Below are 57,671 nucleotides of genomic sequence, written 5' to 3' on the forward strand. Positions count from 1 at the left end.
GGGGTAGTAGGACCGCGACATCGGACGAAAGTTTGTGAGAAGAAGCCTCTGGAAAGAGGCACCGTAGAGAGTGATAGTCTTGTATTCGAAGCAAACCGAACCGTAGCGGTATCCTGAGTAGCGCGGAGCACGAGGAATTCTGTGTGAATCAGCCGGGACCATCCGGTAAGGCTAAATACTCGTAAGAGACCGATAGTGAACCAGTACTGTGAAGGAAAGGTGAAAAGCACCCCGAACAGGGGAGTGAAATAGTTCCTGAAACCGTATGCCTACAAGCGGTCGGAGCTCAGTAATGAGTGACGGCGTGCCTTTTGCATAATGAACCTACGAGTTACCGTCGTTGGCAAGGTTAAGGGTAATGATGCCCCGAGCCGGAGCGAAAGCGAGTCTGAATAGGGCGATGAGTCATCGGCGGTAGACGCGAAACCGAGTGATCTACACTTGTCCAGGATGAAGTCCCGGTAACACGGGATGGAGGTCCGAACCAATAAGCGTTGAAAAGCTTCTGGATGAGGTGAGTGTAGGAGTGAAAGGCCAATCAAACTCGGAGATAGCTCGTACTCCCCGAAAGGCATTTAGGTGCCGCCTCGGACGTTCCCGATGTGAGGTAGAGCGACTGATTGGATGCGAGGGCTTCACCGCCTATCAAGTCCTGATAAACTCCGAATGCGCATCGGCCAAGTCCGGGAGTAAGGGCATGGGTGCTAAGGTCCGTGCCCGAGAGGAGAAGAATCCAGACCATCGGCTAAGGTCCCGAAATACTGGTTAAGTTAGACTAACGAAGTCCGGCCCCCAAGACAGCTAGGATGTTGGCTTGGAAGCAGCCATTCATTCAAAGAGTGCGTAACAGCTCACTAGTCGAGGAGCTGGGCGTGGATAATAATCGGGTATAAAACCAGTTACCGAAGCCATGGGATACATTAGTATCGGTAGGGGAGCATTCCATTCAGCGTCGAAGGCGCACCGTGAGGTGTTCTGGAGCGTATGGAAAAGCAAATGTAGGTATAAGTAACGATAAGGGGGGTGAGATCCCCCCCCGCCGCAAGACCAAGGTTTCCTGAACAACGCTAATCGGTTCAGGGTTAGTCGGGTCCTAAGCATAATCCGAAAGGTGAGGGCGATGGCAGAAACGGTTAATATTCCGTTACTACCGAATCGCGTGACGCGGGGACGGAGAAGTGACACGGCCGCCGTCTGACGGAATAGACGGTTGAAGGGCGTAGGCTATGAGGAAGGCAGTAAAGTACACCTTCCGAGCTGAAACCCGATAGTACGGAGCGTTCTTCGGAACAATCCGATAGTGCCGGTAACCATGCTCCCGAGAAAATCCGCTAAACAATAACGGTTCGGTACCCGTACTGTAAACGGACACACGTGGTCGGGTTGAATATACTAAGGCGCTTGGGTGAATCACGGTTAAGGAACTAGGCAAATTGACCCCGTACCTTCGGAATAAGGGGTCCTCGGTAAGACGAGGCGCAGAGAATAGGTCCAGGCAACTGTTTAACAAAAACACAGGGCTGTGCGAATTCGAAAGACGAAGTATACAGCCTGACACCTGCCCGGTGCTGGAAGGTTAAGAGGAGAGCTCAGAGCAATCGAAGGCTTGAATTGAAGCCCCAGTAAACGGCGGCCGTAACTATAACGGTCCTAAGGTAGCGAAATTCCTTGTCGGGTAAGTTCCGACCTGCACGAATGGTGTAATGATCTGGACACTGTCTCAACCGTGAGCCCAGTGAAATTGTAGTATCGGTGAAGATGCCGATTACCCGCGATGGGACGAAAAGACCCCGTGAACCTTTACTATAGCTTAACGTTGGATCTGGGCATTCGATGTGTAGGATAGGCCGGAGGCTTTGAAGTGGGCACGCCAGTGTTCATGGAGCCGCCGTTGAAATACGGCCCTTTGGCTGTCTGGGTCCTAACCCGTGTATTACGGGGACACCGTTTGGTGGGTAGTTTGACTGGGGTGGTCGCCTCCAAAAGCGTAACGGAGGCTCCTAAAGGTGCCCTCAGGCCGATTGGTAACCGGCCGCAGAGTGTAATGGCAAAAGGGCGCTTGACTGGGAGGCCGACAGGCCGAGCAGGCAGGAAACTGGAGCATAGTGATCCGGCGGTTCCGTATGGAAGGGCCGTCGCTCAAAGGATAAAAGGTACTCCGGGGATAACAGGCTGATCCCTCCCAAGAGCTCATATCGACGGAGTGGTTTGGCACCTCGATGTCGGCTCGTCACATCCTGGGGCTGGAGAAGGTCCCAAGGGTTGGGCTGTTCGCCCATTAAAGTGGCACGCGAGCTGGGTTCAGAACGTCGTGAGACAGTTCGGTCTCTATCTATCGTGGGCGCAGGAGATTTGCGTGGCTCTGACACTAGTACGAGAGGACCGTGTTGGACTGACCTCTGGTTTACCAGTTGTGCCGCCAGGTGCACCGCTGGGTATCTACGTCGGGATCGGATAAGTGCTGAAAGCATCTAAGTACGAAGCCGGCCACAAGATTAGATCTCCCTTGAGGGTCGTTGTAGACGACAACGTTGATAGGATGCAGGTGTACAGATGGCGACATCACAGCCGAGCATTACTAATTGCCCGATGACTTTCTTACCGCGCCGAGATATACTTTGAGTTGTTCTCGAGAAAGAGACACGCTTATGTTTTTTCCGATATGTAATAAAAATATTCAGGTGGCTATAGCAGCAGGGTTCCACCTCTTCCCATTCCGAACAGAGAAGTTAAGCCTGCTCACGCCGATGGTACTGCACACCCGTGGGAGAGTAGGTAGCCGCCACTTTTAAACGATGAATCCCTTCAGAGAGCAATCTCCGGAGGGATTCTTTTTTGTATCCATCCTTTTCTTCTTCCTCTTCCTGTTTTTATTCCGTGATCCCAGGCGGTCCATTGGATTCCTTCTCTCAAGATTCCTTTGAACATCAGTAGTATATGTGCCCGTTGAAGATGGGGATTTATTTGCAAATGACGTACATTCTCTTTACCTTTGTAATTGGAAATCAAATTAAACGATAATGAAACAGGAAAAGATTATATTGACCGGTGACCGTCCGACCGGAAAATTGCATATCGGACACTATGTGGGTTCACTCCGTCGTCGTGTGGAATTGCAGAATTCAGGACTTTACGATAAGATCTTTATTTTTGAAGCAGACGGTCAGGCTCTGACCGACAATATTGATAATCCGGAGAAGGTACGTCAGAATGTGATTGAGGTGGCTTTGGATTATCTGGCTTGCGGTATCGATCCTGCAAAGTCTACTATTTTCATTCAGTCACAGATTCCTGAACTGTGTGAATTGACTTTCTATTTTATGGATTTGGTAACTGTATCCCGTTTGCAGCGTAATCCTACGGTGAAGACCGAAATCCAGATGCGTAATTTTGAGACAAGCATTCCGGTGGGTTTCTTTACTTATCCGATCAGTCAGGCTGCAGACATCACTGCTTTCAAGGCCACAACCGTGCCGGTAGGAGAAGACCAGGAACCGATGTTGGAACAGGCTCGCGAGATTGTACGCCGCTTCAATCATATCTATGGTGAAACTTTGGTGGAGCCGAATATTCTGCTTCCTGAGAATGCTGCTTGTCTGCGTTTGCCGGGAACAGACGGAAAGGCTAAGATGAGCAAGTCTTTAGGAAACTGTATTTACTTGTCTGACTCTGCCGATGAGGTAGAAAAGAAGGTGAAGAGCATGTATACCGATCCAAACCATATTAAGGTAACCGACCCGGGACAAATTGAAGGTAATACGGTATTTACTTATCTGGATGCTTTCTCTAAGCCGGAGCATTTTGAGCGTTACTTGCCCGAATACCAGAGTCTGGACGAATTGAAGGCACACTATCAGCGTGGTGGTCTGGGTGACATGAAGGTAAAGAAACTTTTGGCTGCCATCATGCAGGAAGAGCTGGAGCCTATCAGAAACCGTCGTAAGGAGTTCGAAAAGGATATTCCGGCCGTATGCGAAATGTTGCGCCAGGGATGTGAGGTTGCCCGTGAGGCTGCTGCACAGACTCTGAGCGAGGTTCGCCGTGCCATGAAGATCAATTATTTTGATGACGACAGTTTCGTAGCGGAGCAGACTGCTCGTTTTGCTGCCGAATAAAAGGCTTTCTCAGTCTTTCCTTTTTGAGGAATAGATTATAGGCAGTAATATATATAAATAGGTAAAGGGAACTTTGTGACATCACAGAGTGTAACCATAAACTTTTAAAGGGTCGTATCAAACTCGGTATGTGGAGTTTTGATACGACCCTTTTTCCAAGGATACTGAGCAGGCCCGATCAAAGGTTCGTATTCTCAATAAATGAACTTTGGCAAAACCTCTTTCCATATCCTGATCATTCGGAATATGGAACTCAGGAAAAGAACATTCAGATGGAAGAAAAGAAGACGGAAGTCAGTATTCCTGCGAACTCAAAATATGATATAAGTATGCAAAATTTCGTCCGATTTCTGAAATTAAGATCCCCGAAATAGGCCAAATCACTCTTTTTTCTTAGTTTTTTGATAGAAAAAACGGGAAAAAATTGCGGGTTTCAGAAAAAAGCCTTATCTTTGCATCGCTTTTGAAACGAAAGAGTCGGGCGTTTAGCTCAGCTGGTTCAGAGCATCTGCCTTACAAGCAGAGGGTCGGCGGTTCGAATCCGTCAACGCCCACTACAATAAATTTACTTTTTGAAATTCAAAGGGCGTTTAGCTCAGCTGGTTCAGAGCATCTGCCTTACAAGCAGAGGGTCGGCGGTTCGAATCCGTCAACGCCCACAGAGATATGGATAGAGATACCGAGTGTATCTCTTTTTTTGTTTTTATACGATTAGTTTATGAAAGCGACAACTTTCCTTTTTCGACGCCCTCTGCTGATTCGACTCACTTTGATTTTGGTCTTTCTTCTGGCCGTGACTCTGCGTTTTTATTGGATGAGTCAGAAGGAAATGCCTTACGGCGATGAACTGACCTCTGTCTGTCTGGCCTATAATCATCCCGGTTGGGGAGCATATACTTACGACACTACGGTGACATATCAGGGTGATTCCCTGCGGAACAGTTTCTTTTCCGATCAGGCAACCGGTTGGACCGGTGTTTGGGAAGATCTTCGTACCCTTCATACTGATAATCGTGATTTGTCTCATGCCAGTCTGTACTACATGGCTCTGCGCATTGCTTTGTGGGGAAGCCATACGCTGCAAGATGTCTTGTGGCAGGGGTTCGCTTTGAATCTGCTTTTCTTTGCGCTTTCCTTCTGGTTGCTCGCTCTGTTGCTTATCCGCTTGTTTCCGGGACGTTATCTGTGGGTATCGGCCATTCTGGCTTGTGTGTTCTGGAATCCGGCCACAGTTGCCAATACACTGCTTCTGCGCGAGTATCAGTTGGCCGAGACTTGCTTTGTAGCCTGGACTTGCTTCACAGCTTTGCTGTTTCGCCGTTTGCAGGGCGGGACTTCTCTTGTCCGTCCGTCTTTGATGCTTTCCGGGGCACTTTTGGCTGCAGTTGTCTGTTCCACCGGCTATTTCAACGCCTTATATCCGGTTTTGACCCTTTTGTGCATCGTTCTGTATGCCTGGCGTGTCCGTGCATTTCGCAATTGGCCGTTTTTTGTCGGAATCGCTTTGCTGTGTCCTTTGTTCTGTTATCTGGCCTATCAGGGATTCTTTAATTTCTTGACCGATGTGCGCACGGTCGAAGTAGCCGGAAAGATGCAGGGCGAAGGCTTTTTCCGCAATCTTTACGACACTCTTTTTGCCTGTGCCTATATTCTTACTCTTCGGGGATTTACTCCTGTGTGGATTGCAGGTGGCTTATCTGCATTTCTATATCTTCTTTTTCGGAAACGCCCGTTGCAGGCCGGCATCTCTCTTTCCCGTCTTTATGTTGCTTTGTGGGGGAGTGCCGTTCTTTGGATTCTGGCCATTCTTTATCTGGCAACCTGGAAGTTTACCCGTTATATCAGTCCGGCTCTTCCGGTATTCCTTGCCGGAGTCTTTTCGCTTCTGCTGTCATATTGTCGCCGGGTGGGCCGTCGTTATACGGTTTTTCTTTTTGCCGCTTTTCTGATTTATGCCTTCTGGGATTATCCGATGGAGTATCTGGAGCGTCGCAACAGCCGTTTCTGGCCGGAACAGACTTCCTGTGTCTATCTTTATGCTCCGGATGCCGAAGCCAGTAATTCCCTGAACCTGCTGGTGCCTTATCTGGGCGACCGTCAGCAGTGTCGTCTTTTTACTGCTCCGGAGCAGCTGTTTTCTTTTACAGCCGGTTCCGATACCTTGTGGGTGGTAGGCGGTTCAGAAGATGCTTCATTACGTTCCTGGCCGGGCTTTTTGGAGGAGCGCTTCTTCAACGGATGGCAGAGTTTTTACCTGTATACTCCGCATAATCCTTGAAAACTTATAAGTTTCTTTAAAATAAGATGTAAGAATCAATAAAAAACTCTATTTTTGTAGACTGAAAAAATAATACGTATCACTTTATGGAACTGGATTTGTTGACGGCCATTTCTCCTATCGACGGCCGATATAGAAGTAAGACCGATGCGTTGGCAAAGTATTTCTCTGAATATGCTTTGATTCGTTATCGTGTTCGTGTAGAAATTGAGTATTTCATTACATTGTGCGAGTTGCCTTTGCCTCAGTTGGCTTCATTCGATGCCGGTCTGTTTGAGACTTTGCGCAACATCTACCGTAATTTTACCGAGGCCGATGCCCAGCGTGTCAAAGACATCGAGAAGGTGACGAACCACGATGTCAAGGCTGTGGAATATTTCATTAAAGAAGAATTCGACAAGATCGGCGGACTGGATGCCTATAAGGAGTTCATCCATTTCGGTCTGACTTCTCAGGATATCAACAACACTTCAGTTCCTTTGTCTGTGAAGGAAGCGCTCGAGGAATGCTATTATCCGCAGATTGAAGAACTCATTGCCCAGCTGAAAGAATATGCTGAGGAGTGGGCTAATGTTCCTATGTTGGCCAAGACTCACGGTCAGCCGGCTTCTCCAACTCGTTTGGGTAAGGAAGTAATGGTGTTCGTTTACCGTTTGGAGCGCCAGTTGGCTCTGATGAAGGCTTGTCCGATTACAGCCAAATTCGGCGGTGCTACCGGTAACTATAATGCACATCACGTGGCTTATCCACAGTACGACTGGAAGGCTTTCGGAAATGCTTTTGTAGCTGAAAAGCTGGGTCTGGAGCGTGAAGAATATACAACTCAGATTTCCAACTACGACAATCTGAGCGCTTTGTTTGATGCCATGAAGCGCATCAACACCATTATCATTGATTTGGATCGTGACTTCTGGCAGTATGTATCTATGGAATACTTCAAGCAGAAGATCAAAGCCGGTGAGGTGGGTTCCAGCGCCATGCCTCATAAAGTCAATCCGATTGACTTTGAGAACTCAGAGGGTAACTTGGGCGTAGCCAATGCCATTCTGGAGCACTTGAGCCGTAAGTTGCCGATTTCTCGTTTGCAGCGCGATTTGACTGACTCAACCGTATTGCGTAATGTCGGTGTACCGATGGGACACATGGTTATTGCCATCCAGAGCACTTTGAAGGGATTGCGCAAGCTGTTGCTTAATGAGGCTGCCATTAACGGTGATTTGGATAACTGCTGGGCAGTAGTAGCCGAGGCTATTCAGACCATCCTGCGCCGTGAGGCTTATCCACATCCTTACGAGGCCTTGAAGGCACTGACCCGTACCAATCAGGCTATTACCGAGGAGTCTATCAAGAACTTCATTGAGACTCTTGAGGTGAGCGAAGATGTGAAGAAAGAACTGCGTGCCATTACGCCGCATTCCTATACAGGTATTTAAAAACAAACAGGAAACGGTGTTGAACCGAGAGGTTGGACCCGTTTCTTTCTTATTTCTTTAACTTATTATTATTCAAAAGATGACAGAAGACGAAAAATGGCGTGAGAACTTCGAGCCAAGACAGAGCTCGGAGCGTAACCGGGAGGGTTACAAGCCGTACAACCGTGAAAATAACAGATCGTATAACAATCGTGGTGGCTACGGAGAGCGTAGCCCGCGTCCGTACAATATACGCAGGAGGAAAGACGGATGGCTGAACGGTGGCTACGGAGAGCGTAGCCCGCGTCCGTACAATAATAATCGTGGCGGCTATAACAGCAACCGTGGCGGTTATGCCGGAAACTCAGGCTACAATAGCCGTCCTTACAAGTCTTACGGACAGGGCGGAGCCGATGAGCAGGGCGAACAGCGCAGCTATCGTCCGCGTGTGCAGGGCGGTGATCGTCCGTCGTGCAATGCCGGTCGCAGTGGTTATAACAGCAATCGCGGCGGATATGCCAAGCGTGAAGGCGGCTACCAGCAGGGTGGCTATCAGCAGGGCGGAAACCGTTCACGTTATCAGCAGGGCGGTTACCAGCAGGGTGGCAACAACCGTTATGGAGCAGCCCGTCCTTATCAGAAACGCGACAGCAACTATGATCCGAATGCCAAGTATAGCAAGAAGAAACAGATTGAGTATAAGCTGGTCAATGTCGATCCCGATGCACCGATCCGCTTGAACAAGTTCCTGGCCAATGCCGGAGTATGCTCTCGCCGTGAGGCAGACGAGTTCATTACAGCCGGAGTTGTATCTGTAAACGGACAGGTAGTTACCGAGTTGGGAACTAAGGTAAAGCAGACAGATGAAATTAAGTTCCATGATCAGCCAATCAGCATTGAGAAGAAGGTTTACGTGTTGCTGAATAAGCCGAAAGATTATGTAACCACCAGCGATGATCCGCAGAACCGTAAGACCGTGATGGATCTGGTGCGCAATGCTTGCAAGGAGCGTATCTATCCGGTGGGTCGTCTTGACCGAAATACAACCGGTGTATTGCTGCTCACTAACGACGGTGATTTGGCTTCCAAGCTGACTCATCCGAAATATCTCAAGAAGAAAATCTATCATGTCTATACCGACAAGAATGTAACCGCAGCAGATATGCGTCAGATTGCCGAGGGTATTACTCTGGAGGATGGTGAAATCCATGCCGATGCCATCGACTACGCCAGTCCTACTGACAAGAAGCAGGTGGGCATTGAGATTCACTCTGGAAAGAACCGTATCGTGCGTCGTATCTTCGAATCACTGGGCTATCGTGTGATTAAGCTCGACCGTGTATTCTTTGCCGGTCTGACCAAGAAGAACCTCCGTCGCGGTGACTGGAGATACCTCACGGAGCAGGAAGTAAACATGCTGCGTATGGGTGCTTTTGAATAATTAATTCATTAAACTATAAAGATGGAAACAATTCGTAGAACTAAGGTTGTCGACGTGCTGAAGCGTGAAGACTTCGGTGCCCTGGTAACAGTAAAGGGATGGGTGCGTACTCATCGCGGCAGCAAGGCAGTGCATTTCATTGCATTAAACGACGGTTCGACCATTAATAATGTACAGATTGTGGCCGATGCGGACAAGTTTGAGGACGAACTCTTCAAGCAGATCACAACTGGTGCTTGTTTGAGCATCACTGGTGAACTGGTGCAGAGTGTCGGTGCCGGACAGCAGGTTGAGATTCAGGCACGCGAAATTGTTGTGCTGGGTACCTGTGGTTCAGACTATCCGATGCAGAAGAAGGGACAGACCATGGAATATATGCGTACTCATGCTCACATGCGTTTGCGTACCAATACCTTTGGTGCTGTGTTCCGCATCCGTCACAACATGGCTATGGCCATCCATGACTATTTCCACAAGCATGGATTCTTCTATTTCCACACTCCGATTATCACCGCCAGTGACTGTGAAGGTGCCGGACAGATGTTCCAGGTGACTACCAAGAACCTGTACGACCTGAAGAAGGACGAGGACGGCAAGATTGACTACTCCGATGATTTCTTCGGAAAGACCACTTCACTGACCGTTTCCGGACAGCTTGAAGGTGAGCTGGGAGCAACTGCTCTTGGTTCAATCTATACTTTCGGTCCTACATTCCGTGCCGAGAACTCCAATACTCCGCGCCATTTGGCCGAGTTCTGGATGATTGAGCCGGAAGTTGCCTTCAACGATATCAACGACAATATGGACCTCGCCGAGGATTTCATCAAGTATTGTGTACGTTGGGCGTTGGACAACTGTCAGGACGATTTGGCTTTCTTGAACAAGATGATCGACAAGACCCTGTTGGAGCGTCTGAACTTTGTGGTGAACAACGATTTCGTACGTCTGCCTTACACCAAGGGTATTGAGATTCTGGAAGAGGCTGTGAAGAATGGCCATAAGTTTGAGTTCCCGGTTTATTGGGGAGCCGATCTGGCCAGCGAGCATGAGCGTTATCTCGTTGAGGAGCACTTCAAGCGTCCGGTTATCCTGACCGACTATCCAAAGGAGATCAAGGCCTTCTACATGAAGATGAATGATGATGGCAAGACCGTACGTGCCATGGATGTGCTCTTCCCACAGATCGGTGAGATTATCGGCGGTTCTGAGCGTGAAGACAGTTACGATAAGTTGATGGCCCGTATTGAGGAACTGAATATCCCGATGAAGGACATGTGGTGGTATCTCGATACCCGTAAGTTCGGTTCTTGTCCGCACAGCGGATTCGGTCTGGGCTTTGAGCGTCTGATTCTCTTCGTAACCGGTATGCAGAACATCCGCGATGTGATTCCGTTCCCGCGTACTCCGAAGAATGCCGAGTTCTAAGACTAAGTCTATAGACTGCAAACAGATAGCACGGGCATGGCGAAAGCTGTGCCCGTGATTTTTTTTATAAAAATAATCGGTGCATTTTGCTTGTTATGTCCCTATAAATTACTATCTTTGCAAGCCGATTATTATCAGATAGGCATTAAACGCCTATTAATCTGCATGTTAATAGTCTGCTCTTTGGCCGGACAGACGGTTAGTGAGTGCAGATCATGAATAATTATTTTTAGTAGTAACAATTTTTTATTATTAGTTTTAAGAATGGATACTTTAAGTTACAAGACCATTTCAGCGAACAAAGAGACCGTAAAGAAAGAATGGGTTGTTATCGATGCAACTGATCAGGTATTGGGTCGTCTGGGTTCAAAGGTGGCAAAGCTGTTGAGAGGTAAGTACAAACCAAACTTCACTCCTCATGTAGATTGCGGTGATAATGTGATTATTATCAATGCAGACAAGATTAAGTTGACTGGTAACAAGATGACTGATCGTGTATACTTGAGCTACACTGGTTATCCTGGAGGTCAGCGCGAAATGACTCCGGCTCGTTTGCTGGCTAAGCCAAACGGTGCTGAGAAATTGATGAAGAAAGTAGTAAAGGGTATGTTGCCAAAGAACCGTCTGGCTGCTCACTTGCTGAACAACCTGTATGTATATGCAGGCAGCGAGCACAAGCACGAGGCTCAGAATCCTAAAACAATTGATATTAACCTGTATAAATAATAAGTAATGGAAGTAGTTAATGCATTAGGCAGACGTAAGAGCGCTATCGCTCGCGTTTATGTAAGCGAGGGTACAGGAAAGATTACTATTAACAAGAGAGACCTTGCAGAGTACTTTCCATCAACTATTCTTCAGTTTGTAGTAAAGCAGCCTCTGAACACTCTGGGTGTTGCTGAGAAATATGATATCAAGGTAAATCTTTGCGGTGGTGGTTTCACTGGTCAGTCACAGGCTTTGCGTCTGGCTATCGCCCGCGCACTGGTAAAGATCAACGCTGACGACAAGAAGGCTCTTCGTGCAGAAGGCTTCATGACTCGTGACGCTCGTGAGGTTGAGCGTAAGAAACCGGGTCAGCCAAAAGCTCGTCGCAGATTCCAGTTCAGTAAACGTTAATATTCGGCCGTTTATCGAGCTGCATAATTTACGTTTAGTATCTAAATCATTGGGATTCCTTCGGGACTACCTGATGGTTGGTTGAGAAACAAAAAAGAAAGTAAACGATTAAAAAAGAAAAAACAATGTCTAGAACTAATTTTGAGACTTTATTGGAGGCAGGTTGCCACTTCGGTCACCTTAAGAGAAAGTGGAACCCGGCAATGGCTCCTTATATCTTCATGGAGCGCAATGGTATTCATATCATTGATCTTCATAAAACTGTTGCAAAGATCGACGATGCTGCCGAGGCTTTGAAGCAGATTGCAAAATCTGGCAAGAAGATTTTGTTCGTTGCTACTAAGAAACAAGCTAAGCAGGTTGTAGCTGAGAAGGCTGCATCTGTAAACATGCCTTATGTTATCGAGCGTTGGCCGGGTGGTATGTTGACCAACTTCCCAACAATCCGTAAGGCTGTGAAGAAAATGGCCAACATCGACAAACTGACTGCCGATGGTACTTACTCAAACTTGTCTAAGCGTGAGATCCTGCAGATTTCTCGTCAGCGTGCTAAGTTGGAGAAGAACTTGGGTTCTATCGCCGATTTGACTCGTCTGCCTTCAGCTCTGTTCATCGTTGACGTATTGAAGGAGCAGATCGCTGTTCGCGAGGCTAACCGTTTGGGTATTCCTGTATTCGCTATCGTGGATACTAACTCTAACCCAGACAACGTAGACTACGTTATCCCAGCAAACGACGACGCAAACAAGAGCGTTGAGGTTATCCTCGAGGCTTGCTGCGCTGCTATCGCTGAGGGTCTGGAAGAGCGTAAGGCTGAGAAGGTTGACGCTGAGGCTGCCGGCGAAGGCGAGGCTAAGGGTCGCAAGCGTTCAGCTAAGGCTCGTGTAGAGAAAGCTGATGCTGCTGAGGCTCCTGCAGAAGCATAATCCATTTATAAATCTTAAAATATAAAGAACATGGCTGTAACAATGGCAGATATCACCAAGCTCCGCAAATTGTCTGGTGCTGGTATGATGGATTGCAAGAAGGCTTTGGAAGAAGCTAATAATGATATCGATGCGGCAATGGAGATCATCCGTAAGAAAGGTCAGGCTGTAGCTGCAAAACGTTCAGACCGCGAGGCTGCTGAAGGTTGCGTAGTTGCTAAGGCTGAGAACGGATTCGGTGCCATCATCGCTCTGAAGTGTGAAACTGACTTCGTTGCCAAGAACGAGGATTTTGTTAAGTTGGCAAAGGATATCCTGGATCTGGCTGTTGCCAACAAGTGTGCTACTTTGGATGAGGTTAAGGCTCTTCCTATGGGTAACGCTACTGTTGCTGACGCAGTTGTTGATCGCAGCGGTATCACTGGTGAGAAGATGGAGCTGGATGGCTACCTGACTGTAGAAGGTCCTAGCATCTCAGTTTACAACCACCAGAACAAGAACCAGTTGTGTACTTTGGTTGTATTGAACAAGGAAGTTGATCCTCAGTACGGTCACGCTGTGGCTATGCAGGTTGCTGCTATGAGCCCACGTTCAATCGACGAGAACGATTACCCAGCTGATGTACTCGCAAGAGAGAAGGAAATCGCAGCTGACAAGGCTCGCGAAGAGGGTAAGCCAGAGAACATGATCGAGCGTATCGCTATGGGTCGTATCTCTAAGTTGTTCAAGGAAGAGTGCTTGTTGAAGCAGGCTTTCATCCAGAACGACAAGCAGTCTGTAGCTGACTACTTGAAGGAAGCTGACAAGGATTGCACCGTAACTGCTTTCAAGCGTTTTACTTTGCGCGCTGAGTAATTTGAGTTTCTTTTGAAATTCATTTTCAGAAATACGGATTCACAAACCCGGGACTGTGCCTGCTGGCATAAGCCCGGGTTTGTTTCTTTTTCAGCCCTTTCTTTCATTTTCCTGCTTTCGGGTCTCCATTTTTTTGCGGATTTGTCTTATTTTTGTACCCTAAACGGATAAAACGAAAAAAATGAAGATATTAGCAGTGGGCATGAACTATGCCGAACACAATAAAGAGCTCGATGGTACGTTATATAAACCAGAGGAACCTGTGCTGTTCATGAAGCCGGATTCTGCCTTGCTCAAAGACAGCAAACCGTTCTTCATCCCCGATTTCACGCAGCGTTGCGAATATGAGACCGAACTGGTGGTCCGCATCTGCCGTCTGGGAAAGAACATTGCCGAGCGTTTTGCGCATCGTTACTACGATGCCGTGACGGTGGGCATTGACTTCACCGCCCGCGATGTGCAGCAACGTCTTCGTGCCGAAGGCAAGCCCTGGGAGCTTTCCAAGGCCTTCGACAATTCGGCGGTAATCGGTGATTTCGTTCCGGTGGATGAGTTGCCTGCTGTGCAGAATCTGAACTTCCATCTCGATATTGACGGAAACACCGTACAGCGCGGCTATACCGGCGATATGCTTTATACGATTGACCAGATTATTGCATACGCCAGTCGTTTCTTCACTTTGAAAATCGGCGATCTGATTTTCACCGGTACTCCCGTAGGAGTAGGGCCGGTAGCTATTGATCAGCATTTGGATGGTTATTTAGAAGGGCGTAAGGTCCTTTCCTTTAATGTAAAATAAAATGAAGTTTAGACATTTACTTTCCGGAATCTTTCTTTTCAGTGCGGTCCTTTCGGGACAGGCACAGGATTTCACGCGTCTGGATTGGGACGTCCTGCATATTGACTCCCTGGTGCCTCACTACACCGAAGTCATTCCGCTCGACAGCGACTTTGCGGCCTACGATTACACTGTGTCGGTGCGTTATCCCGAGCTGCGTCCCCTTACCGAGGCCGAGACCGTGCGCCTGTCTGCTCTGGTGCAGCAGCTGCCCGAAAATCCGGAGGTGGAAAGCCGCGTGGGTATTTCCCGCAAGCAGGGTTATCTCGATGTCCGCTTCATTCCGATAGTCTGTCGCGACGGCCGTTATTATAAGATTCTTAGCTGTCAGATAGCCATCGACCGCCATCGCAAGAGTCGTGTTTCCCGCGTGGCTGCATCGTCTTCATCAGAGCGTTATGCCGCTTCGTCGGTGCTGTCACAAGGCCGTTGGGTCAAGATACGCGTGGCCGAGGATGGTGTGTATATGCTCACGGCTTCCGAGCTGAAGAAGATGGGATTCAGTGATCCTTCCCGTGTCAAACTTTATGGTTATGGCGGTCATTTGCAGGATGAGGAATTTGATGCCGACAACGATTACGATGATCTTTCCGAAGTACCGCTTTATCCCGGCAAGAACGGTTTGCTGTTCTATGCCCGTGGGGTGGTCAAATGGAATGATCCTGTCTATAACTCCACGGCTATGGCCCGTATTTCCAAGCATACGGTCAATAACTATTCTACGCACGGATATTATTTCCTGACCGAGGGTGATGCTCCGTTGTCTTTCACTACCGAGGAATATGCCGGTGCCGTTGCCACTCAGGACACCACCTTTATGGATCAGGTGCTCTATGAGCGCGATGAATACGCCTGGTTTTCCGGTGGCCGCCGACTGTTTGATTCCTACGACTATTATAACGGCAATTCGCAGACCTATAAACTGTCTACGCCCGAAGCGGTAGCTTCCGGAGCTGCTTCGCTGCGCGTGGTCTTCACCGCAGCATCCAGCACGCGTACTACCGTAGAGACCGAAGTGAACGGCACAGCGCTCACCTCGTTTTCCGTAGGTACTTTGGGCAGTTACCTCAAGGGGGTGTCTGCCGAGCGCACTTTTGCCGTACGCAATATGAGTGCTGATCCTACCACACAGGTAAGCATCAGCACCACACAGGGCAATCATGCCCGACTGGATTTCCTGGAGCTGAACTACACCCGTCGCCTGTCGGTCGATGATGCTTATTTGCATTTCCGGGGCGATAAGTCTACAGCAACAGAGTTTGTCTTGTCCAATCCTTCCGGTCGCAATCTGGCCGTGTGGCGCCTGGGAGACGCTTCCCGTCTGCCGGTCCGCATGAGCGGTCAGGCTGCTGGAAACACCTATCGTTTCAAGGCAGAGCGGGCTTCCGATCAGTATGTTGCGGTGGATGTGGACGCCGAATTCCCGAAACCCGAGTATGTCGGCGAAATCGCCAACCAGAATCTTCATGCCGTGGACAGTCTGCTGGATATGGTCATTATTGTGCCTCAAAGCGGAAAACTCACGGCTCAGGCCGAACGTCTGGCCGAGGCTCACACCCGTCTCGACGGTATGAAAGTGCTGGTGGTGCGTGCCGATCAGATTTACAATGAATTCTCGTCCGGAACTCCTGATGCCACCGCCTACCGCCGTTTTATGAAGATGCTCTACGACCGGGCGGCCACTGCCGACGAGGCTCCCCGTTATCTGCTTCTGTTTGGCGATGCCGCATGGGACAACCGCATGCTTTCTTCCGCCTGGAAACAGGAGAACCCCGAGGACTATCTGTTGTGCTATGAGTCCGACGACTCTTTCAGCGACATCAGCTGTTATGTCATGGAAGACTATTTCGGACTGCTTGACGATGGAGAGGGTTCTTCGCTCAAAACCGAGAAAGTAGATTTGGGAGTGGGCCGTTTCCCGGTAACTACGGAGCAGGATGCCCGCAATCTGGTGGACAAGACCATCAATTATATGGAAAACCGCGAGGCCGGTTCCTGGAAGAATACCGTAGTCATATTGGGTGACGACGGTGATGATAACCTGCACATGAAGTCTGCCGAGGTTGTGGCTCAGGATATTGAAAAATACAATCCGGAATATGATTTGCGCCGTATTTACTGGGATGCCTATCCTATAGTGACTTCCACCACCGGAAACAGTTATCCCGAGGTGCATAAGCAGATCAACAAGCAGATGGAGGAGGGGGCACTGATTGTCAACTATACGGGTCATGCCGCCACCTATGGTCTGTCTCATGAATTTGTGCTGGTGCTCGATGACTTCAAGAATTTCACATCCACCAAGGTCCCTCTTTGGGTGACGGCAGCCTGCGATGTGATGCCTTTCGATACCCGTACGGAGAATGTGGGTGAAACAGCCCTGCTGAATCCTTCGGCCGGTGCGCTGGCTTTCTTTGGTACGGCGCGTACCGTATATGCCGACGACAACCTGTATATGAACCGTTATTTCAGTCACTATGTGCTGGGCCGCGATGAGAACGGACGCCGTTACCGTCTGGGCGATGCCGTACGTCTGTCTAAGGTGAGTCTGCTCGATCCGGAAGGAGATATGGGCTATGACAATACTCAGAACAAGTTGCACTATGCTCTGTTGGGCGATCCGGCCTTGTTGGTGGGCGGTGCGGAATATCGGGTGGTGCTCGATTCCATTAATGGAAAGAGCATTTCATCGGATGATGAAAGCTGGCCGGCACTCTCTGCCGGTACTCTGGCGCGTGTGAGCGGTCATGTGGAGCGTCTTGATGGCACCCGGGTGCCGTCTTTCACCGGTTCGGTAACGACTCAGGTGTACGACAGCAAGCAGCAAATCACTTGTAACAATAATGCCGGTGCCAAGACTCCATTCCAGTTCAACACCCGAGACAAGATTCTCTTTGCGGGTACAGATTCCGTGCGCAACGGCTCCTTCTCTACGACTTTCCCGGTGCCGCTCGATATTAATTATTCGAACAATAGCGGCCGCATGGTGTTCTATGCCGTCAGTGCCGACCGAAAGGAAGAGGCCAACGGCTACAGCGAGCAGTTCTTTGTGGGAGGTACCGGCAGCGATTTGCTGACCGACACACTGGGACCTGAAATCCGCGTCTGGCTCAATGATATAGAAAGCCCGGCCGGAGCGCGTGTGAATACCACACCGATGTTCCGGGCTGCACTCAAGGACCCGAGCGGCATCAATACTACCGGTAATGGCATCGGCCACGATCTGGAGCTGGTCATTGACGATAATCCGGTCACCACCTATAACCTGAACAGTTCTTATGTCAATGAGTTCGGCGATTATCAGGAAGGTTCTGTGACCTATATCCTGCCGCAGCTTTCTGCCGGCAAGCACAAGATGCGTTTCCGCGCCTGGGACACCATGAACAACAGTTCGATGGTAGAATATGAGTTTGAGGTCGATCCGGGCTTGCGTCCGAATATCACCCGTCTCTATGCCACCCAGAATCCGGCGCGTATCACCACCAATTTCGTGTTCGCTTACGACCGTCCGGGAGAGACCTGCGACTTCACCATCGAGGTGATGGACTTTGCCGGTCGCAAACTCTGGCAGCACACCGAGCGGGGCGTCAGCGGTGAGGGCGTATATTCCGTGCCCTGGAATCTGACTGCCGGCGGTGGTGCCCGTCTGGGAACCGGAGTTTACTTCTATCGGGCCGTAGTCACCTCGTCCGATGGGGTCAAGTCAGCGTCCGAAACTGAGAAAATCATTATTCTGGGCAATAAATAAGTCCGGATATCCGTTATCATAAAAGCAATAAACGACAAAGTAAAATACTCATGAACAAAAAGTCATTCGTACTCTGTGCCCTGCTGGGAGCCTCGCTTTCGGCCTTTGCGGACGGAGACAAGGAAACGATGTTTAATCCGGTCACTACCGGAGTCACCTCACAGTCCATCGCTCCGGATGCCCGCGGTGGTGGTATGGGAGATATCGGTGCGGCTACCGAAACCGATGTGAACTCACAGTTCTGGAATCCTGCGAAGTATCCTTATAATATCGGTCGTGCCGGTGTGTCGCTCAACTACACTCCGTGGTTGCGCCAGTTGGTCAATGACATCAATCTGGCCTATATGAGCGGTTTCTACCGCATCGGCGATTATCAGGCGCTGAGTGCCTCTCTGCGTTATTTCTCTTTGGGTGAGGTGTCTACTTCCAGCGGTCAGGACCAGACCTCGGATATGACCATCAATCCTTATGAGATGTCTATCGACTTGGCCTACTCCCGTATGCTGAGCGAGAATTTCTCGGCAGCTGTAGCCATGCGTTTCATCTATTCCGACATTACCTACGATTATACCGAGGAGACCTCTCCGGGTAAGGCCTTTGCTGCCGATATCGCCCTGTACTATAACAAGTACTTCCTGGCGGGCAGTCGTGAGTGTAATTTCGGCTGGGGTTTGAATATCAGCAACATCGGTAGCAAGATTTCCTATGGAGGCGATGACAATGCCGAGTTCATCCCGACCAATCTGCGTATGGGTATCAATTTCCTGATTCCGTTCAACGAGTACAACAAGATCTCTCTGGCAGCCGATGTAAACAAACTGTTGGTGCCCACTTATCCGATTCAGCGCGATGACGAGAGCAGCGAGGAATATCAGCAGCGTCTGCAGAAAGATTATTATGACATTTCGCCTATTTCCGGAATCTTCAAGAGCTTTGGCGATGCTCCCGGCGGTTTCAAGGAAGAGTTGCAGGAAATCCAGTGGAGCGTGGGAGCCGAGTACTCTTACAACGACCGTTTCATTCTGCGTGGCGGATATCATCACGAAAGTGCCAATAAGGGAAACCGAAAATATTTCACTGCCGGTGCCGGCTTCCGCATGAGCGTGTTCTCGCTCGACTGTGCCTACGTGATTTCCACGGCACAGAGCAATCCGCTCGACCAGACCTTGCGTTTCACCCTGGGCTTTGATCTCGACGGTATGAAGGATCTTTTCGGCCGTCGCCGTTAAACAATAAAGAAAATAATTATGGCAAAAATACGAGTAGGATTCGGATTTGATGTGCACCGTCTGGTCGAAGGACGCGAGTTGTGGCTGGGCGGTATCCGTTTGGAACACGAGAAGGGACTGTTGGGCCACAGTGATGCTGATGTGCTGATTCACGCCCTGTGCGATGCGATTCTGGGAGCTGCCAACATGCGCGATATCGGCTATCATTTCCCCGATACTTCCGAGAAGTTTCACAATATCGACAGCAAGATTCTGCTGGCTGAAACCATGAAACTGGTACGCGCCAAGGGATATGAGTTCGGTAATGCCGACATTACGGTCTGCGCCGAACGTCCCAAACTGAAAGTGCACATTCCCGCCATGCAGGAATGCCTGGCGCAGGTGATGGGCGTGGATGCCGACGATGTATCCATCAAGGCCACGACCACCGAGAAACTTGGTTTTACCGGCCGTGAGGAAGGCATTTCAGCCTATGCCACGGTGCTGTTGGAGAAAAACTAAAAACATCCCAATCATTTTGTAAATTCATTTCGATGATTTTGCAAAATGATTGGGATGTTTTTTTGAAAAGGTTTTGAGCTTTTCCTTGATGATTTATTTCTTCGCCTTGAATGTCTTCAATGCAATGACCCGCACTTCTTCTTCTCCGTTCCATTCGCCGATGCGCATCTGACCTTCGGGCAGGAACAGGGCGCCGAATCCCTGGCGCACGCCGTTGCGGTATTGTCCGAACCACACCCGTCCGTTTTGGTAGTAGTACATGCCATAGCCGTGACGCTGTCCGTTCATCAGTTCCCCCACATAACGGTCGCCGTTGGCATAGTTCAGGGCCATAAACTGATATTCCTTCAGGTCTGCCCCGTCAATGAGCATCTTTTCCTTGTTACGGTAGATGTATTCCAGCTGCCCGGTGTTCAGGTTGTAGGCCGCATAATGATCATTGCTGCCCACCAGAGCATACTCCGCATTGGTGGTGATGCCATAGATGAACTTGCCCTTCCGGTAAAGTCCTGTCTGCTGGTAAATTCCACTTCTGAAATTTCCGTAGCCATAGAACTGCACCTCGGGCGATATCTGTCCGCGGTAAGTTCCGTCCGGGTTGTCATACACCATATACGGGAACAGGGCCGTGTGATCCAGTATCATTTGATAAATCTCTGTCGGCACCTCTTCGTAACGGGCCACAGGAGGCCGTTGGGCAAATCCTTCCAGGCAGAAGCACATTGCCATGCATAAAAGCCATTTTTTCATCGTTCGGTTTATTTAGGAGTGAATATCTTCATTATAGTCCTTGTTCTGGCAGATCCGCTCCCACACTGCCGGGGTGAGCAGGGCCGAGGCGTCCTCGCCGCATCGCAGTCGCCGGCGTATTTCCGTGGCGCTGATGTCGATGATGGGTGAGGGCAGCAGGTGCACGCCCGAAGGCAGACTGTCCGGATCTACCGGATAGCCGGTGCGCGGAAATACCAGAATCTCGTAGCGTTCCAGCAACGTGCGGTATTCGGCCCAGCGGTCGAATGCCAGCCAGTTGTCCGCCCCGATAATCAGCACAAACTGCCGGTCGGGGTATTCTCTTTCGAGTGCCTCCAGAGTTTTATACATATACGAGGGGCGCGGCAGCCGGAACTCCAGATCACATACTTTCAGTTGCGGGTTGTCTGCCACAGCAGCTTGTGCCAGTTCCAGTCTTCTCTGGTCGTCCAGCAAGTCTGTGGCCTGCTTTTTGAACGGGTTCTGTGGCGACACCAGGAACCACAGCTCGTCCACATACCGGTTCTGGCAGATGAAGTTTCCCAGTTCGATATGTCCGCGATGGATCGGGTTGAACGATCCCCCATAGATACCCGTGCGGATCATGAGTGGCGGTATTTGTTGAACGGCGGTTTCTGTTCCCGGCGTTTCTCCTTTTTCAGTCGCTGGTACCAGATGCCGAAGATGAGACCTTCAAAAAGTGCCAGACAGGCCATGGCAACGGCCAGCTCCAGCAGGCGCAGCCACAGGCACACGGTGCCCAAAGCCAGACACAGGACGCACAGCACACCGCTGTAGGTCAGGTTTCTGTTGATATTCTGTTTGTTCATACTGTTTGGTGAGCCCAGGCTCTTGTTTATTCGTTCAGGAAATTCTTCAGGATTTGCAGGGCTTCCTGCTGTGCTTTCTCCAGATCGTCGTTCACCACCACGGTGTCGAACTTGTCGGCAAAGCCCAGTTCGTATTCGGCACGGGCGATGCGGTCCTCGATCACCTCAGGCGAGTCGGTGCCGCGTCCGTTCAGGCGCTGGCGCAAAGCCTCGATGGAAGGCGGCTGGATAAAGATGCTCAGGGCGCGGTCGCCATAATAGTTCTTGATGTTGCATCCGCCCTTGACATCCACGTCGAGCACCACATTCTGTCCTTTCTCCAACTGTTTTTCCACCTGCTCTTTCAGCGTGCCGTAGAAGCGGTCCTTGTAAACCTCCTCATATTCCAGAAACTCCCCGTTGGCAATGCGCTGGCGGAAATCCTCCGGGGTGAGGAAGAAATACTCCACTCCATGCTGCTCGGTGCCGCGCGGCGGACGGCTGGTAGCACTGATGCTGAACGCCAGATTCAGGTTCTGCTGCATCAGAAAATTGATGATGGTGCTTTTTCCGCTCCCGCTGGGAGCCGAAAAGATGATTATTTTTCCTTTCATAAGTCTTTCTTTTTTCGTTAGGGTTACATCACGTTCAGAACCTGTTCTTTGATCTGCTCCAGTTCATCCTTCATCTTCACCACAATCTGCTGCATTTCAGCCTGGTTGCTCTTGCTGCCGGTAGTGTTGATTTCGCGTCCCATTTCCTGGGCGATGAATCCCAGCTTCTTGCCCTGTCCGTGACCCTGATCCATGGTTTCCTTGAAATATTTCAGGTGGTTGGCCAGGCGCTGTTTCTCCTCGTTGATGTCCAGTTTCTCAATGTAGTAAATCATTTCCTGCTCCAGACGGTTGCGGTCGTATTCCACTTCCGGAATGGAGTTCAGTCCGTCAATGATGCGCTGGCGGATTTTTTCGGTACGGCTTTTCTCATAAGGCTCGATGCTCTGCAGCAGGGCGCCGATATTTTCCAGTTTCTCCGAGAACTTTTTGTAGAGAGCGGCTCCTTCCTGCTTGCGGAAGTCCACCAGTTTCTGAAGTGCTTCTTCGATGCCCTTCTTCACGGCGGCCCATTCCTCGTCGCTGAGTTCCTCCACCTCGGCGCGTGTCAGCACATCCGGCATGCGCAGCAGGGTAGCGAACCAGTCATTGGGCAGCGGGATGTTGCGCTCGGTGCTGATGGTCTGGATCTGCTTGTAGTAGTTTTCCAGTATAGCAGCGTTGATGGGGGTGGCACTCAGGTTCTCGTCCTTCTCCACCCACAGGCTGAAGTCCACTTTTCCGCGCTCCAGAGTAGCGGCGATGAGTGCCCGGATTTCGATTTCCTTTTCGCGGTAGAGCGATGCGATTCGGGTAGACAGATCGAGTGCCTTACTGTTGAGCGATTTGATTTCTATGTTTATTTTCTTTCCGTTATATACGGCTGTAGCTTTGCCGTAACCTGTCATTGACTGTATCATAATTTAACAAATGATTTTGTGCAAAATTACAAAAATGCAAGCAGAAAATTGTATTTTTGCGAATTAATAAAAAGTAAAAATAAAATATGTCTTGTATTCTGCATATTGAAACCAGCACACGGGTTTGTTCCGTGGCCGTGAGTGAAGACGGCGCGAATGTATTTGAGAAAGCGGATTTCGAAGGTCCGTCGCACGCCGTATTGTTAGGAAGTTTTGTGGATGAGGCCCTGTCGTTTGCCGACAGTCATGCCATGCCTCTGGATGCGGTGGCCGTGAGTTGCGGTCCCGGTTCCTATACCGGTCTGCGCATCGGGGTGTCCATGGCCAAGGGCATTTGCTATGGCCGCAATGTGAAGTTGCTGTCTATCCCCACCCTTGAACTGCTGTGTGTGCCGGTGCTGCTCTATCACGACGATTTGCCCGAAGATGCCCTGCTGGTGCCGATGATTGATGCCCGCCGTATGGAAGTTTACTCGGCGGTTTACGACCGTGCCCTGCGTGCCGTGCGTCCGGTGGGTGCCGACATTATCGACAGCCAGTCCTACGCAGAGTTCCTGGCCGATCATCCGGTGTATTTCTTCGGCGACGGAGCGGCCAAGTGTCAGGACACCATTGTGCATCCTAATGCTCATTTCCTGCCTGATATCCAGCCGCTGGCTCGGAACATGTTCCCGCTGGCCGAGAAGAAGATGGCCCTCGAGAGCTATGAGGATGTGGCCTATTTCGAGCCTTTCTATCTGAAAGAATTTGTTGCTTCAACCCCTAAAAAACTGTTATAACATGATGGAATATAATACCCGACGCAAAAAACTCCCGTTGCCGGAGTATGGCCGTGGCATTCAGAACATGGTAGACTATGCCCTGACTCTGGAGGACCGCGAGGAGCGCCAGCGCTGTGCCAATACCATTGTTTCCATTATGGGAAACATGTTTCCGCATCTGCGCGATGTGTCCGATTTCAACCATAAGCTGTGGGATCATCTGGCAGCCATGTCCAATTATCAGTTGGATATAGACTATCCTTATGAGATTACGCCGGAGGCCACGCTTCATGCCAAGCCCAAACCGATGGCCTATCCCATGAAGCGCATCCGCTACCGTCATTACGGTTATCTTCTGGAGAGCCTGCTCAAGAAACTCAAGGATATGGAAGACGGTCCCGAACGTGATGCCCTGATCCGATTGGTGGCCAATCAGATGAAGCAGAGTCTCTATAACTGGAACAAGGACGGAATGGACGAGGAGAAGGTGGCAGACGACATTGCCTACTATACCGACGGCAAGGTGCAGCTCGATCTGGAGAAATTCCACTTCGCTTCTGTGCAGACCCGTTCTCTGAGCGGTGGAGCGGCGATGGGCATGCGTGTGCAGAGAAAGAACAACCGAAAAAGAAACTAAAACAAGATACTTTTAAGATATGGCTTCATTCGTAATTGAAGGCGGAAGAAAGCTCTCGGGCGAGATTGTGCCTCAGGGCGCCAAGAACGAAGCATTGCAGGTGCTTTGCGCCGTGCTGCTCACTTCGGAGAAAGTCATCATCCGGAATCTTCCGGACATTACCGACGTAAACAACCAGATTCAGCTGTTGCGCGATATTGGCGTGAAGGTGGAAAAGCAAGCTCCCGGCACTTATTCCTTCCAGGCGGATCAGGTAAATATCGACTATCTGCAGACCGACGAGTTTCTGGCGCGCTGCTCCAAGCTGCGCGGTAGTGTGATGCTGATCGGTCCGCTGCTGGCCCGCTTCGGCAAGGCGATGGTAGCCAAGCCCGGAGGCGACCAGATCGGACGCCGCCGTCTGGATACTCACTTCCTGGGTATGCAGAAACTGGGTGCCGAGTTTATCTACGATGCCGTGAAGGGCGTGTTCCAGATCCGTGCCGAAAAGCTGCGGGGCGCTTATATGCTGCTCGATGAGGCTTCTGTAACCGGTACGGCCAATATCATTATGGCCGCGGTGCTGGCCGAGGGCCGCACCACCATCTACAATGCAGCCTGCGAACCCTATATCCAGCAGCTCTGCAAACTGCTGAACGCTATGGGTGCCCGTATCGGTGGGGTAGGCTCCAACCTGCTGACCATCGACGGCGTGACCACGCTGAGCGGTGCGGAGCATACCATTCTGCCCGATATGATTGAGGTGGGCAGCTTTATCGGTATGGCCGCTATGGTCGGTGCCGGCATCCGCATCAAGAATGTGGCTTTCGAGCATCTGGGAATCATTCCCGACACCTATCGTCGTCTGGGTATCGAAATTATCCGCGAAGGCGACGACCTGTTCATCCCCGAACAGGAACATTATGAAATCGAGTCGTTCATTGACGGTTCGTTCATGACTATCAGCGATGCCCCCTGGCCGGGACTGACGCCCGACCTGCTGAGCGTGCTGCTGGTGGTCGCCACACAGGCCAAAGGCTCCGTGCTCATCCATCAGAAGATGTTCGAGAGCCGTCTGTTCTTTGTGGACAAGCTGATCGACATGGGCGCCCAGATCATCCTCTGCGACCCGCACCGTGCGGTGGTGGTAGGCCACGACAAGCAGATGAAGCTGCGCGCCGGTAAGATGACCTCACCCGATATCCGTGCCGGTATTGCTCTGCTTATTGCCGCGATGAGTGCCGAAGGTGTCAGTCGCATTCACAATATCGAGCAGATCGACCGCGGTTACGAAGACATCGAGGCCCGTCTGAATGCTTTGGGTGCAAACATAAAACGTATGGACTGATGATACGCGACAACGAAGTATATAAAATAGGTGTCCTGACGAAGACACACGGTGTGGCCGGTGAGTTGTGCCTGAGCTTTACCGATGATATCTTCGATCGGGTGGATACCGACTATCTGATTTGCCGCATGGACGGCATTTTGGTACCTTTCTTTCTGGAAGAGTACCGCTTCAAGAGCCGTTCCACGGCTTTGGTCAAGTTCGAGGATATTGATACCGAGGAAGAAGCCCGTCGGATGGCCGGTGTGGAAGTGTTCTTCCCCAAGGCATTGGCCGGAGAGTCCGAAGACCAGATCTATTCCTGGAGCTATTTTGTAGGATTCGGGGTGACCGACGAACAGGCCGGTTATCTGGGTACTGTCGAATCGGTTGACGAATCGACGGTGAATGTGCTTTTTGAAATCAAGCGCCCCGACGGGCGAGATTTTCTGGTTCCCGCCCATGAGGAATTCATTCGGGACATAGACCACGACGGAAATATGATTTATGTGTGTCTGCCCGACGGATTGTCTAATCTTTATGAAACAGATTTTGATGGAGAATAAGAAAAAGAAGATTGCTCTGTTGGGGTCAACCGGTTCTATCGGCACCCAGGCACTCGAGGTGATTCGCGAGCATGCCGATCTTTATGAAGCCTATGTGCTTACAGCCAACAATAATGCCGACCTGCTCATCCGGCAGGCCCGCGAGTTCCGTCCCGAAACGGTAGTCGTGGCCAATGAGGCCAAGTATGCCCAGGTGCAGGAGGCTCTGTCCGACCTGCCGATCAAGGTTTATGCCGGTGCCGATGCCATCTGTCAGGTGGTGCGTGAGCAGGCCATCGACATTGTGCTCACCGCCATGGTGGGCTTTGCTGGTCTGCGTCCTACGATCAGTGCCATAGAAGCGCACAAGACCATTGCTCTGGCCAACAAGGAAACTCTGGTCGTGGCCGGAGCTTTGATTACCGAGCTGGCCTTGCGTCATCGCGCTGCCATCATTCCGGTAGATTCGGAGCATTCAGCCATCTTCCAGTGTCTGATGGGCGAGCACAGTCCGATTGAGAAAATCATCCTGACCGCTTCGGGCGGTCCGTTCCGCACCTTTACCCGGGAGCAGTTGCAGCATGTCACCAAAGAACAGGCTCTGAAACACCCCAACTGGGAGATGGGTGCCAAAATCACCATCGATTCCGCTTCGATGATGAACAAAGGTTTTGAGGTAATCGAGGCCAAATGGCTGTTCGACCTCACGCCGGAGCAAATCGAGGTGGTGGTACATCCGCAGTCGGTGGTGCACAGTGCCGTGCAGTTTGCCGACGGAGCCGTAAAGGCCCAGTTGGGTGTGCCCGATATGCGGGTGCCCATTCAGCTGGCATTCTCCTATCCCGAGCGCTTGCACAGTTCATTTGACCGTCTGGACTTCTGTCAGGCTTCTCCGCTCACTTTCGAGCGTCCCGACACCGAGCGTTTCCGCAATCTGGCTTTGGCCTACGAAGCCATGCGCCGCGGCGGTAACATGCCTTGTATCCTGAACGCTGCCAATGAGGTGGTGAACCGTGCTTTCCTGGAAGACCGTGTGGGCTTCCTGCAGATGAGCGATCTGATGGAGCAGGCCATGAGCCGCATGTCCTACATTGCCGAGCCAACGCTTGAAGACTATTTGCAGACCGATGCCGAAACCCGTGCTTTAGTAAGCGGATGGCTGTAAATCCTCCGATTGTTGAATTAAAACATTTATACCTTATTATATAAAAGATTTATGGATACTGCGTTAATCAAGGCCCTCCAGCTGATCCTGTCCCTGTCGATACTGGTGATTCTGCATGAGGGAGGGCATTTCTTCTTCTCCAAGCTTTTCAAGGTGAAAGTGGAGAAGTTCTATCTGTTCTTTGATCCCTACTTCCACCTGTTCAGCACCAAGGACAAGTGGATTACGCGCATATTTCCGAAACTGAAGAAAAACGAGACGGAATATGGTGTGGGCTGGTTGCCTTTTGGCGGTTATGTCAAGATTGCCGGCATGATCGACGAGAGCATGGACACCGAGCAGATGAAACAGCCGGTGCAGCCCTGGGAATTTCGTGCCAAGCCCGCCTGGCAGCGCCTGTTCATTATGATTGGCGGTGTGTTGGTCAATTTCCTGCTGGCCCTGTTCATCTATTCCATGGTACTGTTTGCCTGGGGCGAGGAATACCTGCCTATGAAGCAGCTGACTATGGGCTTTCAGTTTAACGAGCAGGCCGAGAAGCTGGGCTTCCGCGACGGCGACCGTCTGCTGGCTGCCGATGGGGTTCCTTTCGAACGCTGGGATGCCAATGTGTACCGCACACTGTCCGAGGCACAGACCATAACGGTGGAGCGCGACGGCCGTGCCCTCGATATTCAGCTCACCGAAGAACTCGATCTGTTGAAGATGCTCAAGGAGCAGCCCCCGTTCATGGCTCCTGTAGTACCTTCCGTCATTGATTCCGTGCTGCCCGGTCTGCCTGCCGCAGAGGCTGGCATTAAGAAGGGCGATCGCATTCTGGCGGTAGACGGTACTGCTGTAACTACCTGGAGCGATTTTGATTATCTGATGGCCAAGAAATCCGATGTGCTGGCTGCCGGATGCACTCCGGCCGACAGTGCCCGTCTGCGTCAGATGCAGGTGGTGTTCCAGGCCGAAGGATCGGCTGTGGCCGATACGGTTACCTTGCAACTCTCCAAAGACTATATGCTGGGTATCGTGAAGAAAAGCCTGTTCGACTACTGCACGCTGGCTCATAATGAATACGGTTTCTGGGAGAGCTTCCCGGCCGGAATATCCCACGGTATGACCGTGCTTTCGGGCTATGTGAGCGATTTGAAGTATATGTTCACCTCCGAGGGTGTGAAGAATGTGGGTAGCTTCGGTACCATCGGCAGCATTTTCCCGGCCACTTGGGACTGGCAGAGCTTCTGGGAGATTACCGCGTTTCTGAGCCTGATGCTCGCCGTGATGAATATCCTGCCTATTCCGGCGCTCGACGGCGGTCATGTGCTCTTCCTCATTGCCGAGATGATCATGCGCCGTCCGCCCAGCCAGAAGTTTATGGAGCGTGCCCAGATGGTGGGTCTGGCCCTGTTGATGGGACTGATGCTTCTGGCCTGCTATAATGATATTGTCAAGTTCCTCTTGTAGGATATAGATTTTATTCAAGGATTTAGAAAGGTTCCGATAGCTGTTTCATGCAGTATCGGAACTTTTTTATTTGGGGAGTGCATGTAAATCCGAGGAAAAATCGTATCTTTGCAGCCGCTAAAAAATAGGAGAAGAAAATAATCGGTTGAATATGAAAATAATCTGGTCTATGCGATCTTTTAATTTTACGAATGTGCCATGATTTTATATCTGTAGACTTAATACGGGTATAAAATATTTATGGTAAATCGAATATTAAACTATATATTAATTTTTCATGTTCATTTTTCTTTTTTTGATGGCTTCGGGAGCTGTTGTCGGCTACCGTTTTCGCTGTGTGTCTAAAATTCATAAGGTAACTTCCCTCATTCAGATAGTCATTTGTTTCCTGCTCTTTATTCTGGGCTTCTCTATCGGGACAAACAGACTGATTATGGGTAATCTGAAATATTTCTGCGAACAGGCTGCTTTGATTGCCGGACTCAGTATGCTGGGAAGTTCTGTGGCTGCCCTGCTGGTGTATCAGTTCTTTTTCAAGAAAGGAGGGGATTATGAAGGGTAGTCTTGCTATTTTACTGTTTTTCCTGTTGGGATGTACGTGTGGCGTGTATTATAATGTGGATTTTGATATTCATGAACTTTCGGTGTATGTGCTCTATGTACTGATGATTCTGTTGGGAATCAATCTGGGATGCAATCAGGATCTGAAAGGCTTTGCCAAGAGTATTAATCTGAAAGTGCTGCTGGTGCCGATAGCCACGGTTTCGGGTACCTTCCTGTTTTCGGCGGTGGCCGGTTTCATCCTCAGTCGGTGGAGCATCTTCGATTGTATGGCTGTGGGCAGCGGTTTTGCCTATTACTCGGTGTCGTCGGTGCTCATCACACAGCTGAAGGCGCCCAGTCTGGGCATGCAGTTGGCGACCGAGCTTGGTACCATTGCCTTGCTGGCCAATATCTTCCGGGAAATGGCCGCACTTATCGGAGCACCGTTGATTTACCGGTTCTTCGGTCGGCTGGCACCGATCTCTGCCGCCGGAATCGGTTCGGCAGACATTCTGCTGGCTTCTATCAGTAAATATTCGGGAAAGGAGGCTATTCCGATTGCGGTGATGCACGGAATATTAATCAATATCAGTGTGCCTTTCTTCGTATCTTTATTCTGTAAAATGTAGTGTTTGATATAGTATAAAAAGATAAGATTATGGATCAGATGCCTCAGGACCCCATGGTATTGATGGGATTCATTAATATGAAATTACGTGACTTCTATCCAGACCTGGATGCCCTTTGCGAGGACATGCAGGTGGATCGAAGCGAATTGGAAAAACGGTTGGCCGAAGTGGGATTTGAATATAATCTGGCAGCCAACAAATTTTGGTAATCGGTTAGGGAAGAGGACTAGGATTTCTGGTCCTCTTCTATTTTTCTCAGGAAGAACTTCACCTTGGCACTCATCTCGTCCAGATTCTGGCGCAGATAGAATACTTTGTTTTTCTGATCATAGAAAGGGGAGTTCTTGCCTCGGTTGTTCTGACGGGATATGGAATCGAGCTTGCGGTTCTCTTTCTGGAAGATTGCGTCGAGCACTGCCAGAGAGTCTTGTGCCTGAAGCAGTTCAATGCTGTCCATCACCAGAATACCCTGACGGCGTGCGTCGAAGGCGGTAGGATATTTTTCGCGCATGGCCTGCACGGTGTCGCGGGCTGCGTCATAATTCTTGTTCTGCATCAGGGTGCGGGCCGCATCCAGCATCGGGGCGGCTTCGAGGTTCGGATCTTTCTTTTCTGAACTGCAGGCGCCTGCAAGGAGGCATGCCAGAGCTAGGGGGATGATTTTTTTCATAATGTTTAAGTTTTCCTTTTGCCACAAAAATACCATTTTTTGTTTGATGGGGCGTGTTCTACGGGTAAAAAATACTAAATTTGCATGCTTTTATGTAGAATAAACAAACATGAGAAATCTTTCTAAGGAAGACCTGATAAAATTATTGGATAAAAAGGTGTTCCATCTGATCGGTCAGACGGCTGATGAGCTGGGACTGGAATGCTATGTAGTGGGCGGTTACGTGCGTGACCTGTTCCTGGAACGCCCGTCGAAAGACATTGACGTGGTGGTTGTGGGCAGCGGCATCGCGCTGGCCGAGGCTCTGGGTGCCAAGTTGGGCCGGGGCGCACATGTGTCGGTGTTCCGGAACTTCGGAACGGCTCAGCTGAAATATCACGGCATGGAGGTGGAGTTTGTGGGGGCACGTAAGGAAAGCTACTCGCACGACTCGCGCAAACCGGTTGTGGAAGACGGTACACTGGAAGATGACCAGAACCGCCGTGACTTTACCATCAATGCGCTGGCGGTATGCCTGAATAGGGACCGATTTGGCGAACTGGTGGATCCGTTTGACGGCGTGTGGGATATGGAAGACCGCCTGATCCGGACACCGCTCGATCCGGACATTACTTTCAGTGATGACCCGCTGCGCATGATGCGCTGCGTGCGTTTTGCCACTCAGCTGAATTTCTATATCGACGACGAGACTTTTGAGGCTCTGGAACGGAATAAGGAACGCATCAAAATCATTTCGCGCGAACGGATTGCCGACGAGCTGAACAAGATTATGATGACGCGCACCCCTTCTAAGGGTTTTGTGGAACTGCAGCGCTGCGGACTGCTGCCGCTGATTTTTCCGGAACTGGCCGCTATGGAGGGAGTAGACACCATTCAGGGCAAGTCGCACAAGGATAATTTCTATCACACCCTGCAGGTCGTGGACAATCTGGCGGCGGTGAGCGACAATCTGTGGCTCCGCTGGGCGGCCCTGCTGCACGATATCGGAAAGCCGCGCACCAAACGCTATGAGCCGGGAGTGGGCTGGACCTTCAAGAACCATAACTTTATCGGAGCCAAGATGGTACCGGAGATTTTCCGCAAAATGAAGCTGCCGATGAATGAGAAAATGAAATATGTGCAGAAACTGGTGGGGCTGCACATGCGCCCTATCGTCATTGCCGATGATGAGGTGACTGATTCGGCTGTGCGCCGTCTGCTCTTTGAGGCAGGGGATGACATCGAAGACCTGATGATGTTGTGTGAGGCGGATATCACTTCGCGCAATGTGCAGCGCAAGCAGCGTTTTCTGGACAATTTCAAGCTGGTGCGCCGCAAACTGGTGGATCTGGAAGAGCGCGACCGTATCCGTAATTTCCAGCCTCCGGTGACGGGTGAGGAGATTATGGAGGTGTTCGATCTGCAGCCGTGCCGTGAAATCGGTCTGCTGAAAAGTGCCATCAAGGATGCCATTCTGGACGGAGTGGTGCCCAATGAGCATGATCCGGCTTATGCTTTTATGCTGGAGCGGGCACGTGAAATGGGACTGGAACCCAAAAAGTAACCTATGGATATAAATGATAAACGGAAAGCAAGTTCCTGAAAAACGGGGCTTGCTTTTCATTAATTTTGTAAAGCAACACAATATTGCACGGGAAAATACGTTTATAAGAAAATAACATACCAGTAAAGTTGATAAATTATGATTGAATATATAAAGGGTGAGCTGGCCGAGGTGACTCCTGCCCAGGCTGTGGTGGACTGTCACGGAGTGGGCTATGGCATCAGCATCTCACTCAACACTTTTTCTGAAATTCAGGGGAAAAAGGAGGTGAAACTGTGGATCTATGAAGCGATTCGCGAGGATGCGCATCAGTTGTTCGGTTTTGCTTCAAAACTGGAACGCGAGCTATTTGTGCAGCTCATCAGTGTTTCGGGCATTGGAGGCAATACGGCGCGCATGATTTTGTCGGCACTGTCTCCGGCCGAGCTGTATGAAGTGATCAGTACCGGCAACGAAAAGGTGCTGAAAACCGTGAAGGGTATCGGACTGAAAACGGCACAGCGCATCATTGTGGACCTGAAGGACAAGATTGTGGCAGTGGAAGGAGCTGTTCCGACGGCCCTGCCCGGAAAGAAAAAGGAAGAGCTTGCCAACAAAGAGGTGTTCGATGAGGCTCTGGCTGCTCTGGGTATGCTGGGATTTCCGCCGGCACCGACACACAAGGTGGTCAGTGCTATTCTCAAAGAAGAACCGGAATTGCCTGTGGAACAGGTAATCAAACTGGCACTCAAACGCCTCTAGGATTCGGATAAACGTCAGAAGAACCGTAACAATGAAAAATAAACTGAAATATATTCTTTACCTGTCGCTGCTTCTGCTGGTGGGGATTAATGCCTGGGCTTCCTGGAGTAATCCCATGATTGCAGGGGCAAGGACCCGCCAGCCGCACCGCGTGCCTGCGGATGCGATTCGGTCGGCAGACCCGGATACGGTGAAAAGCCGTTTCCCGGTGGCCAGAACCGTGGCTCGCGACGAGGCGGATCTGCGCAAAAAGAACGTGGACTTGCGAAGCCCCGAGAACATCAAGCCGGACACGGTGTATGATGCCCAGACCAATACGTATATCATCGGTAAGAAGGTGGGTGACGGCTATCTGAGTGCACCGATCATCATGACGGCGGAGGAGTATCAGCAGTGGACACTCCAGCAGTCGCTGCGCAATTATTTCCAGAAGAAGAATCAGGAAGAATTTGATGCAGAGGGAAAAAACAAGTTTGACTTTACGAACATGCAGTTTGATTTGGGACCGGCAGAGAAAATCTTCGGTCCCGGCGGCGTGCAGATCAAGACACAGGGATCGGCAGAACTGAAAATCGGAGCCAATATGCGTAATGTGCAGAATCCGGCCATATCTGCCAGCAAGCGGAAAACCCTGGGCTTTGATTTTGACGAGAATATCAACATGAGCCTGAAAGGTAGTGTGGGTGACAAAATCAACATGAACCTGAATTATAACACCGACGCGACCTTTGATATGGATGCCCAAAGCCTGAAACTGAAGTATGAAGGCAAGGAGGATGAAATTATCAAACTGATTGAGGCGGGTAACGTGACGCTCCCTTCAAATTCATCGCTCATACAGGGATCTTCGGCACTGTTCGGTATCCGCACGGATTTGCAGTTCGGAAAACTGAAACTGCAGACGGTAGTGTCGCAGAAGAAATCGGCTTCGAAAACCGTTTCTTCGAAGGGTGGTGTGCAGCTGCATTCATTTGAGTTCACCGCTACCGAATACGAGGAAAACCGCCACTATTTCCTGGCGCACTTTTTCCGCGACAATTATGACAAGAACATGAAAACCGCCCCGAATATCACTTCGGGAATCACCATCAAACGTATTGAACTGTGGGTTACCAACAAGACGGGTAACAGTGAGAGTAACCGTAACATCGTAGCTTTTACGGACTTGGGTGAAGCAGACCATATCAGCAATCCTATCTGGGTAAAGACGGGAACCACCAATCCGGTGAACCGTTCGAACTCGCTCTATGAAGCGATGGTGAACCAGTATGCCGAGGCGCGTAATATCAGTTCTACCACGCAGGTGCTGGATGGAATTCCCAATTTTCAGGGAGGTACGGACTACGAGAAGCTGCAGAGTGCGCGCAAGCTGAGCAGCAGCGAATATACGGTAAACGAGGCTTTGGGTTATGTGTCGCTTAACTTTACCCTGCAGAGTGATGAAGTGTTGGCGGCAGCCTTTGAATACACCTACAACGGACAGACTTATCAGGTGGGTGAGTTCTCGACCGACTTGACTGACAATGCACAGGCTTTGTATGTCAAGGCGCTGAAAAACACCGCGGTATCTCCTTCTATCGGAAACTGGGACCTGATGATGAAGAATGTGTATAGCCTGAATGCTACGACCACCCAGTCGGAACAGTTCAAGCTGGACATCAAGTATCAGAGTGATTCGGCAGGCGTCTATCTGAATTATCTGCCTGAAGAGAAGTACAAGAGTACCCCCTTGCTGCGCATCATGAATCTGGACCGTCTGGATGCCAAGAACAATCCGTATCCGAACGGACAGTTTGACTATCTGGAGGGCTATACCATCAGCAAGGGACGTATCTTCTTCCCGGTAGTGGAACCTTTTGGAAGTCACTTGCGCAGTTATCTGAATGATGCGTCGCTGGCTGAAAAATATTGTTTCCAGGAACTGTATGACTCAACCAAGACTGTTGCCAAGCAGATTGCCGAGAAAAACAAGTATCTGCTGAGCGGAGAATACAAGGGAAACAACGGAGCGGAGATAGATCTCGGTTCGATGAATATCCCGCAAGGCTCGGTGGTGGTGACTGCCGGCGGTGTGACCCTGACGGAGAATGTGGATTACACCGTGGATTATTCCATGGGACGTGTGACCATCATCAATCAGAGCATTATTGATGCCGGCACCAGTGTGAGTGCCAGTTTTGAGAGTAACGAAAATTACGGCATGCAGCGCAAGACCATGCTGGGTATGAACTTGCAGTATGACTTCTCGAAGGATCTGGTGTTTGGCGGTACGTTGATGTATCTGAACGAACAGCCGCTTACCAGTAAGGTGAACATGGGAGAGGAACCGCTCAAGAATACCTTGTGGGGTTTGAACCTGTCGTGGAAGCATGAGAGCCAATGGCTCACGAATATGCTGGACAAGATACCGTTTGTGCAGTGTACGGCTCCTTCGCAAATCAACTTTACCGGAGAATTTGCCCAGCTGATTGCCGGACAGAATCATCAGGTACAGGGTTCGGCTTCGTATATTGATGATTTTGAGAATGCGGAGACTTCCATCAGCATCATGCAGCCAACTTCATGGACCATATCCAGTGTGCCCAGTGACTTTGAGGAAAGCAAGTTGAGCAATGATGTGCGCACAGGTTATAACCGTGCTTTGATGAGTTGGTATTGCGTGGATCCGATCTTTACGCGCCGCAGCTCTACCTTGACTCCTTCGCATATCAAGAATGACCTGGATCAGCTGTCGAACCATTATGTGCGTGAGGTCTATGAGCGCGAGCTGTATCCGGCCAAATCGCAGAATACCTATAACTCGTCCACTTCGCTGACTCTGATGAACATTGCCTACTATCCTTCGGAAAGAGGTCCGTATAACCTGAATCCGAATCTGGATTATCAGGGTAAACTGCCGAATCCAGCCCAACACTGGGGAGGTATGATGCGCAAACTGGATGTGAGCGATTTTGAGACTTCGAATATCGAGTATATTGAGTTCTGGATGCTCGATCCGTTCATCTATACCCGGGACAAGGGAGGCAACTATGGCGGTGACTTCTACATCAATCTGGGTGAGGTGAGTGAGGATATCCTCAAGGACGGAAAGAAATTTGTGGAAAGCAGTATGCCTACCGACGGAAATTTGAGTTACTTCTCGGAAACGGTGTGGGGTCGTGTTCCTACCACCAACAGTGTGACCTATGCCTTTAACAACGAGAGCGGGGCACGCGACAAGCAGGATATCGGTCTGAACGGACTGAGCAGTGCCGACGAGAAAAACTTCGGAGCCTATAAGGAGTTTCTGGCTGCGGTGCAGGGCAAGGTTTCGGCCGCTGTGTTTGATTCCTTGCTGAACGACCCGGCGGGAGATGATTATCATTACTTCCGCGGTACGGATTATGACAACAAGCAGTTGAGCATTCTGGAACGTTACAAGCGCATTAATAACCCGGAAGGAAACTCCCGGTCGGCTGAAAGTTCGCCCGAGTCGTATGATACTTCATACAAGACAACTCCCGACGGTGAGGATATCAATCAGGACTATACCCTGAATGAGTATGAGCGTTACTACCAGTATAAAATCAGTATCCGTCCGGAAGATCTGGTAGTGGGTAAGAATTATGTGGTGGACAAACGCCACGCGAGTGCTCCGTTGCGTAATGGAAAGACCGAAGAGGTCGACTGGTATCTTTTCCGCATTCCGGTGGAGGAGTACCAGAAAAAGGTGGGTAATATCAACGACTTTACCAGTATCCGCTTTATCCGTATGTTCCTGACAGACTTTGAGCAACCGGTAATCATGCGTCTGGCTACTTTGGATCTGGTACAGGGACAGTGGAGATCGTATGAACAGGCACTTTACACCGGTGAAGCTCCGGCAACCGCTGGAACAATGGACGTGTCTGCCGTGAATATCGAAGAAAACGGCGACAAGACACCGGTGAACTATGTGGTACCTCCAGGCATCAGCCGTGTGGTAGACCCGAACCAGACTCAGCTGGCTGAGCAGAACGAGCAGGCTTTGTCGCTGGTGATTAAGGATTTGGGCTCGGGAGATGCACGGGCGGTATACAAGAATATGAATCTGGACATGCGCCAGTACAAGCATTTGCAGATGTATGTGCATGCCAATGCTCTGAGCGACGACTATACCAGTCTGGAGGATAATCAGACCAGCGTGTTCATCCGTCTGGGTTCAGACTACCGGAATAATTTCTATGAGTATGAGATTCCGTTGAAGCTGACTAAGGAGGGTGTTTACGGACAGCGCAATACCGAGCACCGGAAGCTGGTATGGCCTGAAGACAATATGCTGGACATCAATCTGGAGCTGCTGACGAATGTGAAGAAGAACCGGAACCACTCCAAGAGTCTAGGAATGATTTCCATGAACGACCTGTATTCGGAATATGATCCTGACAAGCCGAACAACAAGGTAAGTATTATGGGTAACCCGACTCTGGGTGAGGTAAAGACCATTATGGTGGGTGTGCGTAACAATTCGGGAGAAATCAAATCGGTTGAGGTTTGGATTAACGAGTTGCGCATGCAGGAATTCAACAACGATGGCGGTTGGGCTGCGCAGGGTAATCTGAATGTGCAGTTGTCTGACTTGGGTAACGTAACGGTTCAAGGTCAGGTGGTGACTGCCGGATTCGGTGGACTGGAGCAGTCGGTTAGCGAGCGTAAGAATGAAGATACCTATAATTACAGCATCACTACCAGTCTGGAACTGGGAAAACTCTTCCCGGAGAAGGCACAGGTATCGCTGCCATTGTATTATTCTTACAGCAAGGAGATTGTGAAACCGAAGTATAATCCGCTCGATACGGATATGCTGCTGAAGGATGCCATGGATGCCTTGACGACCAAGCAGGAGCGCGATTTGCTGTCGAATCTGACCACGACTCGTACGGTGAACAAGAATTTCAGTCTGAGTAATGTGCGTGTGAATATTGTCACTCCGAAGCACGCCATGCCTTATGACCCGGCGAACTTCTCGTTCAACTATGCGCACAGCAGTTCGTATAAGGCCGGAGAGACAACAGCCTGGGAAACGGAGAACCGTTGGAGCGGAGGTATGAGCTATGCTTATTCTCCGAACTACAAGCCTCTGGAGCCGTTTAAAAAGAAATTCAAGAGCAAGAGCAAATGGCTGGATATCGTGAAGAATATCAATCTGAACTATCTGCCACAAAGCCTGAGTTTCAATACGGACATAACCCGAAACTATTATGAGTTCCAGGAGCGGGACATCAGCAATCTGGAGAGTCCGACCTCTCTGCCGCTGTCTTTTGCACAGGATTTCCTGTGGAACCGTGATTTTAATATCCGTTGGGACTTGACCAAGGCATTGCATTTGTCGTTTACTTCCGGAACGCGAGCTGAGATTGAGGAACCTTATACTCCGGTAAACAAAGACCTGTATCCGGATTCTTATGCTGCCTGGAAGGATTCCGTATGGCACAGCATTAAAGGTTTCGGTACTCCGTTGGACTATCAGCAGACGTTCAATGGTTCGTATAAGTTGCCGCTGAGTCAGATTCCTTGCTTTGACTGGATTGACGGAGACGGAAGTTATACGTCGAACTATTCCTGGGTACGCGGTGCCGAAATGGAAGACGGCAGCACGTTGGGAAATACCATTAATTCAGAGCGTGATGTCAATATTAATGGTAAGCTGAATTTTGAGAAACTGTATAATCACAGTGATTTCCTCAAGAAAGCCAACCAGCGTTTCTCACTTGCCGGACGACGCAAGGCAGCCAATGAGCGGGACAAGAAGGCCCAGGAAAAGAAAAAGGAGAAAGAAGAGCAAAAGAAAGCGGAGCAGGAACGTGCCAAGCTGTTGGCCGAAGGAAAGACAGAGGCTGCCGACAGTCTGCTGACACAGACCAATGCCAAAGGGGTGGCCAATGCCAAGAAGAAAACGGCTTTCAAGGGATTTGCCAAAGAGATCCGTCTCTTCCCGGATTCACAACTGGTGGTGAAACATAACCAAAAGAGCAAGAAGCTCAGAGTGACCGCTGTAACTGAAGACGGAAAACGGTATGAGGTGAAATATAAGCGTCTGGATGAAAACACCATTCGCATCAAGGGACGTGACAGTGTCAAGGTACGTCTGAACGTGATACCGTTGCCGAAGGCTGAGGAAAAACCGTGGTATGTATATGCACAGGGTGCAGCCCGTTTCCTGATGATGGTGCGTAATGCCAGCATCAGTTACCGCAACAATTATTCGATTGCCCTGCCGGGATTCCTGCCGAATATCGGAGACTTCTTCGGACAGCGTTCATCGGGCGGTTTGCAACCGGGACTGGATTTTGCCTTCGGTTTTGTGGATGACAGCTATATCCGTAAGGCAAATGAGCGCGGCTGGCTGTTGAACAGTGACAGTGTAAGCTCGCCGGCGGTGAGCAGCACCACGGAAGACTTGCAGCTGAAGGTAACCTTGGAACCGATTCCGGACCTGAAGATTGACCTCAGTGCCAGCAGGACAACGAATGAAAGCAACAGCATCCAGTATATGTATGCCGGAATGCCGACCACTCGAAGCGGTAGCTTCAATATGACAACCATTTCGATTAAATCGGCGTTTGAAGGAGGAGGCAATGCAGAGAACGGTTATGCCAGCAAGAGCTTCACCAAATTCCAGAATCTGCTGAATACCTTCCAGCAACGGGTAGAACAGCAATATGCCGGGGCTACCTATCCGGCTGGAACCGGTATGAGCGGTACGTTCAATCCTGAAAACGGAACGGTGGACAAGTACTCATCGGATGTGATGATTCCGGCTTTCCTGTCGGCTTATACCGGAGGAAACAGTCTGGAGGTATTCCCGTCGCTGTTGCGTATGTTGCCAAACTGGACCGTGTCTTACAAGGGATTGAGCCGTTTGCCTTGGATTGAGGATCATCTGAAGAGTGTGACGCTGAACCACGCTTATAAGAGCATTTATTCAGTGGGTTCTTACAACACATACAGCACCTGGTTGCAGTATATGGGTGATCTGGGATTCGTGGCCAACACCACAACCGGAGGCTATCTGCCCAGCAGCATGTATGATATCAGTTCCGTTTCCATTAACGAGTCGTTCTCACCACTGATCGGTGTGAATGTAACTCTGAAAAACAATATGACCTTGAAAGCGGAATACAAGAAGACCCGTGTGCTGACGCTGAGTATGACTTCAGTACAGCTGAATGAGTCGGGAAGCAATGATATTGTTTTCGGATGGGGATATAAGGTGAATGACTTCCGGGTTGGAAACCTGTTCAACAAGCGCCGGCGTGTGAAGACCAAGCGCACAGCCGGTAATGATGAGGAAGAGAAGACAACTCCGGCGAAGAACACCTTTAATCGGGAACTGAATTTGCAATTTGACTTCTCTTACCGTTCACAGAGTTCGATTACACGCGATATACAGAATTCGCTGTCGGAAGCAACGAGCGGTAACCGGGCGGTGAAGGCTTCGTTCAGCGCAGATTATACGTTGAGCAAATACATGACCTTCAGTCTGTATTATGACCGCCAGAGAAATATGCCGTTGCTGTCGTCGAATTCATATCCGACCATTACGCAGGACTTTGGTTTCAGCCTGCGCTTCTCACTGACGCGGTAATAATCAGAGTCAGTAATTTTAGAAACTGGTGATGAAGTAAAATATCCGGTTAAGGACTTTGCTTCATCACCAGTTTTTTTATTTTCAGGATTATTCTTATTCGTATTCTAGGTTACTGTTGGTTGCCTTTTCAAATGATTGGGATGATTTTCCAAAAACATCGAAATGTTTTTTTCCGATTATCCTGATGTTTTTCCGAAAAGACCAGGAAGAAATTTCAGCTCCTATTTTTTCTCTACCAGCAGTTTTCCGTCTTTAGTGATTCCTTCAGCTTCATAACTCAGTATGGTTGTCTTGGAGTTATTGTAGAAACTAATGGTTTTGGTTTCTCCGGGTTCCAGCGTTATGTTTGGATTCCAATATAGAGTGCGCCTATAATCTTTTACTTCGGGCAGTGGTTTCTTGGAATAATCCGGCGAATAGAAGGTGTCGCATACGGCAAATCCGTCCAGCAGAATCCATCGGTCGCGATAGGTCTGTCTCTTTGCACCATTCGGATATTTGTGCAGGTCAATCACCACGTCAGGAATGTTGGACTGTTCGTATTTCCAGCTGCTTCTTTCTCGTGGGCAGTAATCTGTATAGAAATAGAGTTTGTCCAAATAGGCCAAGGTACGGTAGCTTTCAATTCCTTCTTTTCCACCATAGGCCGGATCTAACATCGTTGCATAGTTTCTTTTCTCGCTTGTCTTGATTTGAGTTGATTTTATTTGAGTTGTTGTTCTTTTTTTATTACTATTTATCCCGTTGTCGATATTATCCTCATCATTTGATTCTTTCCTGATATATACGAAATCCGGTTTACCATTAATGGCTTTTCCGTCATAACGTACTTGAATGAAGTAATCCTTTTTTGAAACACCCATATCTCCTATATAGGAAAGAGAAGTGATATTAGGAATAAAACCTCGTTGGATTGTTACTTCTTCTCCGAATTCTATTATAGGTGGATATTTACGGTCTATGATATATCCGGTTAAATCAGCTTTGGTATTATTGGGTCTGGCGAATCTTGCCAGTTCTTTTAGTCGGAGGGAATCAGTGGTATCATCCCGATATAATCCGTTGAATCCGAACCTTCCTGTATTCATCCCGAGATCAATCTGCCGGTTAAAGGCATCGTATGCATGGACCACAAAGGCGGGTTTGCTGCTGTCCAGCTTTCTGAGTCCTCCTCTTTTGGAGCGCACGGTGAGTGTGGGTAGTACTCCATCTTTGATATTTCCGTCAAAAGATGCTTTTTCAAAAGGATCATTCGGGCTACTAGTCTGGTAATAACTGTAGGGCAGAGGCCATAGAGGGAAGAAGTGGTCCAGTTTGACATAATAGTCGGGATAAGCCAGTTCATCCCCGAAATTATTGTATTTGTTTTCCAGTTTGTTAAAGAAACGTTTGATGACTCCCTGCTTTTCCTTCTCTTTCTTTTCCTCTTCCTCGGTTTTGTCTGACGCATTCATAAAGAGTACTGCCTTTCCGAAGAAGCGTGGCGTGGGCAGATAGAAGTATCCGAACTCCGTTTTTTGCCGGGTTTCCACTAAGGTCGTGTCCTGCACATAGTCGGCACTGAGCCATACTTCATGGCCGAGAGTGGGGTAATTCTTCCGGTAATATTCTTCCGCTTCTTCCTTGTTCTCCTTTTTGATTCTTGCATATTTAGCCAGAATCTCATCCTTGTCATAATTTGACTTACCATCTAGTTTATTGAATGGGTATACAGTCCCGGCAATGGTCTGATATTTTTCCGGCAGATAGCGTATGGAGAAATCCGTTTTTGCGGCGAGATCGTTCCATTTCCATCTTCTCCATCCCTGCACCAGCAGCAGGTTATCCAAAGCTTTTCGATGTGTAGAGTCATCCTTCTCGAAGTAGTATCCGGGTCTTTCCACGAATCCCCTGATTTCGCTTGCCAGCAGCATTTCCGTGAGCATGGTTCCGTCATCGTAGATGCTTTCGTCGGCGGCATCATCCTTTACGGAAAGTGAAAGGTGCGCCGTAGTCTGGATATCCGGTGCTTTCAGACTCAGGGTTACAGGTTCAAAGGGCTTGTATTCTTCTTTGATACCCTCCAGCACCAGGTTCTGTCTGTCCGGATTCAGGTCCTTTCCTTCCGGCCAAACGAAGAACAGTCTGTCGGCAAAGACCTCCCCTTTGTCATCAAACAGGGTGATCTGGTTTACACCGGTTGGCAGTGATTCTGTGGGAAGACTGATATATTCTAATGTGCCTTTTCTGACGGTCATTTCCTTGCTGTATTCCATGATTCCATCGTGAAGGATGTGCATTCCTAGAGGATAGTTTTCAGGCAGTCCTGCCGTGTTTGTACGGATACGGATACTGTCCGGTGCGCTCTCCAGAGAAAGAGCGCATCCCCTTTCCTGAATCTTCGGTAATGAAAAGGTGTACTCTTCCTCTCCACTCCGGACAACTGCCTCATATTCTGTTCCTTTCTGTAAGGGCGGCAACAGGATGCTTCCCCTTCCGGCGTATTGCGGTTGGGTGCGTAATATCTCCTTTCCAGTTTTGCTTTCTCTGAATACGATTTCCAGGTTCAGGTGTTTTCCCTGATTGTCGGCCAGGTCAAAGGCCAACGTGCAGGGTACGCCCTGTATGAGGTTTCCTCCTTCGGGGAAGAAGGAAAGTGCGGGCTCATTCTTTTCCCCGCTCTTCTTGTAATATCTTCTCATGGGGCGCATGGTCATGTTCTTTTCATATACTCCCGCTTTCTGAGGTTTGTCATAAACGGGCACGACCCTGCTGTAGATTTTCTCATACTCCGTGAAGAAGTCCTTCATCATCCCCTTGTTATAGAAGGCGTTGGCATACATATATAGGGAGCCTCTGTCCATTTCCGTCTGGTATCTTCCCCAGTTCAGCATCCATCTGGTGTATGCCCGGATTTCGTAATACCCTCCGTAGAGCGAGTCCTGAAGGGCAAAGTTTCCGAATCCAGTTGTATCGTTTTCGAGAGGTATCTGTTGTCTTTCCACAAGATATCCGTCGGGTGTCATGAGTTCCACATACAGAATGCGGCTCAGGTCCGTAGGCACTTTCCGATCCGATCTGACCACATAGGCCTTGTACCAGATCGTGTCTCCCAGAAAATAGCAGTTGTTGTCCAGATGCAGGTAGACTTTCTCCTGAGGGAAAGCCTTTCCGGTGGTTTGTACAGTCTGTGTCCAGTGTGTTAGATCATTGGAGTTCTGTTGCGCCATCATACCCAAGGGTAAGAGCAGGAAAATGGTATAGATCAATGCTTTCATAATAGATGGCTTTTGTAGTTTGTTTTTATTGCTGCTTTACAAAGAAGAGTGTGTGTCAAAACTAATATGACTACTCCCCAAAGTTACAGATTATAACTAATATTTAAAAGGGCCATATCAAACTTTGTATTGAGTAATGATGCGGCCCTTCTTTAGTTTTTTAGGGTGCTCGAATTTTGACACACTCTCTGGCATCATTTTAGAACTTTCATTTTTTAAGTGTGTTTATGTCTATATCTCTGATTCAATATGCTTTTTACTTCATTACTTATTAAAATGGTTTAAGAGGAAATGATACTAATACAGGGTTATCTTCTTTATTTAAAAAGTTATACAATAGACGATTGGTATCGTTTAGATAGCTGTTGGGATTTTTATGAAGTTCCAGAATTCTGTTAGGTTGAAGAATACGAACCAGACTACCGTCCTGAAGTGCAAAATCTAAATTGAGCGGATTTATAAGAATATCTTCTAAGCCAGGACCAAAAAGAGCATCTTTTAGATTTTGTATATACGAATTGAAATCACATTTGTATTAGGATTACTTTAATGAATAGATTTAGTTTGTTTTGTCATTATTGCTGAGCACTGTGGCATGGGTTTCATGTACTACAGAAGGAACACTTTTGATATATACACAAAAACAGCTTTGGTTGTTTTTGGAACAAATGCTTCGTTGGGGTATAGAGAATCTGTATTATGCCTATATCCTAGTAGAAAAAGGCGAGGAACTCGATAACATATTGATGCAGGAAAGATATTGGTCTTCTATTCTGGCACCGGTCAGATTTGTGCTTCCTCTGAAAACGATCTTTTCCAGAAAATAGTCCTGTAGATAGAGCCGTATCACGTCCGGTTTGCTGAAATCCTCGTCCTTGGGTTTTGTTTTTGAGTAAAAAACAGTACTTTTGCCGAATTAATAAAGAAAAGCAAATGGAAAAAGCCCTTATCTCAATAATAGTTCCTGTATACAATGCTGTGGATTATCTGCATCAATGTCTGCAAGGAATCCAAAGGCAAACATTCAGAAATTTTGAGGTGATATTGGTGGATGATGGAAGCACGGACGGATCTGCGGAAATCTGTGATGCATTCTGCCGTGAAGACAAACGCTTCAGAGTGATTCATAAAAAAAAATGAAGGTGTAAGTGCTTCAAGAAACCGAGGTTTGGATGAGGCTGTCGGAGAGTGGGTTTGTTTTATAGATAGTGACGATAGCATCCTGGAAGATTATCTGGATAATTTTAATCTTTCGGCAATAGGTAGCCGAAATGTGCTTCCCATGCAGGGAATATTCCATCAGCATGTTCATCGGAAGTCCAAATGTTATCCGATTACGTTCCAACAAGAGAAAATCTTTTCGGTACGTTCGTGGCAAGACTTGTTGGCAGAGCAGGTGTTGGAGAATGGATATGTATTTTCGAAGCTATTCCGCAGAGAGATTATTGAACGAAACGGAATACGCTTCAATACGTCATTATCGATTCACGAGGATCATATCTTTGTGTGGAGTTATCTTCAAGAAGTGGAAGAGGTTTATGTTATTCCTAAGGTATCGTATATTTACCTGAAAAAGGATGAGCTTTCTTTGAGCAGCAGGCAGCATTCTTCTGAGGAGTGGATTTATGTATCGCGGCAACTGCAGCAGTGTTTCCATGAATTGCAATGCAGACTGAAGCTGCCCGAAGGAGAAGAACTGAATCACATCCGGCATGAATTCGGTTTGAATCAGCTGATGCGGGCAGCCTACCGCATGAATGTGGCCGATTATCCGGTGTGTGTTGCGGAGCTGTTCCGATGTAAAGAGGATTTGCTCCTGCATTTTGAACCACGTAAATTAAGGCACAGGATTTTTCTCTATTTCTTGGAGAAGGATTATCCGGCAGTGTATTTTTATATTTTCTCTCGCTTGCTGTATTGCTTCCGGGGAAATGTAAAATAGTCGGGAAATAAAATATAAAGAACCGTTTGGGCTTATCATAGTTTGGCCCAAACGGTTCTTTTTGTTGAAATAGCATTTTATTTCTTTGAAGAATTCAGAATGTCTAGATAATAGTCAATATAACCTTGTGCGCATTTCTCCCAATCGAATTTCTGGGCATAGTTGCGGATACGTTGGCCGTTTTCCGGAGACTCAAAATCCGGAGAACTGATCTGTTCGCGTACTACCGTTGCCATCTCTTCCGGTTGAAGGACCGGCCAGTAGTAAGCCAGTTCGCCACCGATTTCCGGAAGACTGGTGCAGGTGGACAGGAAGCAGGGCTTTCCGAACTTCATTGCTTCGATAGGAGGCAGGCCGAATCCCTCGCAGAGAGAGGGGAACACGAACGCCTTGCATCGTTTGTAGAGATAGGCCTTTTCTTCTTCTGAGACATTGTTCAGCGGAAGAATGTTGGTGATGTGTTCTGCCTTGATCTGTTCCAGAAGTTTCTGTCCGTAGGAACTTTTCCAGTTTCCGGCGATGACCAGATTTTCTTCCGGCAGATGTTTCATCATCTCCACCAGCAGATGGATGTTCTTTTTGGGGAGCAGACTGGAAATGTGAAACAGGAAATGTTCCGGCAGACGGGAGGCAAACGCTTCCGAGGCCTGAGCCTTACTGTTCAGATCGGTGACTCCATTGTAGATGACCCGGTCCGGAAAGTGAGCCGGAAAATGAGCATTGGTATCTGTTTTTGCGAATTGCGAAATATAGTTTAAATGACTCACCAGATGAAGCTTGTTCTTGAAACGACGAATACTCCGATCCAATTTCTCTCCTTGCTTCTCATACATGAAATTGATGTCGTGAATGGTCATCAGTACATTTTCTGCCCTGCATATTTTTTTCAGATGGCAATACTGGTGCGGCATGTGGAAGAGATCCACCCGGAACGGATAAGCCATGAGAATGTAACGCAGAGCCTTGGGGACAGCCAGATAGTGTACCTGGTTGCCGAAGCATCCTTTGTATTTCGGGGGAACGATGAAATACAGCTCAATCTGATGCTGTGTTCGCAGTTCCTCGGCATGAGCTGCGATGTGACGTCCCAGTTTCATGCAAAATTCTCCCAGACCAACATAAGGGTTGCGGATGGCGTAGGATTCAATGATAATTCGTTTCATAATGCTCATTCTATATTATCGGGTTGAAAGATCGTCGTAGAGAGTTTGTAAAATGGCTTTGCCTTTCTCCTCTCGTGCCTTGTCTGCTCCAAAGAGTGCTTTCTGGGCATTGTTGTCGTAGACAATACAGCCCGTAGAATCACGGAATATGAATCCGTTGTTGAACGTATTGAAGGCAAACGGATAACGATAGGTGTCTGCCAGCACATCACGGCTGAAGGTAAAGTCCTTGTGTGGAATATCCATCTGTCCCAGAACGGTAGCCGGAAGGTCGGTCTGGCTGACTATCTTGTCAATTTTGGCCGAAGGAGTATTCAGGGCACCGCCGAGCCAGAGCATCGGGATGTGCGGGAATTCTGGAGAGGCAACAGGTTTGTGATTGAAACCGTGGTCGGCTACACAGACAATGAGCAGGTTATCCCATGCCGGTGTTTCCTTGATCTTGTCAATAAAGGCTCCGAAGCAACTGTCTGTATAGGCAAAGGCGTTCAGCTTCTCATCGGCCAGACGATGATAGGGCACATCGAACGGGGTGTGGGAGCTGAGCGTCAGGAAAGTGGTGTACCAGGGACCTTCCTTTTGGGCATCCTTCTTTTGGATATCATTGTAAAGCCATTCGAATGTTTTATGGTCGGGCACACCCCATTTGGTAGAGCGGTCGGCTTGTGGGAAGTCGGTCTGGCTGACCAGCTTGTCGTGACCGGAAGCAATCAGATAATCCGACATGTTGAAGAATGTCACATCACCTCCGTAAAGAGCCTGAGTGCTGTAACCGTATTTTTTCAGAGTTTTGGGAAGTCCCGGCAGTGACTGTACTTTATGAGTATAGCGCATGATACTGGTCGTGGGCTGGGCTAGATAGCCACTGATGGCAGAGACGATACCGCGGTCGGTACGGAAACTGTTGCAATGGCAGTTGGTAAACAGAACGCCTTCCTGGGAGATACGGCTGATATTGGGAGCAACCTCTTTCATACCTCCGAGGCTCTCGATGAATACGGCTCCGAAGCCTTCCAATACGACAACCAGTACGTTAGGTCGCTTGTTTTTCAGAAAATACTGTTGTGGCGTACCTTCAGTAGGGTAGAGATCCTGATAAAGGGCTGCACGTTTTTCCTCCGGGAAAAAGTCGAACATCTTGCTGAAGTCCTGCTGATGAGACCAGGTATAGGCAATGTTGAATACCGGATTAAGCGCCACATGGTTGTGGAAAGATACTTTAGAATAAAAGGCGCGACCGGGAGTATTCGGCCAGATGCGGGTTCCTCGAATCAGCACAAAGACAACGGCTCCGAATACTACCATGAGCAGGGAAGATACCAGACGGCGGTAAGGAGGTTGTGCTGCCTGTGAAAAGCGGCTCTTATGTGCCGGTAGGATAAGCAGAAAGGCCAGCAAGGCACTCAAAACCAACCAGGCCAGTACACGCACGATGATATAGCCGGCGGTGACACTGGCAAAGGCATTCTTCGGGTCATTGAGATACATGAAGACAGTGGCATCCAGCTTGAATTCCCAGAATTCGTAGAGAGAAGCGTCTGCCAAAGTGATGATACCCAGAAGCAGTGACAGAAGAATGTCGTATGTTACAATCCAACGGTAAGGATTGAAACGGGGAAACAGAAACCGAATCCAGATGAGCAGGAAAGGAATGATGGTGAAATAGCCGGCTGTGGCCAGATCCAGTGACATGCCGTGGTAATAGGATTGAACCAAATCGGCAAAATGCAGCTCACTGCCTCCATGATTCCAGTTATAGAAGATAAAGATCGGCTTCTGAATAAACAGAAATATGAGCAGGGTGATCAGATAGTGACAGGTCAGATAGAGAAAATTCTTTTTCATTACTTGGTAATTTCTTTTATTTTACTGATTATTTCTGTGGGTTTGATTTTGCGCATGCAATGGAAATGGGCCAAAGGACATTTGTCTGTTCCGCTGATGGAGCAGGGCTGGCATCGGAGATCTTTGCAGAGTGCATTGTCGGTACTTTGGTTCCAGCCCAAGAAACCGCAGTGCGGACTGGTACCGCCCCAAATGGAGAGAACCGGTGTATGAACCAGCGAAGCCAGATGCATGTTGGCAGAGTCCATACTGATCATGACATGCAGACCGGACATCAGCTGCAATTGTTCCTCAAAAGAGAGTTTGTCGGATACAATATGTACCTGGGGCAGACCGGCTGCCATTTCAGCCATCTGGGCCATTTCCTGTTTGCCATTGCCGAAAAGATAAACCTGATAGTTTTCTTCAGCCAAAAGGCGGACCACTTCGGCCATCTGTTCTAACGGATAAATCTTGGTGAAATAGCGGGCAAAAGGAGCAATGCCAATGGATTTGATATTGGCATCTACTGTTTTGGGGACAACCGGAAGATAACGGTTGGGTGCTTTCAGATCGACCGACAGACCGAGTTGCTGCAAAGCCTGGGCATAGCGGACAAAGAAACTGGTCTGTGCCTGTTTTACCTTATTGTGGCGGCGGGTCAGTGCCTTGCGCTGACTGCGGTTCTTTTGCAGAATAGCTACCGGAATGCCCTTGGTGCGGAAGAGTGCGTCCAGTACATAAGAACGCAAGACTCCGTGAAAATCGGCCACGGCATCAATCTGTTCTTTTCGCAGAATGCGGAAAAGACTGAATAACTGATAGCTTTTACGGTAGAGATCCGGATCGGCCTCTATCATTTGTACGTTGGGCGGGCAGGAAAAGAACAATCCCCGGAAACGTTTGCGGGTGAGTACCTTGATCGTCAGTTCCGGATGCTGTTCTGCCAGCTGATAAATTACGGGAATTGTCATACAAACATCGCCTAAGGCAGACTGACGAATGATGAGCAGATTCTTTATTTGTTTCATTTGACGGGCTGTTTGGTCTGTAAAAAATACTTTTTCAGGACAAGCAGTGAGATTGTATTTTCGAGTGAACTATTCTGAAACTGCTTGATATATTCATGGTTGTGCCGGATGATGGCTTCGGCTTTTTCCGGGTGGGCGGTGTAGTATTCCATCTTTTCAATCAGATCGGAATAGTCTTCTTTGATTTCCACATAATGATATCCCGGAATCAGGGTTCCTTCCATAAACCAGCTTTCAAATTTGGGGCGAGGCATTACGGGAAGGGAATTTGAAGACATGACCCACTTCAGGTTCGTAGCTACGTCGTTACCTTCTATGCAGCAGACGTATTTATAGTTGAGCTGCTCTTCGATAGACATAAAGCCCTTGATCCATTCGGTGTGTCCCTTATGAATCATGTCTTTGTTTATCTGGCCGATGTCACACTTCGGATGTCCGAAGTATTGCTCCATAAAAGCCACCCGGTGTGCCTGATGCACACTGTTACGGAACACGAGCATATCTTTTTTCTCGGCGAATGTCTTCTTGTCGCGGATAAAGACATAATGCCTTTTTTTGTTCAACTTCATGATGACGGAGTTGGTGGGCTGTCCTTCCTTAATCGGACGGCTCTTGACAATGGTCGGCACTTCGGGTTCATGGGTTATATCCCCAAATTCATAACGGAAGCGCAGATCTTTGCGAAAATAAACCAAAGAATGGTAAAGATCAAAGAAATAGGTGGCATATTTCTTTTTTTTACCAAACGGATATTTGAAATCTCCTACTGTAATGCTGTTTTCGGAATTCAGAGGGGTCGGAGTAAAACGGCAATAATAATCGACCCTTTTTTGAATGGCCTCGCTATCGAGCGAGTTGCTGAAATGATGAAACTCTCTGTACCAACGGAATAAGGCTGAAGGCAGAGCATATCGGGCAAACTCGCTGATATAGAAGTTGACACGTCGCAATGCTTTACGGACTTGTGTGTAGTATTTCAGATTCATTGGATTCAGTGTTAGCCTTTTAGCATTCTAGAATAAAAATTTTCCATATTCTCAGCCACGGATTCCGAACTGAATTTCCGGGCTTGCAGTTGTCCTTTCTGAATCATATCCCGGCTTATTTCCGGATGGGAGAGTATCTGGCGGATGGTCTGCGTCAGACTTTCGGAATCGAATGGAGCACAGTAGGCGCAGGCATCTCCTCCGACCTCTTCCAGACAGGAGCCTGTGGCAGTGATTACCGGAATGGCTGAGGCCATTGCTTCGAGTACGGGAATGCCGAAACCTTCGAAGAAGGAGAGATAGATAGCCAGTTGGGCACCCTGATAGAGGATAGGCAGATCGGCATTGGGAACGGAATTCAGAATATGCACTCTGCCGGACATTCCCTTTTCGCTAATCTGTTGTTCCAGTTCGGCCTGAAGCGGTGTCTTTTTGCTGACCAGAACCAGATGCACCTCCGGCAATGCTTCCAGAGCCTTGAGGATGGTTTTATGGTTCTTTCTCTTTTCGATGGTACCAACCGAGATGATGTATTTCTCCGGAATGTTGTATTTCCGGATGGTGTCCTGAATCTCGCTCTGGGTGTGGCGATGATAGAAACGGTCGGCGCATCCCTGATAAATCACCTCAATCTTATCTTCTGCAATGCCGTAATACTTCATGATGTCCTGCTTGGTCTGTTCGCTGATGGCAATGATGCGGTCGGCATGACGGCAGGCATACTTTACTTTTACCTGAAGAATCAGACGGTCTGCCAGACTGAAGGTGTGCGGGTATCTCAGGAAAATGAGATCGTGAACCGTGACTACGGACGGAATGCCACTGCGGTGTATGCCGAAGGGCAGTTCGTTGCTCATTCCGTGATACAGTTGGATGTTTCTCTTTTTCAGTTCGGATACCATTCCGAAGCAGCGCCACCACTCCCGGATTGTGCCTTGAGGTGGGAGGATGAGGTCAATGTTGGGCAGGAACCGGAGATTTCTGCGGGCTTCCTGATTTTTATCTTTTGGAGCGAACAGGCAGAACCGGGTTTTCGGATTCCGACCGGACAGGGCATTAATGATAAACCGGCTATAGTTACCTATGCCGGTTAAATTATTCAATGCTTTCTTTCCGTCGAATCCAATGATACTATTATTGGGAGTGATCATTGGGAATGCTCTTTGATGATTTATTTGTTCTTGAAATATTCTTCTACGCCCATGATGTCTTTGGGAGTGTCTACAGACAAAGACTTGCAGTGGCAGTTGTAGTAATAAATAGGAACATTGTTTTCAATGAAGCGGAAAGAATCGTTCTCTTCGATCTTCTCAATAGGGCCACGTGGAGTGTTGTGATAGAATTCCAGGGCTTTCTTGTTGAAGCAGCCTACTCCTACGAATTTGTGGTATACATAATCCATGTTGCCTTTTGGGTATGGAATCGGACTGCGGGAAATGAACAGACAGCGGCTGTTCTGGTCTGTAACGATTTTCAGATTGGTCGCATCGACTACTTCTACCGGATTGCTGAAATCTGTCATCAGATTGGAAACAAACAGTTCGTCCGGATTATAGTTTTTAGGCAGACACTGGATGATTGCCTCTTCGGTGAGCAGCGGCTCGTCTCCGTTGACCATGACATAAAGGTCGGCGTCTACTTTGGTAGACACTTCATACAGACGCTCGGTAGCTGTGTCGTGGTTGGGAGAAGTCATGATTACAGGAGCCTGGAACTGATCGCAAGCTTCCTTTATGCGGTCGCTGTCGGTAGCCACATAAACTTCATCGAATGCTTTTACTTCCTTGCAGTGTTCATAAACCCACTGAATCATCGGTTTCTGGCAGATCAGTGCCAATGGTTTCTCAAAGAATCGGGAAGAGCCTCCTCTAGCCGGTATTACACAAATAATTTTCATAAGCTCTTTATCATTTAATAAAAACGAATGCGTTGGTTATTTCTTGTTTTTATAGGATAAACTCCAACGGTTGTGTGACCACAACCAATATTCCGGTGCCCGGTTGATCACTTCTTCCAGCATCTCTACATAGCGGCGGGTAATCGGATATTTTTCTCCTTCGTACTGTTCCGGCAGAATCTCCCGGAATGTAAGTTGCACATAGCCTCTTTTGAGAGGTTTCACATCCATGAATACGAAGTGGGCGTTGATCTTGCTTCCGATAAATTCGGCTCCGACGCTAAAATTGGTGTCCTGGTTCAGGAACTGGAAGTGATGGTTTACGTTACTGGTGTTCGGGCGCTGGTCGGCAACAAAGCCTATCAGCATCTGATGCGTTTTCTGAATCTGCAGCAAACTGCGCACGGCCTGCTTTTGTGCAATGCAGACACTGTTGAAGCGGCTGCGGATTTTCAGGAACAGACGGTCAAAGGATGGATTGCGCAGCGGGCGGTATATCTGTCCGCTATAAGGCAGATGATAATGCCGTGTGATGGCCGGTACCCATTCCCAGTTTCCATAGTGTCCCAACAGAAGCATGAACGAACGGCCGTCTTGTGCCAGCCGGTCAATTAAATCTCCGTTGGTAACGATGATTCTCCGGTCTGCTTCCTTATCGGAAAGATGCAGCAGTTTGATGGTCTCTACAATATTGTCACACAAGTGACGATAGTATTTCTTTTCGATATCTTTTCTCCAGGCGTCAGACTTTTCCGGAAAAGAGTTTTGCAGGTTCAGACGCACAACCTTGATTCTGTACTTGATGACGTGGTAGATAATAAGATACAGAAAGTCACTGATGCCGTAGAGCACTCTGAATGGCAGCAGGGCAACGAGTTTGAAGAAACAATAAGTTATCGCATACATCATAATGATTCTTTTTGAGTTTGGAAATCGAGCAGATGCAGAATACCCTGTGTGATGTTCCGGTGCTCGTTCATATATTTCAATGCTGTAGTCTTGACTTGTTCTAATTTCTCAGGGGCTGTATTCTGAAGCTGGAACCAGCGGTTCAGTTCTTCAGGAGTACGGACCTGCCCTCCGATTTGGAGAGATATCAGTTCTTGAGCAACAGCCTTCCGCTCAATGCAGGGACCGAAGGCAACGGGCAGCCCGTAGACAGTAGCCTCAAGCACATTGTGCAGATAAGGAGTAAAACCGCCTCCGACATAGGCCCATGTGCCGTAGCGGTACAGATAGGACAGTTCACCCATATAGTCGATAATCAGAATCTGACAGTCTTTGAACTGTTCCGACGGAGTATTCTTGCACTCGCTGTGGAAACATACCTTTCCGCGAAAAGCCTTTCGGATGGTTTGCAGTGCTTCCGGATAAAGTTCGTGAGGCACTACCACAAATTTGGTTTCCGGATGGTTGTTCGCTAAGGCGGCGGTTAGTTTCAGGTCTTCCTGACAGTCTATGCTTCCGGCGATAAACAATGGATTCTCAGTGGCAAAACCTTCAATCACCTGATTGCGATAAGGAGTCTGGGCAATGAGATGAACATTATCGAAAAGGGGATCACTGGTAACCACGGCACGGTCGTAGCCCGATTGTAGTAATATCTGGCGGGTGCTGTCGTTCAGTGTGAGAATGCGGGTGAAGGAGCGGAGCTGGGAACGGTAGGCATGACCATACCATTTGCTGACTACGGATTTAGGAGTAATCAGTGCTGAAACCAGATAAGTGGGTGTTTGCTCCTTTTCCAAAACCTTCAGATAATTCATCCAAAGTTCCGACACCATAAAGATGGCTTTCTGCGGACGGAGGGCATGCACAAATCGTCTCGCATTTGACGGAGTATCCAAAGGCAGATAATACAGATAGTCAATCAGAGGATGATTGTCTTTTATGGCTTCATAACCAGACGGAGAAAAAAAAGTAAGAACAATCTTATAGGATGTAGTCTCCTTGATGGCTTTAATCAAGGGGCGGGCAATACCGAATTCACCGTAAGAAGAACAGTGAATCCAGATGGTGTTTTCTTTTTTCCCGGCCCATTCCTTTTCGATGGAGGCGATCAGCCCTTTCTGACCATTGAAGAAGAAATAGGTTTTTTGATTTTTTATCCCCTTCCGGGCAATCCATGACAGTAGTGGGAGCATTTGCCGGAACAGCAGGAATGCCAGGTTGTATAGCACCTGAAACCATGAATCATAAAGTCCTGCAATGCTTTGATATAGTGTACTCTTTTTATTCATGTATAAGGCCAGTTGTCGTTTGGTATCTTCTTGATTCTTACTCGTTCGGATGAGGCTTGGCAGCCTTTTTGCCTGAGCCTGCTTGAAGCAGAATTCTTTTCAAGTTGCAAAGTTAGCGAAAAAAACAGAAAAGCCAATCCGGAATGCAAATAGTTTGTATTTCCGGACCGGCTTTAAAAGGTTCAGATGTTTTATTGATTGGCTTCTTTGACCTTGCGGAACAAGTCGGAGGCAAAGATAAAACTGTTCAGTTTTTCATTGGTGGAATGCATGATGTCGTTTTTGGTTCCTTCCCATTCCTTGTATCCTTCACACAGATACACGATGTTGTCTCCAATACCCATCACGGAGTTCATATCGTGGGTATTGATAATGGTTGTCATATTGAATTCCACAGTAATATCATGAATCAGCTCGTCGATGACGATAGAAGTTTTCGGGTCCAAACCTGAGTTGGGTTCGTCGCAAAACAGATATTGAGGATTGAGGGCAATGGCCCGGGCGATAGCGACACGTTTCTGCATACCGCCACTGATTTCTCCCGGATATTTCTTTTGGGCATCGATCAGATTCACACGGTCCAGACAGAAACGGGCCCGCTTAATACGTTCGTTTAGGGTATCGTTGGAGAACATATCCAAGGGAAACATCACGTTTTCCAATACCGTCATGGAATCAAAGAGAGCGGCACTTTGGAAAATCATACCCATTTCCCGTCGGATCTGCATCTTCTCCTTTTTCCCCATAGCCACATAATTTCTTCCGTCATAGAGAATATTACCGCTTGTGGGGAGAAGCAGACCTACAATACATTTCATCAGAACGGTTTTTCCCGATCCGCTTTGACCAATGATCAGATTGGTCTTGCCGTTTTCAAACACGGCATTGATTCCTTTCAGTACATCCTTGTCCTCAAAGGATTTGTATAATGAATTTATTTCGATCATGATTTACGAAAGAAGTTGGGTTAAAAATACATCGGCAAAAAGAATCAGTACACTGCTGCTGACCACAGAATTGGTACTGGCTTTTCCTACTTCTACAGAACCGCCCTCTACTGTGTAGCCATAAAATGCGGAGACGCTGGCGATAATAAAGGCAAAGAAAATGGATTTGATGAATCCCATCCATACGTACCACTCCTTAAACTCATGTTGCAAACCGAGAGTCAGGTCTTCAATGGTGATGACATGGCCGATCACCGAGGTGGCGTATGCTCCGATAAAACCGGCAAAAATACTGAATGCCACCAGAATCGGAATCATGGTCATCATGCCGATAATCTTGGGCATAATCAGGAAATTGGCAGAATTGACTCCCATAATGTCCAAAGCGTCGATCTGCTGGGTGACTCTCATGGTTCCAATCTCCGAGGCGATGTTGGAACCGACTTTACCGGCCAGAATCAGACACATGATGGAAGATGAGAATTCCAGCAACATAATCTCTCGGGTGGTATAACCGGTCACAAAACGTGGCATCCACGGGCTTTGGATATTCAGCTTGATCTGAATACAGATTACAGCACCGATGAAGAACGAAATCAGCAGGACAATTCCGATGGAATCAACTCCCAACTGGTTCATTTCCTTGATATATTGCTTGAAAAACATGCGCCAGCGGTCGGGCTTTCCAAAAGTTTTCCCCATCAGCATAAGATATTTGCCGAAGGTGGATAATGATTTTACAAGTAGCATAGTGATAAAAACTTTATTCTTGACTTACAAAAATAATGAAAATCCTATAAAAAACCGCAATCACACAATCGCTTTTTGATTATTACAAACTTTTTCTATATATTTTCGTATTTTTGCATCCCAAATAGAAAAATATATGGCAGAAGAGTTGGAAACAAAAGATACGGAACATCTGGTTCTGAGAACGGAAGGGTTGGTAAAGACCTATGGTAAGCGAACCGTAGTGAATGATGTGTCCTTTGATGTGAAGCAGGGAGAGATTGTGGGATTGCTGGGACCTAATGGAGCCGGAAAGACCACTTCGTTTTATATGACAACCGGATTGGTAGTGCCTAATGCCGGCCGTATCTTTCTGGGCGATTTGGAAATCACAAAGTTTCCGGTTTATAAAAGAGCGCGTGCCGGAATCGGCTATCTGGCGCAGGAAGCTTCGGTATTCCGCAAGATGACTGTGGAGGATAATATTGCTTCTGTTTTGGAGCTGACCGGAAAGCCGAAAGCTTATCAGAAAGAAAAGCTGGAGAGTTTGCTGTCGGAGTTCCGTCTTCAGAAAGTGCGGAAGAATATGGGAGACCGCTTGTCGGGAGGTGAGCGCCGTCGTACGGAGATTGCCCGTTGTCTGGCCATTGATCCGAAATTCATTATGCTTGATGAACCGTTTGCCGGAGTAGACCCGATTGCGGTGGAGGATATCCAGTATATCGTATGGAAACTGAAGCAGAAAAACATCGGTGTTTTGATTACGGACCACAATGTGGAGGAGACTCTTTGTATTACAGACCGTGCCTATTTGCTTTTTGAAGGACAGATCCTGTTCCAGGGAAAGCCTCAGGAACTGGCCGAAAATGAAGTCGTCCGTGCCAAGTATCTGACGAATAGTTTTGTGCTGCGTCTGAAGGATTTTCAGAAAATTGATGAGGAAAAGAAAGCTGCCGAGTAATGTTTCCGTGGCCTTATTTTCTTTTAATAAGTATGTTTTTTTACTACTTATTTGATTTTTTGAAAGATAAAGAGTATTTTTGCAGACCCATCGCAAAGGGTGTATGTGAATTTTAATAACAATAAATCATAAAA

The 57,671-nt window shown here is 48.5% G+C and carries 43 protein-coding genes, 2 tRNA genes, 2 rRNA genes and 1 pseudogene; 31 read left to right on the top strand and 17 right to left on the bottom strand.

Annotated elements, in window-relative coordinates:
* The 17 genes from DXA74_RS00005 to ispF form a co-directional block, all read left to right on the top strand.
* A 23S ribosomal RNA gene (locus tag DXA74_RS00005) occupies positions 1 to 2,602 on the top strand; the annotation flags it as partial.
* 75 nt (positions 2,603 to 2,677) lie between these two features.
* Positions 2,678 to 2,788, top strand: a 5S ribosomal RNA gene (rrf, locus tag DXA74_RS00010).
* 232 nt (positions 2,789 to 3,020) lie between these two features.
* The gene (trpS, locus tag DXA74_RS00015; RefSeq protein WP_118524787.1) at positions 3,021 to 4,115 is read left to right on the top strand and encodes a tryptophan--tRNA ligase; all 1,095 of its coding nucleotides are present in this window, start codon (positions 3,021 to 3,023) and stop codon (positions 4,113 to 4,115) included.
* 479 nt (positions 4,116 to 4,594) lie between these two features.
* Positions 4,595 to 4,669: transfer RNA gene (locus DXA74_RS00025), tRNA-Val, on the top strand.
* Positions 4,670 to 4,699: 30 nt separating this feature from the next.
* Positions 4,700 to 4,774, top strand: a tRNA-Val gene (locus DXA74_RS00030).
* 59 nt (positions 4,775 to 4,833) lie between these two features.
* Positions 4,834 to 6,393, top strand: coding sequence for a hypothetical protein (locus DXA74_RS00035; RefSeq protein WP_147400985.1), 1,560 nt, complete (start codon positions 4,834 to 4,836; stop codon positions 6,391 to 6,393).
* A gap of 86 nt (positions 6,394 to 6,479) precedes the next feature.
* Positions 6,480 to 7,826 (top strand): adenylosuccinate lyase, encoded by a 1,347-nt coding sequence (gene purB, locus DXA74_RS00040; RefSeq protein ID WP_118524790.1) that lies wholly within the window; start codon positions 6,480 to 6,482, stop codon positions 7,824 to 7,826.
* Positions 7,827 to 7,905: 79 nt separating this feature from the next.
* Complete coding sequence (locus DXA74_RS00045) at positions 7,906 to 9,246, top strand: pseudouridine synthase (protein ID WP_118524791.1); 1,341 nt, start codon at positions 7,906 to 7,908, stop codon at positions 9,244 to 9,246.
* 21 nt (positions 9,247 to 9,267) lie between these two features.
* Positions 9,268 to 10,671: an asparagine--tRNA ligase gene (asnS, locus tag DXA74_RS00050; protein WP_118524792.1), complete on the top strand. Its 1,404-nt coding sequence runs from the start codon at positions 9,268 to 9,270 to the stop codon at positions 10,669 to 10,671.
* Positions 10,672 to 10,935: 264 nt separating this feature from the next.
* A complete protein-coding gene (rplM, locus tag DXA74_RS00055) occupies positions 10,936 to 11,397 on the top strand; it encodes a 50S ribosomal protein L13 (protein WP_118524793.1) in 462 nt (153 codons plus the stop codon).
* A 6-nt stretch (positions 11,398 to 11,403) separates the two neighbouring features.
* Positions 11,404 to 11,790, top strand: coding sequence for a 30S ribosomal protein S9 (gene rpsI / locus DXA74_RS00060; RefSeq protein WP_118524794.1), 387 nt, complete (start codon positions 11,404 to 11,406; stop codon positions 11,788 to 11,790).
* A 125-nt stretch (positions 11,791 to 11,915) separates the two neighbouring features.
* Positions 11,916 to 12,716 (top strand): 30S ribosomal protein S2, encoded by an 801-nt coding sequence (rpsB, locus tag DXA74_RS00065; RefSeq protein ID WP_118524795.1) that lies wholly within the window; start codon positions 11,916 to 11,918, stop codon positions 12,714 to 12,716.
* Positions 12,717 to 12,746: 30 nt separating this feature from the next.
* Positions 12,747 to 13,571, top strand: a complete 825-nt coding sequence (gene tsf / locus DXA74_RS00070; RefSeq protein ID WP_118524796.1) for a translation elongation factor Ts — start codon at positions 12,747 to 12,749, stop codon at positions 13,569 to 13,571.
* A 181-nt stretch (positions 13,572 to 13,752) separates the two neighbouring features.
* Complete coding sequence (locus DXA74_RS00075; protein WP_118524797.1) at positions 13,753 to 14,370, top strand: fumarylacetoacetate hydrolase family protein; 618 nt, start codon at positions 13,753 to 13,755, stop codon at positions 14,368 to 14,370.
* 1 nt (position 14,371) lies between these two features.
* Positions 14,372 to 18,157 carry a type IX secretion system sortase PorU gene (gene porU, locus DXA74_RS00080; protein ID WP_118524798.1) on the top strand — a complete coding sequence of 1,262 codons (3,786 nt, stop codon included), beginning with the start codon at positions 14,372 to 14,374 and terminating at the stop codon, positions 18,155 to 18,157.
* A 50-nt stretch (positions 18,158 to 18,207) separates the two neighbouring features.
* On the top strand, positions 18,208 to 19,386 hold the full coding sequence (gene porV / locus DXA74_RS00085; protein WP_118524799.1) for a type IX secretion system outer membrane channel protein PorV: 1,179 nt from the start codon (positions 18,208 to 18,210) through the stop codon (positions 19,384 to 19,386).
* Positions 19,387 to 19,404: 18 nt separating this feature from the next.
* Entirely contained in the window at positions 19,405 to 19,887 is a 483-nt protein-coding gene (ispF, locus tag DXA74_RS00090; protein WP_118524800.1) for a 2-C-methyl-D-erythritol 2,4-cyclodiphosphate synthase, read from the top strand.
* 93 nt (positions 19,888 to 19,980) lie between these two features.
* On the opposite strand, the gene DXA74_RS00095 is transcribed toward ispF, so the two are convergent.
* The 5 genes from DXA74_RS00095 to DXA74_RS00115 are packed head-to-tail and all read right to left on the bottom strand — an operon-like array spanning position 19,981 to position 22,959.
* A complete protein-coding gene (locus DXA74_RS00095; RefSeq protein ID WP_199666042.1) occupies positions 19,981 to 20,637 on the bottom strand; it encodes a hypothetical protein in 657 nt (218 codons plus the stop codon).
* Positions 20,638 to 20,649: 12 nt separating this feature from the next.
* Positions 20,650 to 21,243 (bottom strand): nicotinate (nicotinamide) nucleotide adenylyltransferase, encoded by a 594-nt coding sequence (gene nadD / locus DXA74_RS00100; protein WP_118524802.1) that lies wholly within the window; start codon positions 21,241 to 21,243, stop codon positions 20,650 to 20,652.
* On the bottom strand, positions 21,240 to 21,467 hold the full coding sequence (locus DXA74_RS00105) for a hypothetical protein (protein ID WP_118524803.1): 228 nt from the start codon (positions 21,465 to 21,467) through the stop codon (positions 21,240 to 21,242). Before DXA74_RS00105 ends, nadD begins: the two co-directional genes overlap by 4 nt.
* Positions 21,468 to 21,493: 26 nt before the next feature.
* Positions 21,494 to 22,060: a guanylate kinase gene (gene gmk, locus DXA74_RS00110; protein ID WP_118524804.1), complete on the bottom strand. Its 567-nt coding sequence runs from the start codon at positions 22,058 to 22,060 to the stop codon at positions 21,494 to 21,496.
* Between the two features lie 23 nt (positions 22,061 to 22,083).
* Complete coding sequence (locus DXA74_RS00115) at positions 22,084 to 22,959, bottom strand: YicC/YloC family endoribonuclease (RefSeq protein WP_118524805.1); 876 nt, start codon at positions 22,957 to 22,959, stop codon at positions 22,084 to 22,086.
* 86 nt (positions 22,960 to 23,045) lie between these two features.
* Here DXA74_RS00115 and tsaB point away from each other — a divergent pair, with 86 nt between their 5' ends.
* The 9 genes from tsaB to DXA74_RS00160 all read left to right on the top strand — a co-directional run bounded on the left by tsaB (position 23,046) and on the right by DXA74_RS00160 (position 30,206).
* Entirely contained in the window at positions 23,046 to 23,738 is a 693-nt protein-coding gene (gene tsaB / locus DXA74_RS00120) for a tRNA (adenosine(37)-N6)-threonylcarbamoyltransferase complex dimerization subunit type 1 TsaB (protein ID WP_118524806.1), read from the top strand.
* A gap of 4 nt (positions 23,739 to 23,742) precedes the next feature.
* Positions 23,743 to 24,357 (top strand): DUF4290 domain-containing protein, encoded by a 615-nt coding sequence (locus tag DXA74_RS00125; protein WP_118524957.1) that lies wholly within the window; start codon positions 23,743 to 23,745, stop codon positions 24,355 to 24,357.
* A 19-nt stretch (positions 24,358 to 24,376) separates the two neighbouring features.
* Entirely contained in the window at positions 24,377 to 25,684 is a 1,308-nt protein-coding gene (gene murA / locus DXA74_RS00130) for a UDP-N-acetylglucosamine 1-carboxyvinyltransferase (protein ID WP_118524807.1), read from the top strand.
* Complete coding sequence (rimM, locus tag DXA74_RS00135) at positions 25,684 to 26,229, top strand: ribosome maturation factor RimM (RefSeq protein ID WP_118524808.1); 546 nt, start codon at positions 25,684 to 25,686, stop codon at positions 26,227 to 26,229. The genes murA and rimM overlap by 1 nt, the downstream gene beginning before the upstream one ends.
* Positions 26,204 to 27,373, top strand: a complete 1,170-nt coding sequence (locus DXA74_RS00140) for a 1-deoxy-D-xylulose-5-phosphate reductoisomerase (protein ID WP_118524809.1) — start codon at positions 26,204 to 26,206, stop codon at positions 27,371 to 27,373. The genes rimM and DXA74_RS00140 overlap by 26 nt, the downstream gene beginning before the upstream one ends.
* Before the next feature lie 51 nt (positions 27,374 to 27,424).
* On the top strand, positions 27,425 to 28,825 hold the full coding sequence (gene rseP / locus DXA74_RS00145) for an RIP metalloprotease RseP (RefSeq protein ID WP_118524810.1): 1,401 nt from the start codon (positions 27,425 to 27,427) through the stop codon (positions 28,823 to 28,825).
* Between the two features lie 277 nt (positions 28,826 to 29,102).
* On the top strand, positions 29,103 to 29,387 hold the full coding sequence (locus DXA74_RS00150; RefSeq protein ID WP_118524811.1) for a LysO family transporter: 285 nt from the start codon (positions 29,103 to 29,105) through the stop codon (positions 29,385 to 29,387).
* Positions 29,377 to 29,997: a lysine exporter LysO family protein gene (locus DXA74_RS00155; RefSeq protein WP_118524812.1), complete on the top strand. Its 621-nt coding sequence runs from the start codon at positions 29,377 to 29,379 to the stop codon at positions 29,995 to 29,997. Before DXA74_RS00150 ends, DXA74_RS00155 begins: the two co-directional genes overlap by 11 nt.
* A gap of 29 nt (positions 29,998 to 30,026) precedes the next feature.
* Positions 30,027 to 30,206, top strand: coding sequence for a DUF4250 domain-containing protein (locus tag DXA74_RS00160; protein ID WP_199666043.1), 180 nt, complete (start codon positions 30,027 to 30,029; stop codon positions 30,204 to 30,206).
* Between the two features lie 17 nt (positions 30,207 to 30,223).
* Here the strand turns inward: DXA74_RS00160 and DXA74_RS00165 are convergent, their stop codons facing one another.
* A complete protein-coding gene (locus DXA74_RS00165) occupies positions 30,224 to 30,667 on the bottom strand; it encodes a hypothetical protein (RefSeq protein WP_147400987.1) in 444 nt (147 codons plus the stop codon).
* A gap of 109 nt (positions 30,668 to 30,776) precedes the next feature.
* Between DXA74_RS00165 and DXA74_RS00170 the strand changes: the two genes are divergently transcribed.
* From DXA74_RS00170 to sprA, 3 genes are all read left to right on the top strand, one after another.
* Complete coding sequence (locus tag DXA74_RS00170; RefSeq protein ID WP_118524815.1) at positions 30,777 to 32,210, top strand: CCA tRNA nucleotidyltransferase; 1,434 nt, start codon at positions 30,777 to 30,779, stop codon at positions 32,208 to 32,210.
* Positions 32,211 to 32,348: 138 nt separating this feature from the next.
* Positions 32,349 to 32,951, top strand: coding sequence for a Holliday junction branch migration protein RuvA (ruvA, locus tag DXA74_RS00175; protein ID WP_118524816.1), 603 nt, complete (start codon positions 32,349 to 32,351; stop codon positions 32,949 to 32,951).
* Positions 32,952 to 32,982: 31 nt separating this feature from the next.
* Complete coding sequence (gene sprA / locus DXA74_RS00180; protein WP_118524817.1) at positions 32,983 to 40,557, top strand: cell surface protein SprA; 7,575 nt, start codon at positions 32,983 to 32,985, stop codon at positions 40,555 to 40,557.
* A 224-nt stretch (positions 40,558 to 40,781) separates the two neighbouring features.
* On the opposite strand, the gene DXA74_RS00185 is transcribed toward sprA, so the two are convergent.
* Entirely contained in the window at positions 40,782 to 43,817 is a 3,036-nt protein-coding gene (locus DXA74_RS00185; RefSeq protein WP_118524818.1) for a hypothetical protein, read from the bottom strand.
* Positions 43,818 to 44,750: 933 nt separating this feature from the next.
* Between DXA74_RS00185 and DXA74_RS00190 the strand changes: the two are divergent.
* A pseudogene (locus tag DXA74_RS00190) lies at positions 44,751 to 45,759 on the top strand (glycosyltransferase family 2 protein).
* A 77-nt stretch (positions 45,760 to 45,836) separates the two neighbouring features.
* On the opposite strand, the gene DXA74_RS00195 reads toward DXA74_RS00190, so the two are convergent.
* The 10 genes from DXA74_RS00195 to DXA74_RS00240 all read right to left on the bottom strand — a co-directional run bounded on the left by DXA74_RS00195 (position 45,837) and on the right by DXA74_RS00240 (position 56,597).
* Positions 45,837 to 46,922, bottom strand: coding sequence for a glycosyltransferase family 1 protein (locus DXA74_RS00195; protein WP_158575994.1), 1,086 nt, complete (start codon positions 46,920 to 46,922; stop codon positions 45,837 to 45,839).
* A 15-nt stretch (positions 46,923 to 46,937) separates the two neighbouring features.
* The gene (locus DXA74_RS00200) at positions 46,938 to 48,767 is read right to left on the bottom strand and encodes an LTA synthase family protein (RefSeq protein WP_118524820.1); all 1,830 of its coding nucleotides are present in this window, start codon (positions 48,765 to 48,767) and stop codon (positions 46,938 to 46,940) included.
* A complete protein-coding gene (locus DXA74_RS00205) occupies positions 48,767 to 49,777 on the bottom strand; it encodes a glycosyltransferase family 9 protein (RefSeq protein ID WP_118524821.1) in 1,011 nt (336 codons plus the stop codon). Before DXA74_RS00205 ends, DXA74_RS00200 begins: the two co-directional genes overlap by 1 nt.
* Complete coding sequence (locus tag DXA74_RS00210) at positions 49,774 to 50,763, bottom strand: glycosyl transferase family 90 (protein ID WP_118524822.1); 990 nt, start codon at positions 50,761 to 50,763, stop codon at positions 49,774 to 49,776. Before DXA74_RS00210 ends, DXA74_RS00205 begins: the two co-directional genes overlap by 4 nt.
* An 11-nt stretch (positions 50,764 to 50,774) precedes the next feature.
* Positions 50,775 to 51,914: a glycosyltransferase family 1 protein gene (locus DXA74_RS00215; RefSeq protein WP_118524823.1), complete on the bottom strand. Its 1,140-nt coding sequence runs from the start codon at positions 51,912 to 51,914 to the stop codon at positions 50,775 to 50,777.
* Positions 51,915 to 51,934: 20 nt separating this feature from the next.
* Positions 51,935 to 52,660 (bottom strand): 3-deoxy-manno-octulosonate cytidylyltransferase, encoded by a 726-nt coding sequence (locus DXA74_RS00220; protein ID WP_118524824.1) that lies wholly within the window; start codon positions 52,658 to 52,660, stop codon positions 51,935 to 51,937.
* A 36-nt stretch (positions 52,661 to 52,696) separates the two neighbouring features.
* Positions 52,697 to 53,569: a lysophospholipid acyltransferase family protein gene (locus DXA74_RS00225; protein ID WP_118524825.1), complete on the bottom strand. Its 873-nt coding sequence runs from the start codon at positions 53,567 to 53,569 to the stop codon at positions 52,697 to 52,699.
* The gene (locus DXA74_RS00230; RefSeq protein ID WP_118524826.1) at positions 53,566 to 54,900 is read right to left on the bottom strand and encodes a 3-deoxy-D-manno-octulosonic acid transferase; all 1,335 of its coding nucleotides are present in this window, start codon (positions 54,898 to 54,900) and stop codon (positions 53,566 to 53,568) included. The genes DXA74_RS00225 and DXA74_RS00230 overlap by 4 nt, the downstream gene beginning before the upstream one ends.
* A gap of 191 nt (positions 54,901 to 55,091) precedes the next feature.
* Positions 55,092 to 55,847 carry an ABC transporter ATP-binding protein gene (locus DXA74_RS00235; protein WP_118524827.1) on the bottom strand — a complete coding sequence of 252 codons (756 nt, stop codon included), beginning with the start codon at positions 55,845 to 55,847 and terminating at the stop codon, positions 55,092 to 55,094.
* 3 nt (positions 55,848 to 55,850) lie between these two features.
* Entirely contained in the window at positions 55,851 to 56,597 is a 747-nt protein-coding gene (locus tag DXA74_RS00240; protein ID WP_118524828.1) for an ABC transporter permease, read from the bottom strand.
* Positions 56,598 to 56,733: 136 nt separating this feature from the next.
* Between DXA74_RS00240 and lptB the strand changes: the two genes are divergently transcribed.
* Positions 56,734 to 57,537: an LPS export ABC transporter ATP-binding protein gene (lptB, locus tag DXA74_RS00245; RefSeq protein ID WP_118524829.1), complete on the top strand. Its 804-nt coding sequence runs from the start codon at positions 56,734 to 56,736 to the stop codon at positions 57,535 to 57,537.
* The last annotated feature ends 134 nt before the right edge of the window (positions 57,538 to 57,671 follow it).

Source organism: Bacteroides sp. OF04-15BH, assembly GCF_003477995.1.
Lineage (GTDB): Bacteria > Bacteroidota > Bacteroidia > Bacteroidales > Bacteroidaceae > Paraprevotella.

Coding starts and splice junctions, on each gene's coding strand:
- DXA74_RS00200 (WP_118524820.1), bottom strand. CDS start 48,767: ATGAAAAAGAATTTTCTCTATCTGACCTGTCACTATCTGATCACCCTG.
- tsf (WP_118524796.1), top strand. CDS start 12,747: ATGGCTGTAACAATGGCAGATATCACCAAGCTCCGCAAATTGTCTGGT.
- DXA74_RS00105 (WP_118524803.1), bottom strand. CDS start 21,467: ATGAACAAACAGAATATCAACAGAAACCTGACCTACAGCGGTGTGCTG.
- DXA74_RS00045 (WP_118524791.1), top strand. CDS start 7,906: ATGACAGAAGACGAAAAATGGCGTGAGAACTTCGAGCCAAGACAGAGC.
- DXA74_RS00155 (WP_118524812.1), top strand. CDS start 29,377: ATGAAGGGTAGTCTTGCTATTTTACTGTTTTTCCTGTTGGGATGTACG.
- nadD (WP_118524802.1), bottom strand. CDS start 21,243: ATGATCCGCACGGGTATCTATGGGGGATCGTTCAACCCGATCCATCGC.
- DXA74_RS00095 (WP_199666042.1), bottom strand. CDS start 20,637: ATGAAAAAATGGCTTTTATGCATGGCAATGTGCTTCTGCCTGGAAGGA.
- DXA74_RS00125 (WP_118524957.1), top strand. CDS start 23,743: ATGGAATATAATACCCGACGCAAAAAACTCCCGTTGCCGGAGTATGGC.
- rimM (WP_118524808.1), top strand. CDS start 25,684: ATGATACGCGACAACGAAGTATATAAAATAGGTGTCCTGACGAAGACA.
- DXA74_RS00240 (WP_118524828.1), bottom strand. CDS start 56,597: ATGCTACTTGTAAAATCATTATCCACCTTCGGCAAATATCTTATGCTG.
- DXA74_RS00115 (WP_118524805.1), bottom strand. CDS start 22,959: ATGATACAGTCAATGACAGGTTACGGCAAAGCTACAGCCGTATATAAC.
- rplM (WP_118524793.1), top strand. CDS start 10,936: ATGGATACTTTAAGTTACAAGACCATTTCAGCGAACAAAGAGACCGTA.
- DXA74_RS00160 (WP_199666043.1), top strand. CDS start 30,027: ATGGATCAGATGCCTCAGGACCCCATGGTATTGATGGGATTCATTAAT.
- rpsI (WP_118524794.1), top strand. CDS start 11,404: ATGGAAGTAGTTAATGCATTAGGCAGACGTAAGAGCGCTATCGCTCGC.
- porU (WP_118524798.1), top strand. CDS start 14,372: ATGAAGTTTAGACATTTACTTTCCGGAATCTTTCTTTTCAGTGCGGTC.
- DXA74_RS00230 (WP_118524826.1), bottom strand. CDS start 54,900: ATGAATAAAAAGAGTACACTATATCAAAGCATTGCAGGACTTTATGAT.
- DXA74_RS00195 (WP_158575994.1), bottom strand. CDS start 46,922: ATGAAACGAATTATCATTGAATCCTACGCCATCCGCAACCCTTATGTT.
- DXA74_RS00225 (WP_118524825.1), bottom strand. CDS start 53,569: ATGATGTATGCGATAACTTATTGTTTCTTCAAACTCGTTGCCCTGCTG.
- rpsB (WP_118524795.1), top strand. CDS start 11,916: ATGTCTAGAACTAATTTTGAGACTTTATTGGAGGCAGGTTGCCACTTC.
- DXA74_RS00220 (WP_118524824.1), bottom strand. CDS start 52,660: ATGAAAATTATTTGTGTAATACCGGCTAGAGGAGGCTCTTCCCGATTC.
- rseP (WP_118524810.1), top strand. CDS start 27,425: ATGGATACTGCGTTAATCAAGGCCCTCCAGCTGATCCTGTCCCTGTCG.
- DXA74_RS00205 (WP_118524821.1), bottom strand. CDS start 49,777: ATGAAACAAATAAAGAATCTGCTCATCATTCGTCAGTCTGCCTTAGGC.
- lptB (WP_118524829.1), top strand. CDS start 56,734: ATGGCAGAAGAGTTGGAAACAAAAGATACGGAACATCTGGTTCTGAGA.
- ruvA (WP_118524816.1), top strand. CDS start 32,349: ATGATTGAATATATAAAGGGTGAGCTGGCCGAGGTGACTCCTGCCCAG.
- DXA74_RS00075 (WP_118524797.1), top strand. CDS start 13,753: ATGAAGATATTAGCAGTGGGCATGAACTATGCCGAACACAATAAAGAG.
- DXA74_RS00235 (WP_118524827.1), bottom strand. CDS start 55,847: ATGATCGAAATAAATTCATTATACAAATCCTTTGAGGACAAGGATGTA.
- DXA74_RS00140 (WP_118524809.1), top strand. CDS start 26,204: ATGAAACAGATTTTGATGGAGAATAAGAAAAAGAAGATTGCTCTGTTG.
- DXA74_RS00165 (WP_147400987.1), bottom strand. CDS start 30,667: ATGAAAAAAATCATCCCCCTAGCTCTGGCATGCCTCCTTGCAGGCGCC.
- sprA (WP_118524817.1), top strand. CDS start 32,983: ATGAAAAATAAACTGAAATATATTCTTTACCTGTCGCTGCTTCTGCTG.
- purB (WP_118524790.1), top strand. CDS start 6,480: ATGGAACTGGATTTGTTGACGGCCATTTCTCCTATCGACGGCCGATAT.
- DXA74_RS00185 (WP_118524818.1), bottom strand. CDS start 43,817: ATGAAAGCATTGATCTATACCATTTTCCTGCTCTTACCCTTGGGTATG.
- gmk (WP_118524804.1), bottom strand. CDS start 22,060: ATGAAAGGAAAAATAATCATCTTTTCGGCTCCCAGCGGGAGCGGAAAA.
- DXA74_RS00210 (WP_118524822.1), bottom strand. CDS start 50,763: ATGAATCTGAAATACTACACACAAGTCCGTAAAGCATTGCGACGTGTC.
- ispF (WP_118524800.1), top strand. CDS start 19,405: ATGGCAAAAATACGAGTAGGATTCGGATTTGATGTGCACCGTCTGGTC.
- tsaB (WP_118524806.1), top strand. CDS start 23,046: ATGTCTTGTATTCTGCATATTGAAACCAGCACACGGGTTTGTTCCGTG.
- asnS (WP_118524792.1), top strand. CDS start 9,268: ATGGAAACAATTCGTAGAACTAAGGTTGTCGACGTGCTGAAGCGTGAA.
- DXA74_RS00170 (WP_118524815.1), top strand. CDS start 30,777: ATGAGAAATCTTTCTAAGGAAGACCTGATAAAATTATTGGATAAAAAG.
- DXA74_RS00215 (WP_118524823.1), bottom strand. CDS start 51,914: ATGATCACTCCCAATAATAGTATCATTGGATTCGACGGAAAGAAAGCA.
- porV (WP_118524799.1), top strand. CDS start 18,208: ATGAACAAAAAGTCATTCGTACTCTGTGCCCTGCTGGGAGCCTCGCTT.
- DXA74_RS00150 (WP_118524811.1), top strand. CDS start 29,103: ATGTTCATTTTTCTTTTTTTGATGGCTTCGGGAGCTGTTGTCGGCTAC.
- murA (WP_118524807.1), top strand. CDS start 24,377: ATGGCTTCATTCGTAATTGAAGGCGGAAGAAAGCTCTCGGGCGAGATT.
- DXA74_RS00035 (WP_147400985.1), top strand. CDS start 4,834: ATGAAAGCGACAACTTTCCTTTTTCGACGCCCTCTGCTGATTCGACTC.
- trpS (WP_118524787.1), top strand. CDS start 3,021: ATGAAACAGGAAAAGATTATATTGACCGGTGACCGTCCGACCGGAAAA.